This is a genomic window from Caballeronia sp. AZ10_KS36, from assembly GCF_023631105.1.
Lineage (GTDB): Bacteria > Pseudomonadota > Gammaproteobacteria > Burkholderiales > Burkholderiaceae > Caballeronia.
On sequence record NZ_JALQDQ010000027.1, the window covers coordinates 1 to 57,087 of the forward strand.

Consider the following 57,087-nt stretch of genomic DNA (forward strand, 5'->3'; position numbering starts at 1 on the left):
CGCGGGTCCTGGGTTTTGTCGGCGGTGCGCCTGGCCAGGTGTGTGGGTGGGGGGGGAGGGTGGCTAGGGGGGTGAGCCGCGACACGCGGGTGGGGGGGGCAACGACTGACGAGGGCCATGATCGCCGCGGTTTTATGACGCGAAGTGACGCACGGTGCGCGCACCGTGCGCTTCATCGATGCGCTTCGTCGACCCGCTTCACCGCACGAGGCAAGGCCGCTTGTTGTCGAACTTCCAGTTCGGGATGAGATATTGCATGGCGATGCCGTCATCGCGCGCGCCGAGGCCGTGCTGCTGATACAGCGCGTGCGCCTTCTCGATCTCATCCATATCCAGTTCGACGCCGAGACCCGGCGTGCTCGGCACCTTCACCTTGCCGCCGACGATTTGCAGCGGATCGCGCGACAGACGCTGGCCGTCCTGCCAGATCCAGTGCGTGTCGATAGCCGTGATCTTGCCCGGCGCGGCGGCCGCGACGTGCGTGAACATCGCGAGCGATACGTCGAAGTGATTGTTCGAATGGGAGCCCCATGTGAGGCCCCAGTCGTTGCACATCTGCGCCACGCGCACGGAGCCTTGCATCGTCCAGAAGTGCGGATCGGCGAGCGGAATATCCACCGATTGCAGTTGGATGGCGTGGCCCATCTGACGCCAGTCGGTGGCGATCATGTTCGTCGCGGTCGGCAGGCCCGTCGCGCGGCGGAATTCGGCCATCACTTCGCGGCCCGAATAGCCGTTCTCCGCGCCGCACGGGTCTTCTGCGTAAGCCAGCACGTCGTGCTGATCGCGGCACAGGCGAACGGCTTCCGCGAGCGACCACGCGCCGTTCGGATCCAGCGTCACGCGCGCATCCGGGAAACTTTCTGCGAGCGCCGTCACGGCCTCGATCTCCGCATCGCCGGCGAGCACGCCGCCTTTCAGCTTGAAGTCGTTGAAACCGTAACGCGCCTGCGCCGCTTCGGCGAGCCGCACCACCGCTTCCGGCGTCAGCGCGACTTCGGTGCGCAGGCGTTCCCAGTCGTCCTTGCCGCTCTCGCCGGATGCGTACGGCAGATCGGTGCGACTGCGGTCGCCGATATAGAACAGATAGCCGAGCATCTCCACTTCGTCGCGTTGCTGCCCTTCGCCGAGCAGCGCCGCGACCGGCACGCCGAGATGCTGCCCGAGCAGATCGAGCAATGCCGCTTCCAGCGCAGTGACGGCGTGGATGGTCGTGCGCAGATCGAAGGTTTGCAGGCCGCGACCGCCCGCATCGCGGTCGGCGAACTGCGTGCGCACGCGATTGAGCACTGCCTGAATGTTGCCGATGGACTGACCCACGACAAGCGAACGCGCGTCGTCGATGGTCTTGCGGATATTCTCGCCGCCCGGCACTTCGCCGACGCCCGTGTTGCCCGCGCTGTCCGTGAGAATCACGATATTGCGCGTGAAGAACGGCGCATGCGCGCCCGACAGGTTCATCAGCATGCTGTCGCGCCCCGCAACGGGAATCACGCGCAATTCGGTAACGGTGGGCGTCGCGTTGACGCGAGTCGAAGTCATGGACATGAGCGAAATACCATCGGTTGATTTGGATATAGCGCGCGTCGTTCTGATGCGACGGCGACTTGATCCGGTTTCCTAACTTTATACCTATTCAATGCGTTCATTCGGCCAGCTGGAAGCGTTCGATCTTGCCGACGACGAACACGTAGCAAACGATCGCAATCAACGCATTCGCGCTCACGAAGACGAGCGCCGCCGCGAACGAGCCGGTTCCCTGCACGAGATAGCCGATCACGATCGGCGTCGTGATGCCCGCCGTATTGCCGAAGGTGTTGAAGAGCGCCGCGCACAGGCCGCTCGCCTGCTTCGGCGCGGTGTCGGATACGACGGCCCAGCCGAGCGCGCCGATGCCCTTGCCGAAAAACGCCGCCGCCATGATGCCGATCACGAGCCACTGGTTATCGACGTAGTTGCACGCGATCATGCAGGTCGAGAGCAGCAGGCCGACGACGATCGGCACCTTGCGCGCGGTGCTCGTCGAGAAGCCGTGCTTCATCAGCCGATCCGACACCACGCCGCCCAGCAGACCGCCGAGGAAACCGGCGATGGCCGGAATGGATGCGACCACGCCCGCCTTCAGGATCGACATATGCCGTTCCTGCACGAGATAGATCGGGAACCAGGTCAGGAAGAAATACGTGAGCGTCGTGATGCAGTACTGCGCGATGAAGACGCCGAGCATCATGCGGCTTTTTAGCAATTGCGCGAGCGCATGACGGCCATGCGTGCGGCTGTTATGTGTATCCGTTTGCGCGGCGCGGCGTTCCTTCGCCACTTGCCGGTCTTCGAGGTCGACCATTGCGCCGTTGTCGGCGATATATCGAAGCTCGGCCTCGTTTGCGAGCGGATGTTGACGCGGCGCGTAGATGGTCTTCAACCACAGGCCGGCGACGAGTATGCCGAGCGCGCCCATCGCATAGAAGACATGCGGCCAGCCGTAAGCGTGCGTGATCCAGCCCATGATGGGCGAGAACAGCACGGTCGCGAAGTACTGAGCCGAATTGAACATGGCCGATGCGGTGCCGCGCTCGGCGGTGGGAAACCACGTCGCGGTCAGGCGCGCGTTGCCCGGAAACGCGGGCGCTTCCGCCGCGCCGACGAGAAAGCGCATCAGAAAGAGCGTGGCGAACGCGACGCCGACCGGCAATGCCGCAACGAAGCCCTGAACAGCCGTGAGCAACGACCAGAAGAAGATGCTGAATGCGTAGACGCGCTTGGAACCGAAGCGATCCAGCAGCCAGCCGCTCGGAATCTGCGCGATCACATAGGCCCACGCGAACGACGAGAAGATATAACCCATCTCCACCGGCGAGATGTGCAGCGCTTTCTGGATGGACGAGCCCGTGATGGAAATGGTCGCGCGGTCCGCGTAATTGATCGTCGTGACGAGAAAGAGCATGAAGACGATCAGGAACCGCGCCTTGCTGCGTGCGGCGTAGCTCGAAGTCTGACCGTCGGCGCCGGCCGCTCGTTCGTCCAGTGGGTCCGCGGCCATCGAAGTCGCAGTCCGTTGTATGCCTCGCTCCATCGTCGTCTCCGGCTAAGTTGTGCGATGTCTCATCGTTAGCGAAGCATATGTTAGCGCAAACATCGATGAAATCCGGGTTTTCCCGCTGCGCAGAGATACGACGTCTTATTTCTACGATCGTTCGGTTGTGTGCCTCTGAGGCTACAATCGAACGAAACAAGGGGACTCGAATGGAAGAGAGTTACGCGCCGGCCAAGCTCGGTTCGACAGAAGCCAACGACAGCGTGACGCTGGAAGACGTCGCGCGTCTGGCGGGCGTCACCGCAATGACCGTCTCGCGCACGCTCAAGCGCCCCGAACTCGTTCGCGAGGAAACGCGCCAGCGCGTGATGGATGCCGTGCGCGCAACCGGCTACGTGCCGAACCTGCTGGCGGGCGCGCTTGCGACGAACAAGAGTCATCTGATCGCCCTCTTGCTGCCGACCATCGCCACGTCGATCTTCACGGACATGGTTCAGAGCCTCATGGCGACGCTCGCGCCTGCCGGCTATCAAACGTTGCTCGGCCTGACGGACTATCTTCCGGAGCGCGAGGAGCAGCTGGTCGAAACGCTGCTCGGGCGACGGCCCGACGCCATCGTGCTGACCGGCACCGAGCATTCGCCGCTCACGCGGGAACGGCTGCGCAGAACGAAGGTGCCGATCATCGAGATCTGGGACCTGACCGACGACCCTATCGACATGCTGATCGGCTTCTCACACGAAGCAGTCGGCGTCGAGGTCGCGCGCCATCTGTTGGCGAAGGGGTATCGGCGGTTCGCGGTCCTGTCGGCCGACGACCCGCGCGGCGTGCGGCGAAGCATGAGCCTGATCGACGAACTGAAGCGCCACGGAAACGGCGACGTACCGATGGAAGTGCTGCCCGCTCCGGCCACGCTTCAGACCGGGCGCGAAGGCTTCGCTCGACTGCTGGACCGCGGCTTGCCCGAGGTCATCGTGTGCAGCACCGACACGCTCGCGCAGGGCATTCTGGCGGAGGCAGCGAAGCGCGGCATCGCCATTCCCCACGACGTGGCCGTGATGGGCTTCGGCGATCTGAGCACCGCGGCACATGTTCATCCTTCGCTGTCGACGGTGCGCATCGACGGCGCCTCCATCGGCAGACTGGCCGCCGAGGCGCTCGTAGACAGGCTGGACGGAAGGCACCCCGCGCAACCGGCACTGAGGGTCGACACAGGGTTTGCGATCATCGACCGCGAGAGTGCTTGAAAGAGGCGTTCGGCTCGTTGAGCACAACGTTGCTCATGCGAAGACTGTCGTGAACAGTCAACGCGGCGTCAACTGCGCGGCACCAATCCGAGCGGCTTCGCTTCGCCGGGCGCATCGGACGTCAACGGCTCCGGTGCGTTCTTGCGCTTCAGCCCTTCCCCGAGCGTGGTGCCGTTCGACTTGCGACGAGCCGCGTGCCGCTCGATCACGCGTTGCAGCAAGCAGAACGCGCAGAGCAACGCGCCGATGACAATGCGCGTCCACCACGAACTGAGCGTGCCGTCGAACGTAATCAGCGTCTGAATGGTGCCGAGAATGCCGACGCCGAACACGGAGCCGATGACGTATCCGACGCCGCCCGTGAGCAGCGTTCCGCCGATCACCGTCGCGGCGATGGCGTCGAGTTCCATGCCCTGCCCTTGCAGCCCGTATCCAGAGAGCACGTAGAGCGTGAAGACCACGCCGCCGAGCGCCGAACAGAAACCGCTCAACGCGTACACGCCGACCTTGGTGCGCGCGACCGGCAAGCCCATCAGCAACGCCGAGCGTTCGTTGCCGCCGACCGCATAGACGTTGCGGCCAAAGCGCGTGAAGTGCGCGACGAAGATCGCCACCAGCAGCGTAGCGACGGCGACGAGCGCGCCCGCCGTGACCGACGCCCCGCCGACATCCACATGAAACCCGGAGAGCGCGTGGAAAGTGGGATCGTTGATCGTGATGGATTGCGTCGTGATCAGAAAGCAGGCCCCGCGCGCGAGGAACATGCCGGCCAGTGTCACGATGAACGGCTGCAGCTTGAAGAAGTGAATGAGCGCGCCCATGGCGGCGCCGTAGAGCGCGCCCGCCGCGAGCACCAGCGGCACGATCACCCACACCGGCCAGTGCAACTTCTCGGCGAAGACGGCGCAGAGAATGGTCGTCAGCGCGACGACCGAGCCGACCGACAGATCGATGCCACCCGACACGATGACGAACGTCATGCCGATGGCGACGATCAGCAGGAACGCATTGTCGATCAAAAGGCCGAGCAGCACTTGCAGCGAGAAGAAGCCGGTGTACATTACCGAACCGAAGCCGAAGAGCGCGGCAAACAGCACGATGGTGATGACGATGGGCAAGACGCGCGGGTCCGTCACGCGGTCGAACACATTTCTCATTTCGATGACTCCGCGAGCGGCTGTTTCGATGCGACCGGGAACACGCGCTTCAATTGACGCATCAGCACCGTGCGCGCAGTGGCCGATTGAATGACGCTCACCACCAGCACCACCGCCGCCTTCACGACGAGCGTCGCTTCGGGCGGCACGCCGATGGAATACGTCGTGTAAGTGAGCGTCTGGATGATGAGCGCGCCGAGCACGGTGCCCGCGAGACTGAAACGCCCGCCGAGCAGCGACGTGCCGCCGAGCGTGACCGCAAGGATCGCGTCGAGTTCGAGCAGCAGGCCGGCGTTGTTGCCGTCGGCGCTGCGCACGTTCGAGCTGGCGAGCACACCAGCCATCGCGGCCGCGAGGCCCGAGAACGCATACACGCCGAACACGATCATGCTCGAACGCAAGCCGACGAGCCTCGTCGCGACCGGATTCACGCCGATGGCGCGGATGAACAGGCCGAGCGCCGTGCGGTTGACGAGGAGCGCGGTCAGCACGAGCGCGCCGCATGCGACCCACACGGAACACGGCACGCTCGCGAGATAGCCGCCACCGACGAGCAGATAGCCCTTTGCGCCGATGGGGATGATCTGTCCGCCCGTCAGCAACTGCGCGACGCCGCGTCCCGCGACCATCAGAATGAGCGTTGCGATGATCGGCTGCATGCCGATGAACGCCACCAGCAAGCCGTTCCACATGCCGCCGAGCACGCCGACTCCGAGCGCCGCCGCGATGGCGAGCGGCACGCGCGACGGATCGTCGGCGAGAATCGTGGCGGCGGTCGCGCCCGCAATGGCGACGATCGCGCCCACGGAGATGTCGATGCCTCGCGTCGCGATCACGAGCGTCATGCCGAGCGACACGAGCACGAGCGGCGCCGCGCGATTGAGAATGTCGATGGGCGCGCCGAACAGATGGCCGTCGAGCATCGTGATGGAGAGGAAGTTCGCGTTGTGCGAGAGATCGAGCACGCACAGCGCGATCAGCGTCAGGCACGGCCACACGAGCGGATGCTGAGACATCGCCTTGATCGTGTTCATTCCGAGCCTCCCGCGATGAGCCGGTACACGTCATCTTCGGACGCGGTATGGCCCGCGACTTCGGCGACCTTGCGTCGGTCGCGCAGTACCGCGATCCGGTGACTCACGCGCACGACCTCGCTCACTTCCGACGAGATGAAGAGAATGGAAAGACCCTTTGCGCAGAGCGCGAGCACGCGGTCCATGATCTCGAACTTCGCGGCCACGTCGATGCCGCGCGTCGGTTCGTCGAGAATCAGCATCTTCGGTTCGGTCGCGAGCCAGCGCGCAAGCAGCACCTTCTGCTGATTGCCGCCCGATAACAGGCCGATGGGTTGCTCCGCGTCGCGCGCCTTGATGCCGAACTGCTGAATATAGCGGTTGGCGATCTCGCGCTGCTTCGCCTTGCCGATGCAGCGCCACAGTCCGCGCCGCGCCTGCACCGCGAGGATGATGTTCTCGCGTATGGAAAGATCCGCAACGATGCCTTCCTTCTTGCGGTCTTCGGGACAGTAACCCATGCCGTGACGCACCGCATCGCGCGGCGAATGCAGCTTCACCGTCTTGCCGCCGATACGCGTCGCGCCCGCATCGGAGCGTTCCGCGCCGAACAGAAGCCGCGCCGTTTCGGTGCGGCCCGAGCCGAGCAGACCGGCGAGCCCGAGTATCTGTCCGGGCTGCACGTCGATATCGACGGGATTCATCACGCCGCGCCGCGCCACGCCGCGCATCTCCAGAAACGGCGCCACGCTGCTCTGCTCAGCGGGCGCTTCCGTCGCCGCGCTTTCCAGCCGTTCGGTCATGCGCTCATGGCCGACCATCTTCGAGACGAGCAGTTCGACGGGCAAGTCCTTGGCGAGATATTCGCCTTCGCGCTCGCCATTGCGCATGACCGTGATGCGGTCGGATATCGCGTAAGTCTGTTCGAGAAAGTGCGTGACGAAGAGAATCGCGAGACCGGAATCGCGCAGTTTGCGCAGCACGTCGAAGAGCCGCGTGACTTCGCCGTCGTCGAGGCTGGATGTGGGCTCGTCGAGGATGAGCACGCGCGCATCGACCGACAGCGCCCGCGCGATCGCCACCATCTGCTGCACCGCGATGGGATACGTATCGAGCGACTTGGTGACGTCCACCGTGACGTTCAGTTCGGCGAGCGCCGCTTGCGCGCGCGCGTGAATCGTTCGCCAGTCGATTGCGCCGCGCCGCTTCGGCTGCCGGCCCGCGAACATGTTCTCGGCCACCGACAAGTTCGGGCACAGATTCACTTCCTGATACAGCGTCTGAATGCCGGCCGCTTCCGCTTCGAGCGGCGCGGTGAAATGCACCGGTTGGCCGGCGAGCCGGATCTCGCCGGCGTCGGGCTCGTGCACGCCGGTGAGCACGTTGATGAGCGTCGATTTGCCCGCGCCGTTCTGCCCCATCAGCGTGTGAACCTCGCCGGGGAACAAGCGGAAGCGGACGTCATGCAACGCGCGCACGCCGGGGAAAGACTTCGACAGGCCGATCGTTTCGAGCACGGGAGCGTCGGTCATGGAGAGCGCCGGCTAGAGAGAAGAATCGTCCATCGCGCGGCAAAACGCCTGCGCGATGGACGCGCACGCGTTTAGTACTTGCGCTGCGGCAGAGTCTGCGCGGCCACGCTCATCGGGAAGATGGTTTCTTCGGTCACGATGCGCTTGGGCAATTGCTTGCCCGCGACGATATCCTTCACGGCGGTCATCAACTGCGGCCCGAGCAGCGGACTGCATTCGACGTCCACGTTGATTTTGCCCGCGATCATCGCTTCGAAGCCGCCCTTGGTGGCGTCGAACGAAACGACGGTCACGTCCTTGCCGGGCTTCATGCCGGCCTCTTCCATCGCCTGAATCGCGCCGAGCGCCATGTCGTCGTTATGCGCGTAGACCACGTTGATCTGCTTGCCGTAGGTCTTCACGAACGCTTCCATGACCTGCTTGCCGCCCGCGAGCGTGAAGTCGCCGCTTTGCGAAGCGATGACCTTGAACTTCGGGTCGTTCTTGATGACTTCGAGCAGACCGGCGCGCCGGTCGTTGGCCGGAGCCGAGCCGACCGTGCCCTGCAATTCCACGATATTGATCGGCCCTTTCTCGTTCTTATAGTGATCTTCCAGCCACTTGCCGCCACGACGGCCTTCCTCGAGGAAGTCGGAGCCGATCATGGTCACATAGAGCGACTTGTCTTTCACGTCGATATTGCGGTCCGTGAGGATGACCGGAATCTTGGCGTTCTTCGCTTCCACGAGAATCGGTTCCCAACCGGATTCGACGACCGGGGAGAATGCGATCACATCGACTTTTTGGGCAATATACGAGCGGATCGCCTTGATCTGATTTTCCTGCTTCTGCTGGGCATCGGAGAATTTGAGGTTGATGCCCGCGTCCTTGGCGGCCGTTTTAACGGAGACGGTATTGGCGGTCCGCCACGCGCTTTCGGCGCCGACCTGCGCGAAACCCAGCGTGATCTGCTTGTTCTCGGCGTGTGCGCTGATGCCCGCGGCAAACAACAGGACCGAACCAAGCATTGCGCTCAGCACCGTGCGTCGGGTCTGTTTCATTATCGTCTCCTGATGGATCATTTTTGCCGCGGCTCTGAGTCCGCGGTCCTCGACTCAGGATTGAGTCCTGCGCAAGATTAGTCTGACGACGCATGCGGGTCCAATCACTTATTGGGCGTCGACGATGCCAAGACTGATATCAGGGAAAACACGGTTAATGGGCGTTGCGGATTGCTAATTCACTGTGAGGATTCTATGTAAATGCTGGCTTCGTCTGTGCCATGGCGCGAGGTTTATCCCACGTTTTGGAATGCGCTATTTGCCTGCGCCAGTGATAACTCTAGGCTACGAATGAGCACCGTAAAAGGCAACCCGGCGGTTTGCGATTAGTGAACCGAAGAAGACGCCAATGGCGCGCGAACATTTGCGTGGCCTATCCTCCGCGAACGTCGCGCAATGGTTGAAGGGCCGGCAGTGGTGAGGACGCTGGCGCGAACGCGACATGTACACGTGAGATGGAAGTGCCGAACGCTAACGTCGCTGAACACGTCGCCATCCATTTGCGCGAAGCCGCGGCGGCTCGTGCTCCCGCGTAGCTTCGCACCGAGCCGAAAATGCCAGTCCGCTCGGTGATTCGTCGCTGTGACCGTGAAGGCGAGGGCTCGTCTGCACTCGCCTTCGAAGACAACGCTACTTTCCGCTAACCAGACTCTTCGTCTGCGAGGCGATCGCGGCCAGCCCCTTTTCGACGATCTCCTGCCAGTCGCTCGAAGTCACCACCTGTTTCGATTCGCTCACACGCGTCTTGAGGCTTTGATCACCGTGCAGCGCGCCCACCTCGCCAGACAACCGCAGTTCCGACTTGTGATTCGTCGTAACCGACCAGAATCCGGGTTGGAACCAGGCCCAGAAGTCGATGATCTCGGCACTCACTTCCGGAGCAGTCGCAAACTCGGGATCGCCCGGCTTGACTACGATGTAACCCGCCTCCTGGAAGCCCGATGTCAACGCTCCTTCAACCAGACCCGAAACCGTCTTGCCCTGAGGAAGCACCACGTCGCCGAGCGCCTTTCCGTAGCCGTTTCTCTTTCGGCCGATTGCACGCGCCTTCGAAGCGTCGCTCGCATCTTCGTCGGGATCCAGCGACGCCATGTCGGCGCTTGGAGGCTTGACGGCGAATGCGCGCTTGTCCTGCGGGGAATCGATCCGCACATATTTCCCGGTCGAGGGGTTCGTGCTTTGCGGCGCAGCAACGTCGACGGTTGTTCGCCCCGCTGCACATCCCGCGAGGATCGAAACGATAAGGGTACAGAATGCGATACGGCTTACCACCATGCTCTAGTTCTCCGGTTGATTTTTGTTAGACGCGAAGCCCGCCAGTCATCGAGCGCGCTCGCGCCTATCGTCATCTAACGGCGCAGCACCGGAAAACTTGAGTCTCGGAACCGCAGGGTGGACGATTCAGGTGGTCATTGGCAACAACATGTGCGCCGACTGCCTGTCCTCCGCTCGCGCATCTGATTTCAGCCGCGTCGAACGCCGCGACGGACACTCGTGCGTCAATTTAAGGTCAACCGGCCAACCCGCAGCCGGCTTCCGCTTCCGTCAATCACGCAGCATGCACGCGGCATGCAGGCTATCCAGCCGTCGCGCGGCATCCGCGACATACGGGTTCGTCTCGTCCCACGCGTACCCGGCCAGCACGGCGCTGACCATGCGTCGGATCACAGGCGTCTGATTCGGTGCAAAGATGATGTCCTGCAACTTGCCCGAATACCAGCGTTCAACGAACGCGCGGAACGTGTCGATGCCACGGCGCAACGGCACGTCGTAATGCGCGTGCCAGTCGATAGCTTCGCCATTCAATTGACGGTCCAGGGTCCGAACGGCGAGATGCGCCGAACGCAGCGCAATGGTCACCCCCGACGAAAACACCGGATCGAGGAACTCACCCGCGTTGCCGAGCAGCGCATACCCGTCGCCGTGAAGCGTTTCGACGTTCGCGGAATAACCACCGATATGCCGCACCTGCATCAAAAAAGGCGCATTGCCGATCAAGCGGTTCAGCGTCGGTTCGCTTTGAATCAGTGAACGGAGCTTCTGCTCGCGCTCGGCTTCATCGACGTCGAGAAACGCCGCTTCGGCCACGCAACCCACGGACGACCGCCCATTCGCGAGCGGAATCATCCAGTACCACACATCGCGATGCTCGGGATGCACGGCCACGGTAATCTTGTTGCGATCGTGCGCCTCGACCGGAATGCCGTCGCGCACATGCGTGAAGATGGCCGCGCGCGTGGCAAGGCGCGTCGGCGCTTCCAGGTTGAGAAGCCGTGGCAGCACGCGTCCGAAGCCGCTTGCGTCGAGCACGAAGCGCGCATGCACCTGATATTGCGTACCGGCCTCGTCGACGACATCGAGCACCGGCGCATCGCCCGTCTTCATCGCGAGCACGGTATGACCGAAGCGCACGTCAGCGCCCTGCTCCATCGCACAGCGGATGAGCAAGTCGTCGAATACCGCTCGTTCCACCTGATACGTCGTGCCCCATCCGTCGGAATGCTTGTCGCGGAAGTCATAAGCCGCCGCCTGATCGCGATACACGAATTGCGCGCCGTTCTTGTACTGAAAGCCCGCTTCGACGACCGCGCGCAGCATGCCCGCTTCCTCGAGATACGCCATGCTTTGCGGCAAGAGACTTTCGCCGATCGAAAAGCGCGGGAAATGCTGGCGTTCGAGCACCAGCACGGATCGACCGGCTTTGCGCAGCAGCGCGGCAGCGACCGCGCCCGACGGTCCCGCGCCGATGATGGCGACATCGACTTCAGCGTTCATCGAATTTTCTGTGTTCATCTTCTACTTCCTTTCGTCGCACGCAGCGACGTATTGCAAACACGACACATTCGCCGCGCGTGAGCGATTACAATCACGCGCGGACCATGCATCAATAACACCAACACTTCTTTACCGGATTCAATCGTGCAGTTCACCGAAACATCGAATGTGCCGTTCGTGCCCGAGACTTCTTTCGGCGTCTGGTTCCTGCGCACGCATACGTGGGAGCACCACGTTCTGCGCGTCGCGATCAACGACCTCAAGCGCCTCATCGACTTTCCGTTGCCCGCCGCGCCCGTGATCGTCGATGTCGGCTGCGGTCAGGGCTTGTCGTTCCGTCTGCTTGCGCAAGCGTTCAAGCCGCAGCGCATCGTCGGCATCGACTTTCACGAGCCGTCGCTCGCGCTTGCGGCCCAATCCGCGCAAGTCTGCGCGCAGCGCCCCGATACCGCCGCGACGCAAATCGAACTGCTTCACGGCGATTGCGCGAATCTTCCGCTGCAAGACGCGAGCGCCGATATCGTCTTCTGTCACCAGACGTTTCATCACCTCGTCGAGCAGGAACGCGCGCTCGCCGAATTCCGTCGCGTACTCAAGCCAGGCGGCGTGCTCATGTTCGCCGAATCGACCGATGCCTATATCAAGTCCTGGGTCATCCGGCTGCTTTTTCGTCATCCGATGCAAGTGCAAAAGAGCGCCGACGGCTATCTCGACATGATCCGCAACGGCGGCTTCAGCTTCGGACCGCACAACGTTTCGCTGCCGTATCTGTGGTGGAGCCGCGCGAAAGATTTCGGGCTGCTGGAACGCATCGGCCTCTATACGCCGAAGCCCGGAAAGCGGCGCGAAACCCTTGTGAACGTCGTCGCAAGAAAGACCTCTGATTGACGGCATGACGAGCGAGCGGCGCATACGTCGAGACATGCGCCGCTCGCAGCTTCTGCCTCAGTTCTTCAGCTTGACCACTTCGCCCTTCAGCGCGACGCCTGCCACCACGGCGCCCGCGCCGCACGTGAACTCCGTTGCGCTCTCGCGCTCCACGTTCTGGTAGTTACTCTTGATATTGATGACCGCGTCGCCGCCTTCCTTGCGGGCGCGCTCCTGCAACTCCATCACAGCCGAAAGGAATACGTGCTGGCAAGCGTCCTCGTCGCTCTTGCCGAACGCGTTGGTTTTCTTGTTGGTCGCAAACACCCCGAGGGATTTCACCACCACCGGATGCGCTTGCCCCGCGAAATAGAGCGGAATGTCCTTGTCGACCTTGTCGGGTTCGCTAACCAGCGCCGGTGCGACGGGATAGATCCGGATCGTATTGCGCGCGAACGCTTGCGACGAAAGCAGCATGGCGGCAAGTGCCGCGCAAAAGAAAAGACGCTTCATAGGTTTCGAGTTCGTGGTTGATCGCTTATTCGACGTCCAGCTTCACGACATCTCCGCGCACGGCGAGCGTCGAGCCGTTATTGCTAGAGCCGCAGATGAACTCCGTCGCTGACGCGGTCTCCGTGTGCTGGAAGCGCGTCCTGACGTTGATCACCGCGTCCGCGTGCTGCTCGCGCGCATAGTCGCGCAACTGATCGAGCGCCTTGCCGAGCGCGATATTGCACGTCGCTTCCTGGCCGTCCATCGTGCGGGCCACGCGCACTGCGACTTCCTTCTTGCCGAGCATCGTCTTGACGTTCGCGTGCTTCTGATCGCCGAAATACAAGGTGACGTCCTTCGCGCTTTGCGTCTGCGCTGCTTGCGGCATCGGCAGCGAGCGGACCTGCGTCGTGCAGCCTGCTTGCGTGATCAGCGCGCCAGCCATCATCGTCAGAAGGAGTATCTTTTTCATGGGTGCGGTTTCGCTTCTATGTGGTTATGCGTGTTTTCGAATAAGCGCCCGTTATGCGCCGACGGGCAGCGGCTCAAATCTTTCGAACACGAGGCTCGCGGAACTGCCGCCGAAACCGAAGGAGATCGACATCGCGCGCTCGATGCGCGCCTCGCATGTCTCGCGCACGAGCGGGATGCCAAGCGCGAGCGGTTCGGGCGAGCCGGCCGTTCGCGTGCCTGCAATGAAACCGTCGCGCATCATCAGCAATGTGTAGATCGCTTCATGCACGCCGCTTGCGCCGAGCGGATGTCCCGTCAGTCCCTTCGTCGACGAGAACGGCGGCACGTTCGCACCGAAGACCGTCTGCAATGCGCGCAGTTCTTCGACGTCGCCGAGCGGCGTGGAGGGCGCGTGCGTGTTGATGTAATCGGGCGATGCGCCCGCTTGGTCCAGCGCCATGCGTAGCGCCCGCGCGATGCCGTGCGAGTGCGGCGACACCATGCCCGCGCCGTCCGTGCTCTCGCCGAAGCCAGTCAGTTCCGCGTAGATGCGCGCGCCGCGTGCGAGCGCGTGGTCGAGCGCCTCGAGCACCAGCACGCCGGCGCCGGAGCCGATCACGAAGCCGTCGCGCGCGCTGTCGTAAGGGCGCGAGGCTTGCGAAGGCGTTTCGTTGAAACCGCGCGACAACGCGTGCATCGCGTCGAACATCAGCGTCATGTTGTCATGCAGCGCCTCGCTGCCGCCCGCCAACACGATCTGCTGACGTCCGGTCTGGATCAACTGCATGGCTTGTCCGATGGCGAGCGCAGATGTCGTGCACGCCGACGAAGGCGAATACGCGACGCCCTCGATGCCGAACGCCTGCGCGACATTCGCGGATGCGGTGCTGCTCATCGCCTTCGGGACTGTGTACGGCGGGGTTCTTTCGATGCCGCGCGTCACCGCGATACTCAGTGCCGCGTCGTACTCGGCCATCGCGCCGACGCCCGAGCCGATCACCGCGCCGACTTTCGGCGAACGCAGCAGGGCGTGATCGAGCCGCGCGTCGTCGATGGCTTTGCGCGCGGCATGGCAAGCGAAGCGCGCCGTCTCGCCCATGAACCGTTCGAGCTTGCGATCGAAAGGCGGCTCATCTTCCACCGACGCCACCGCCGCCACTTGCGAGCCGAAGCCTCGCTCGCGCCACGCATCGATGCGCGTGATGCCGGATCGCCCTTCCCTCAACGCAGCGCTGACCGTGTCGAGCGCATTGCCCAGACACGATACGATGCCCATGCCCGTCACGACGACGCGCTGCATGCCTCGCGCTCCGTTCATCGAACGCGCCGGAAAATGAGCGACGTATTGATGCCGCCGAACGCGAAGTTGTTGCTCATCACGTATTCGGCGTCGATCCTGCGTGCCTCGCCCGCGATGTAATCGAGCGGCGCGCAGGCGGCATCGACTTCGGTGAGATTGAGTGTCGGCGCGTACCAGTTGCGCTTCATCATTTCGATGGTCCACCACGCTTCCAGCGCACCGCAAGCGCCGAGCGTGTGTCCGACGTAGCTCTTGAGCGAACTGATCGGCATGCGCTCGCCGAAGGTCTGCGCGGTCGCATGACTTTCCGCAACGTCGCCGCGATCGGTGGACGTGCCATGCGCGTTCACGTAAGCAATGGCCTGCGGATCGAGCCGCGCGTCGTGCAGCGCGAGTTGCATGGCGCGCGCCATCGTGCTCGCCGTCGGCTGCGTCATGTGCGCGCCATCCGAGTTACAGCCGAAGCCGACGATCTCCGCATGAATCGTCGCGCCGCGCGCTACTGCGTGCTCGTAGTCTTCGAGCACGAGCGTCGCCGCGCCCTCGCCGACAACCAGTCCATCGCGTTTCGCATCGAACGGACGCGGCGTGAGATGCGGCTCGTCGTTGCGCGTGCTCGTCGCGTAGAGCGTGTCGAACACGGCGACGGCGGGACCCGAGAGCTCTTCCGCGCCGCCGGCGAGCATCATCGTCTGCTTGCCCGTGGCGATGGCTTCATACGCGAAGCCGATCGCCTGACTGCCCGATGCGCACGCCGATGATGTCGGCAGAATGCGGCCTTTCAGGTCCCAGAAGAGGCCGACGTTCACGGCCGTCGTGTGCGGCATCATCTGCACGTAGCTGTTCGACGTGACATCGGTCATCGAGCCGGTTCGCAGCATGGTGCCGAACGCGCGAATAGGCTCGACGGAACCCGACGACGATCCGTACGCGACGCCCATGCGTCCGTCGCTGATCGACGCGTCGCCGTCGAGGCCCGCATCCGCCAGCGCGAGTTCACTCGCGCGTACCGCGTACATCGACACGATGCCCATCGACCGCGTCTTCTTGCGCGGCCAGGCGACCGGCTGCTCGAACGCGGGCAGCGGACAAGCGAGGCGCGTATGCAGCCCTTCGAAGAAGTCCCACTCCGGCATGCGGCGCACCGCATTGCGTCCGCTCTTCAGCGCGGCTTCGATTTCATTCCACGAACTGCCGAGCGCCGTGACGCCGCCCATGCCCGTAACGACGACGCGCTTCATCAGATCATCCCGCCATTCACGCCGATCACCTGGCGCGTCACATAAGAAGCCGCATCCGACATGAGGAAGCCGACGACAGCGGCCACTTCGTTCGGCTGCCCGACGCGATTCATCGGCACCGTCTTCAGCGCGTGTTCAACGGGAACGTCGTCGAGCATGCCTGTATCGATCAGTCCGGGCGCGACGCAGTTCGCCGTGATGTTGCGCGACGCCAGTTCGACCGCGAGCGCCTTCGTCGCGCCGATGAGACCGGCTTTCGCCGCGCTGTAGTTCACCTGTCCGCGATTGCCCATCACGCCGGACACCGACGCGATGGTCACGATGCGGCCGCCCTGTTTCGCGCGCACCATCGGCATGGTGAGCGGATGGATCACGTTGTAGAAGGCGTCGAGGCCCGTTTCGATCACGACGTCCCAGTCTTCGTCGCTGAGTGCCGGAAACGCCGCATCGCGCGTCACGCCCGCGCTGCATACGATGCCGTAGTAGGCGCCGTGCGCGGCGAGGTCGGCTTCGAGCGCTTCACGGCAGGCGGCGCGGTCGCGCACGTCAAACTGCACGACGCGCGCCGTGCCACCTTGCGCAACGATGCCCGCCGTCACCGCTTCTGCTTCGGCGCGTCCGGTGCGGCAATGCACGGTGACGGCAAACCCGCCAGCGGCCAGTTGATACGCAATCGCCCGGCCAATGCCGCGGCTTGCGCCCGTTACGAGAACGCGCCGGCTCATGAACTGAAGCTCCCTTCGATGAATGTCTGAAAATCGTGTGGTTGAAAGACCTTGATGACGGCTTCGGCGCAACGCTCGCCGTCGCGGTCTATCGTGCACTCGTACGCGCCGTGGCCCCCTTCGCTGCGCAGCACCTCCTCCGCGCGAATGGCGAGCCGCGCATCGCGCGAGAAGGCGCTGACATGCGCGCGATAGCTGCGCGTGCCGAGCAGCACGCCGGGACGCGCGCGGCCGCCCGCGCGCATCGCGACGAGCGCGACATGCGCGGCGACGGCCTGCGCCATGAGTTCGATGCCGATCCATGCGGGCATCGCGCCGTGTTCGTCGGCATACCACGCGTCGGCGCGCACGGTGGCGAGCGCGGTGAGCGCGGCATCGCTGCACGCGATCACTTCGTCCACGAGCAGCATCGTGCCGCGATGAGGAATGATCGTTTCGATCGGCGGAAACGGGCCGTCGTGTTCGTCGCTTTGAATGTGTCCGGTCATCGTCAGCCTGCGAGAATGAGGCTGACATTGCTGCCGCCAAACGCGAAAGAGTTGCTCATGACATGGCGCGTGCCCGCTTCGCGCGAGAGGAAGCGCGTTTCCTGCACGAGATCGAGCGTGGGCAGATCGGCGTCCGCCTCGCCATCCCATCGATGCAGTGGCAAGGGCAAGTCGGATCGCGTGAGCGTGAGCCACGCGAAGCCGAGTTCCGTCGCGCCCGCCGCGCCGAGCAGATGCCCCGTCATCGGCTTGGTGCCGCTCGTCGGCACGCCTTGCGGAAAGACGCGCGCCATCAGATGCGCTTCCATCTCGTCGTTCTTGCGCGTGGCCGTCGCGTGCAGGTTCACGTAGCCGATGTCGGCGGGCGCGACGCCGGCATCCGCGAGTGCCGCACGCAACGCGAGTTCGCCGCCGACACCGCGCGGGTCCGGCGCGGATATATGATGCGCATCGCTGGATTCCCCCACGCCCGCAAGACGCACGGCGCCTTCGTCGCGCGTCATCAGAAACACGGCCGCGCCTTCGCCGATGTTGATGCCATGGCGGTTGCGGCTCATCGGATTGGTGCGTTCGATGCTCGTGGATTCGAGCGATTCGAAGCCTTGCAGCGTGAGCTCGCACAAGGTATCGACACCGCCGACGACCACGGCATCGCAAAGCCCGAGTTGCAACAGTCTGCGGGCTGCGGCAAACGCCTTCGCGCTCGACGTGCATGCCGTCGAGAGCGTGAACGCCGGGCCTTGCACGTCGAGCGCGGCGGCGGCGAACGGCGCGGCCGAGCCGATCTCCATCTGCCGATAGTCGAAGCTCTCAGGCAGGCAGCCCTTTTTTGCGCGATGCAGGAACGCCTCCTCCGCCGCCGATATTCCCGACGTGCTCGTCCCCAGCACGACGCCGATGCGCGCCGGGCCGTACCGCTCGCGCGCCGCTTCGATCTCGGCGCGGATCGGTTCGAGCGCGGCGAGCAGCAGGCGGTTGTTGCGACAGTCGAAGCGCGCGAGGGGCCCAGTAGGCGCGATGTCGAGCGAAGTCAGCACGCGGCCGACGAACGCATCGCCGCGGCGCGTGCGCATCGGTCCCATGCCCGGCGATTGCCCCGAGGCCATCGCGGACGCGATCGAATCGACGTCGCCGCCGATCGCATTGACCATGCCGAGCGCATGCAGATAGACGGATGGCAGCGTCATGCGTGGTTTCTCCTTTCAGGCGGCATGCTCATCGGCGCGAGCAACACCGCGACGAGGATGCCGAGCGCGAGCGTCGCGCCGAAGCTCTTCAATGCGGGCATCGCGCTCATGCCGAGCAGTCCGAACGACAGCAGCGTCGTCGCCGCGGAGAGCAGCACGCCCGCCCAGACCGCGCCGAGATCGGCGTCGCTGCGCAGGCATCCCTCGCGCAGGAACACGGCGTAGTTCGCGCCGACGCCGAGCACGAGCATCAGCGCGAGGCAGTTGAACAGATTGAACGGCACGCGGGCGTAGCCGAACGCCGCGAGCGTCACGCCGACGGCGAGCAGCACGGGCAGCGTCGTCGCCATGCCGCCGCGCGGGCCATAGCGCAACATCAGCAGCGCGAGCACGAGCAGCAGCGCGCCGCCGAGCCACATGCCGCTATCGACGCGATACGCGCCGAAGAGCTTCGACACGCTCGCCGCCTTGTCGACGAAGGCCACGCCCTCGATCGCGCGCGCAGCTTCGATCAGCGCCGGCTCGTTCTTCGGCGTCACGCGGCGCGGCATCACGATGGCGGCGTAACCGCGCTGACCGGCCGCATCGTATGGACCGAGCCACAGATGCCGAAACGGCTGCGACCACGGCGCGGCGAGCCAGCGCCCGACCGACAGCGGCTCTGCATGCGCATGGCCGAACGAAGCGATCCACGCGTCCACAATGTCATCGCGGAAGCCGGCGCGCGAAAGCGTCGCGCGCAACGCAGCCGGATCGGCGAACACATGTTGCGCAATGAGCGCGCGCGCTTGCGCCTGAGTTCGAGCAGAGGGCACGAATTGCGTGACCGAGCGCCAGCCGTCGACCGATTGCTCGCCCGTCAGCGCGTCCAGCCTTTCGCCGAGCGCTTCCGCGCGTTCGAGCACCACTTGCTCCGAGCCGCCCCGCACCACGAAGAACTGCGCGGTGTCTTCGACGCCGACTGCCGCGCGCACTTCGTTCTCCTGCGCGACCAGGACGGGGTCGCGTTGTATCAGCAGATGGATGTCGTCGTCGCTGGCAAGACGCAGCCAGCCAGGCAGCGCAATCGCCACGAGAACGGCCGCGAGGAGCCACGCGCGCTTGCCACCGATCGCGCCGCGCCAGCGTGCGAGCAGCGTCGCGGAGTGCGCGAAGAGGCGTCGCCGCGCGGCTTTCGGTCCCCGCACGAGCAGCGCGGGCAGCAGCGACATCACCGACGCGAATGCGACGCCGATGCCGGCCATCGCGAAACACGCGATCTGCTTGAGCGCGGGAAACGGCACCCACGCGAGTATGGCGTAGCCGAGCAGACTGGTCGCGAGCGCCACGGAGAGCGCGGGCCGCACCGATCGCGCGCCCTTTCGTGCATCCCATTCGCGTTGTGCGCCGAGATACACGACGAAATACTGGATCGAATAATCGACGGCTTCGCCGATCAGGCTCGCGCCGAACACGAGCGTCAGCAAATGGAGCTTGCCGAACACGAGCATGGTGAAGGCGAGCGCGCACACGATGCCGAGCGCCGTCGATAAAAAGCCGAGCAGCAAGAGCCGCGGCGAGCGGAAGACCCACAGCATGAGAAGCGCGATGCCGCACGCCGACACGACGCCGATCAGATGCACTTCGCGCTCCGACGCGCTGCGCGCCGCCTGCGCGTAGAACACGGCGCCGGCTCGCGCGACCGTGGCGTCGGGCCATGCCGCCTTCACCGCTGCCTGCGCGTGCGCCGCCGCCGACAACACCGCGCGCTGTGTGCGCGATTCATAGGCCGAGCCGTGCAGCGTCGTGACGACGAGTACGCTCGTCATGTCGCCGCGATGCGCGACGAGCAGGTTGTCTTCGAGTTCGAGGCCAGAGGTGGCGAGCGGCAAGTCGGAGAGCCAGTGTTCGAGCCAGCCCAAGGGATCCTCGGCGAGTTGCGTCGCGAGCGGTCCGTGCACCGGGTTGTAGATGCGCTGCATCAAAGCGTCGGACAGCGCCTGTGCGCCGTTCGTCGCGTTGGCGAGCGCGTCGCGGTCGTCGCGGGTCAAGAGGCCGAATCGATACGGCGCATACAGCGCCGCGATCTGCGCGACGTCGAACGGCGGGAGCTCCGCCGTCACGGACGCGAATGCGCCGCTTTCCCGCAGCGCGGCGCCGTAGCGCCTCGCCGCCGCCTTCGCGTGGTCCGCGTTGCGGCTCGAAATGAGGAACACGGTGCGATCGCCGAGCGCATTGGCGAGTCGATCCACCGCTTTCTCGGCGACCGGATCGGCTTCCGTCGCAGGCAGCAGCGCGAGCAGGTTCGTCTCCAGCGGCGACGGCCCCTGAAAGCGATAGACGCAATACCACGCAGCAACGAGTGCGAGCACGAACCAAGCGGCTCGTATGGCGAAAAGCGCCACGCCGCTGCGATGCCCTTCCATCCGCATCACTGCGCTCCCAGCAAGGCACGCTCGGCGGCAGGCAGCGCGTCGAGCGCTTCGTTCTTCGTAAAGTCGATCTGCGTGACGTCCCCGCTTGCCAGATCGATCCTCAGACTCTGCAGGAACGCGCCGCCCTTCATTTGCAGCGCTTTGACGGCCTGCGCGAGTTGCGGCTGATTCGGCTTGAGATCGAGCGTCCACTGCGACGGCGAGCCTTGCGCATCCACATCGAATTGCGAATACAGCGCCGACAGGTCGCCGCCGAGCATGGCGCGCATCATCTTCGACACTTGCGCGACGCCTTGCACGCCTCGGGCGCTCTTGCTGCCGATGCGCTTGCCGTTGGCATCGACTTCGGCGACGCCTGCGTCCGTGATGACGAACGTCGCCTTGTAAGGCGTCAGCACGCGCCAGATCACGCCGCGTTCGCGATAGAAGACGAGCGTGCCCGTACTCACGAGCGGTTGCTTCATGGCCGAAAGCGTCTGCGTCTGCGTGAATTGCGCGCGCACGCCCTTGATCTGACCGAGCCACGATGCCACTTGCGAGACGAGCGCCGCATTCTGGCTTGCGCTTTGCGCGGGCGTGGCGGCGTGAAGCGCACCTGCGGTCGCCGTCAGCAGCAACGCGATGAGCGTGGCACGCGCGCAGCGAAGTTTTATCGACGCGACCATACGCGCTCCAGCTTGTCGAACACGACGGGCGGCGATACGAACTGCAACTCCTGCGTGGCCGCGTCGACGGCGACCTGAATCGTATAGCCCTTGGTCAGCCGATCGCCGGTCACGCAATCCACGAGTTCATACGCGATCTTCAGGCGGTTCTCGTATTCGAGCAGTTCCGTGCGCACGTCGATGCGCTGCCCGTATCGCGCCGGACGCACGTACTTCAGATGCGCCTCGACGATAGGCCACGCATAGCCCGACGCCAGCATGTCGCCGTAGTCGTAATCGAATGCGCGCAGCAACGCGGCACGCCCGACCTCGAAATACTTCAGGTAGTGGCCGTGCCAGCACACGTGCATTGCGTCGACATCGTGAAACGGCACTTCGACCATCGCGCTCGCGGTGAGCGTCTTCTTGTTATTCAGTTGATCCATGACGCCTGCTTTCGGTGAAACCGGACCCGGGCATCGGCGGGACTTTGCCGGCGCGCGCCCAGAAATCGAAGAAATTGAACCATTGATACGGCGCCTTGCGGCAATAGTGTTCGAGTCGGGACGCATAGCGCTGCGCCCATGCCGCGATGTGTTGTGCGCGCTCGCGGCGCGGCAACTCGATTCGCTCGGCAAATCGTTCGAAGTACATACGATATCGGCCCGTGCTCTCCTTCAAGCAAAAGAAGAGATACACGGGGCAGCCGAGCGCGTGCGCGAGCACGTACGGGCCCTGCGCGAACGGCGCAGGCGCGCCGAGGAAACGCGCCTCGGTCGTGCGGCCGGACTCATGCGCCGGCACGCGGTCGCCGACGATCACCAGCAGTTCGCCCGCGTCGATGCGCGCCTGCATCATCATCGAGGTATCGGGGCCGAAGTCGCTCACGTGAATCAGATGCTTCGCGAAGTCACCATTCGCCGACGACAGCACGCTGTTGAAGCGCCTTGCGTGCTCCGTATAGACGATGGCCGTCACCTTCGCGCGGCCATTTCGCGCGGCGAGCGCGCGCGTCATTTCGAGGTTGCCGAGATGCGCGCCGAGGACGAGCGCGCCGCGCCCGCTCGCAATGAGCGCTTCGAAAGGCACGGGGTCGTCGAAGACGGCTTCGTGATCGGCTATTCGGCCCGACCACGCCGCGAGCTTGTCGAGCCCCGACTGCGCGAACGCGAGCATCTGGCGATACGCAGAGCGCCAGCCGGGACGCGGCGTGCGTTCGCCCGGCGCGGCTTCGGCGAGACGCGTGAAATACCGGTGCGATGCCGCGCGCGCATCGCGTCCCGTCAGCAGAAAATAGCCGACCACAGGATGCAGCCACAGCCCCGTGAAGCGCATGCCGAACACGCGGCAACTGAGCGCGAGCAAGGACATGCCGATGCGGCTGCCGCGCTCCGCGACGCGCCACCAGCCCGGCCCGGCGTCGCCCGCAGTGGTGATGCGCGGCATCAGCTTGTGCGCGAGAAGCATCGGCGAGCGCAGCACCATGCCGCACGCGAGCCGCGTATGACTGGCGCTGATGCGCACGTTGTCCCACAGCACGTCGAAGTGCGATACGCCGTCCGTCGCATAGACGACGCGCGTCGGGATCGAGCGGAACGCAAGGCGTCGCCAGTAGAGACGCACGAGGATTTCGATATCGAAGTCCATGCGCGTGCCGAGCCGCACGCTGTCGATCAGCGCGCACGCGGCATCGAGCGGATACAGGCGAAAGCCGCACATCGAATCGCGGATGGTGAAGGACAGCGTCTCGATCCACACCCAGACATGCGTCAGATAGCGGCCGTACAAGCGCGATTTGGGGACGCTTTCGTCATAGACCGGGCGGCCCAGAATGACCGCGCCCGGCTCGGCGCGCGCCGCGTCGATAAAGAGCGGCACGTCGTTCGCGTCGTGCTGGCCGTCGGCGTCGATCTGCAACGCGTGCGTGAAGCCCGCTCGCCGCGCCGCGCGCAGGCCCGCCATCACGGCCGCGCCCTTGCCGCCGTTCACCGGCAGACGAACGAGCGTCATTTCCTTGCGATACCGGCACGCGAGCTTGCCGAGCACGGTTTGCGTCGCGGCGTCGCTGCCGTCGTCGACGACGAACATCGGCAAGCCGTGAACGCTCAGGCGCGCGACGGTATCGCCGATCGCGTCCTTGTGGTTGTAGATCGGGATGACGATGCACGCCGCGATAGTCGCACCGCTCATGCGTTCTCCCGATACACGATCGCGCCGGACGCGCATTCGCGTCCGTTCATGCGATAAGCGAACTGCACGCGCCGCCGCGTGGCATCGTGCGCGAGCCGCAGTTCGAGCACTGCGCCGGGCGGCACGGGCGCCATGAACTTCAGTCGATCGACGCTTTCGATTGCACGCACCGCCGCGATATGTTCGGACGCGAGCCGGATCGCCCAGTCGACCTGCACGACGCCGGGCAAAATCGGCAGGCCCGGAAAGTGGCCGGCGAAATGCGCGAGCGAAGGCGGCACGCGCAGTTCATAACGCAAGGTGTCGCCCGCGCGCGATTCGGCGAGCAACTCGAAGCCTTCGGCGCGCGCACCGAAGGCCGCCGCGACTGCCTTGACCGGCAGCTTGCCGCGCGCATCGAACGGCAACGCGATGCGAAAGCGCCAGAAACGCGGCAACAGCACGACGTCGAAGTAGGCGGCGAGATGACGGCGCAAGATCATTGCGAGCGCCGCGCGACCGATGTCATCGAGCGCGGCGCAGCCCGCGTCGGTCAGCGCGATCACCGCGCCGATGCGTTCACGCGTCGCGCCCGCGAGCGGGACCACGCTCGCCGCTGCCACATTGGGATGCAGCGTGAGACGCGCTTCCAGCTCGGGCAGCGAGACGCGCTTGCCGTCGAGCTTCACGACGCGATCGAGCCGGCCTTCCAGCGTGAAGCGGCCGTTGGCGTCGAGGGCGATGGCGTCGTCGGTGCGATGCCAGTCATCGTGGCCCAGATGCGGCGAGCGCACTTCGAGCGCGCCGTCATCGGCACGCCGCACTGCCACGCCGCTGACAGGACGCCACGCCGCCGTTTCATTCTGCCTGCGCCATGCGATGCCGCCCGTCTCCGTGCTCCCGTAAATCTCGACAGGTGCGTGGCCGAACACGGCAGCGTATTGGAGCGCCGTGTCCTTCGCGAGCGGCCCGCCTGACGAGAAGAACGCACGCGGGGCAGGCGTGAGCGATGCGAAGCCGGCGAGTTCGGTCCAGCGCGCGAGTTGCGCCGGCGACGAGACCATGGCCGTCGCACCGCATCGCGCGATGCGCGTCTGAATGTGCTGCGGCTCGACGCAAAGCGCGCGGTCGAAAGCGCGGCCCGCCGCAAGCGGCCACAAGATGCGAAACAGCAGACCGTAGATATGGCGATGCGGCACGCTCGCAAGCATCGTCGCATCGCCGATCAGCGCGCCCCAGTCGCGCTCCAGCGTGTGCACTTCGGCGTCGAACTGGGCGAGGGTCTTGTGGATCGGCTTCGGCGTACCGCTGCTGCCCGACGTGTAGAGCGTGAGCGGGGCGCGCGGGTCAACGCGCAGCATAAGCGCGTCGAGCCCGCGCGTGTCGACGGTTGCAGCGGCTATGTCGGCATCGGTCAGCACGGCGTCGTAGGCGTCGGCGAGATCGGCCAGATAGCCCGGAGCGGAACTCGCCGGAATCACCGGCGTCTTGCCGCATGCGAAGAGCGCGAACAGTGCGCAGGCGAAGTCGAACGGATCGTCGATAGAGAGCGCATAACGGCGCGCCGGCTCTTGGCGCAAATGCAACGCGAGCGACGCCACCCGTGCGCGAAATGCGGCATGCGTGATGACCGCGTCGGTCGTGTCGTCGCGACAGACTGGCGTTCGTGCATCGCGGCTTGTCGAGAACAGTTCGTGCAGCGGGATCATGACGCCTCCGCTTCCATGCGCCGCACGCGCGGGAGAATCACGAGATAACGCCACGCGACCTCGGCGACGAGCAGCACGCCGATCAAGCCGTACGCGATCGCGCCGTTGTAGAGCGACCACGCCTCGCGCGACCAGTACAGTGCCGTGTAGAGCGAGAACAGGCCGTTCGCCGCGAAGAACGCGCACCAGACTTGCGTGACGCGGCGCGTGTGATGCACGGCGGGTTCGCTCAGATGAGGCGTGCGGATACGCGCGAATTTTTCGATCATCGACGGGCCGCGCTGGAGCGTCGAAGCGAATGCAATCAGCAAGCCGAGATTCACGAGAGACGGATAAATATGGAGCAACCGCTCGCTGTCGGTCCAGACGATCGCGGCCGATGCCGCGCTTAACATGAAGCCGACCGCCCATTCCACGCGCGTAAGCGTGCGCAGCGACGCGCCCAGAACGCCCGTGCCCGCGCAGCGCTGCAGCCAGACCAGCGCGAACAGCAGGCAGCCGAGATAGCGCGGCGCGTTCCAGAACCAGCCGCACAGAATAGCGGCGGGATACGCGAGCTTGAACGCGACGTTCAGCGCAGGGCCGATACCGCTGCGATGCGCGTCGTCGCGGGTCCGGGCGGTCTGCGGCTGCATCAGTCCTGCGCTGCCAGAAGCGACTCGACAGCGGCGATCACATCGCCCACCGTGCGCACGGACTTGAACTCCTCGGGCTTGATGCGGCGGCCCGTCATCTCCTGCAGCTTGATCGCGAGATCGACGGCATCGATGCTGTCCAGATCGAGTTCTTCGAACAGATGCGCGGACGGCGTCACGCGCTCGGGCGCGATGCCGAAGTTCTCTTCGAAGATCGCGCGGATGCGCTCAAGGATTTGGGTGTCGGTCACAATCATTCCCCTCTTGTTGCAGTGTCGTCCGATGCGCGCGCAGTCTCGCGCTGGCTTGTGACCAGGTCGGCGAGCGTGTTGATCGAGCGGAAGTGCTCGCGCGCGCGCTCGTCGTTGGCGGCGATCGTCAGTTGATAATGTTTGCGCAGCACCATGCCGATCTCGAGCGCGTCGATGGAGTCGAGACCGACGCCATCGGTGGAAAAGAGCGGCGCATCGTCGGCGATATCGTCGGGCGTCAGGTCTTCGAGATCGAGTGCTTCGATCAGAAGCCGTTTGATTTCAAGCTTTAAAGAATCCATGGTCGATCAGATGCCGGGTAATGTGGGCTTGCAGCGTGTTCGTGAGGGTTCGGGCGGCGAGCGCGGGCGGTTCATCCCGAGTGACGAGCGCGTCGGCTCCGACCGCGTCGAGCACGCTCACGCGCATGTGGAACGCGCGCTCGGGCACGTCGTGCCAGCGCATGTTTTTGGTGAACGCGGGAGGGTCGCAGTCGATCAGGACGGGCAGGATCGGCGCGCGCGATTGGAGCGCCATGTGCGCGAAACCGCGCGAAAAATCGTGCAGGCGGTTGCGCGCGGGACTGCGCGTGCCTTCGGGAAAGACGATCATCGTGTAGCCGCGCGCGAGTTGCCGCGCGCCTTCTTCCACGAGTTCGACGGGATCTGCGTTGCTCACGTAATCCGCCGCTCGCATGACGCCCCAGAAGAACGGATTGCTCCAGTGCGCGCTCTTCACGACGCAGCATGCGCGCGGCGTGAGCGACAGAAGCACCATGACGTCGAGCCAGGTGGGATGGTTGGCGACCACGATCGCGGCGCCCTGCTCTTTGCGATCGAGCGCGCGAGCGCCGCTCACGTCGAGCTTCATCACGCGAACGCCGACGAGCACGGCGACGAGCGCGCGAAAGAACGCGTGAATGATCCCGGCGATGATGCGCTGCTTGGACGCGCGATGCGGCCACACCGAAGCAATCGGAAAAACGATCAGTGAGAAGCCGAGTCCGCAGATGCCGAAGGTAGTGAACGCAAGGGCCGTCGCGACAAGGCGCCAGTAATAGTCACACGCCTTCATGCCAGTTCCATTGCCATGTCGACGTCGCGCCGCGCCATTGAACGGGCGCTTTAGCGTCCAGACACTGCCTGACCGCTTCGCTTTGCGTGACGCATCGGGCGCTCGCGAACGCGTTGCTCCGGTCATCGGCGAACGTTGTGCGCACGCATTCGAGTTGCCCGGTTTGCGCGGACGCATCGAGCAAGATCGCAAGCGCGCCGCCCTCCACTTCGTCTTCGATCGTTCCATAGGCCGGATCGGCCGGCTCGTCGGCGTAGACGAGCAGCACTGGAGACGAAGCATCCGTCGCATATTGCGCGTGGGCTTCCAGCAACGCGTAGCCGAGCGTCTGCGCGCCCGCCGACACCGCGCTCGCGGGCGCGCGGTCGCCGCGCTCGATGCCGAAGACGCCGGTCATCGCGTTCAGGACGGACAGGCTAAAGGAAGTCGGCGAGACGGGTTCGCCTGCCCCGATATCGCAGAGGATGCCGGTCGTGCGCCGCAGTTCCCCGTGACGCGACGCGAACACGACGCGCACCGCCGGCAGCGTCGATGCGCAATCGAAGGCAACCTGGAGCGCGGCCCGCGATAGCGCACTGAGCCGGCGCCGCGCCATCGGCGCGACAAAGCTCACGTCAGGCGTGGCGGTCGCGGTGGCAGGCCAAAAGGACCAGCGCGCAACCGGAATGGTCCAGTGCAGATCGGGCATATCGGTGTTTGCGCGTTGAGAACAATCAGCATCGGGGCGGAACAGCCGACCCGATCATTCCTTAGTAAGCAAGTGACGTAATTAAGTGGTCCGTCCAATTAACGGCACGACGCAGCGACTATTTAGCGTCTCGACGCAGAAATCCTCGGGGCTCGCGCGGTATCGCTGGCGTGGGGCGCAAATGATACCGACGTTATGGTCGGCGGGAATAGGGAAAGTACGCAGTTATTGCCGGTTCGTCTCATCGACGCGACGAACATGCGACGAGACTTGCACCGCGCGCGACACATCTATCTTCGAGGGGCGGTAAAGGATGCCTTCGCCCAGCGATCCATCGACCATTTCTCGAACTGGCGCGTCACCAAGTGCTCGCGCGCGTGATATCGTTCGCCGCTTGACTGAATTTGACACCTCGGCCATACGGACCTCTGACCGACGTGCCGCAGGCTGCATAGAAGATGAGGCAAATGATTTCGCGGCCGCCTGCCGGTGCGCCGAGACGCTGGCCGCGCACAGGCTATCCACCGTTGTACGTCGCGACCTTCGCCTGGCACGGCGTCGCGCTGGCCGGTTGGCTGCTGCGTCCTTCGGCGTGGCCGTGGTGGCTCGCGGGTGTGCTCGCGAGTCATATCGTCGTGGTCTCGATAGGGCTGTGGCCGCGCTCCGCCCTCCTCGGTCGGAATTGGACCCGCCTGCCCGACACGTCTTCCAACGCCGATGCCGTGGCGCTCACGATCGACGACGGTCCCGACCCGGTCGTAACGCCGAAGATTCTGGACATTCTGGATCGGCATCACGTGCGCGCGACGTTCTTCTGCATTGGAAGACGCGCTGCGGAACATCCGGCGCTGGTACGGGAAATCGTCGCGCGAGGTCACGCCGTCGAGAATCACACGCACAGGCACGTGCACACGTTCTCGGTCACGTGGCCGTTCTGGCTCACAAAGGAAATCGCCGCTGCGCAACGGACGCTCGAAGCAGTGACGGGCGAGCGGCCCATGTTCTTTCGCGCGCCAGCCGGGTTGCGGAATCTCTTTCTCGACCCGGTGCTGCAACGGCTGGACCTTCAGCTCGCGGCATGGACGCGGCGAGGGTTCGATACGCGCGAATGTGACGCTGATCGCGTGCTCGAACGACTCGTGAACGGACTCGCCGCCCGAGACATCCTCCTGATCCACGACGCGGGCGCGGCGTTGACATCGACGGGCGAACCGGTGGTGCTGACGGTGCTGCCTCGGCTCATCGAGAGGGTTCGGTCGTCGGGATTGCGCTTCGTGACCTTGCGCGATGCACGCGACGAACGGGCACCGTCTTCCTATGCGCGCTGACGCGTGCGGTTTTCGTTCCGCCGCTATAATCGTGGGCTTCGTTCTTTTCAGCCGGGGAAGGCATTCGTATCCGGTGGTGCGGCTGGGCTTCAAACCCAGTTGGGGGTGTCAGACACTCCCAGGTAGGTTCGACTCCTGCTGCCTTCCGCCAATTGCGCTTCAGGCGTGATGGGAGCGTCGCGCTCCGTAGTCCGTCGGCTTGATTCCCGGCCGGCCCTCGACTTCTCAGCCAGCCACGCACGAAGACGTCAGTTCCGCTTCCTGCGGCGTCCATCCGCGAACGCCATGCGTCTGCATATCGACCTGGTGCATTCGCTTTCTTTGTTGCCTGCAGTACTCAACGGCGCGCTTCAGGCTCGTCGCCGGACCGCCCCGGCGTGCGTCGGCGCAAAAGACGATACGCGCAGTACAGCAACGCGACGAGCGCGAGCAGATCGATGACAGTCGCGCCATGCATCTGCAACTCGACCAGCGCGAAGTGCAATTGCCGCTGGAACAACGCGCCGCCCAGCACCCAGAATGCGGACCACGCGACAATGCCCGCCGCATCCCAGAGCAGAAAGACGAGCGCGGCGATACGCGTCGTGCCCATCAGCGGCGGCGTGACGAGTCCGAGTCCCGGCACGAACTTCGATATCGCGATGATCGGCGCGCCGTACCGCTCGAATAGCTCGCTCGTCGTGCGCATGCCGGATTCGATCGCATACGAGCGACGCGAAAGCGCGGCCACGAGCCGCCGCCCATAGATACGCCCCGCCGAAAACCACGCGCTGTCGCCGAGCAGCGCGCCGCAGACCGCCGCGATCAGCACATGCGAGAGCGACAGCCGCCCGCTCGCGATCATCGATCCGGCAAAGACGAGCAGCGGCGCCGACGGTAGCGGCACGCCCAGCCGCGTCAGCAGCACGTTGCCGAAGACCGCGGCCGCGCCCCACTGCGCTATCGCCGACGGCGGAATCTGGATCAACTGCCACCTCCGCGGCGCGCGCGCCGGCATTCGCTTGGAAAAATCATTGAGTCCTCGACTGGACCAGCATCACCGGCACGCTGCCGCACCCCGCGCTGTTCGCAATTTCGATGCCGTGCCATGACGACGCATCGCCACGGTCCAGCGTCATCGAATCGACGCGCCGGTCCGGGCGCAGCACGTTGAACGGCCACGACGGACGGCGCAGCCGCTCATGCACGATCGAGCCGAGCCAGATGGGCGTCGGCGTGGCATCGGCGCGTTCCTTCAGGACGTAGCGCGTCGGCCAGAAGCGCAGCACGTCGCGCTCGTCAGCGCCGCGACGCGAGCGCGTGAACATGAGCTTCGACGGCTCGCCGTTGTTCAGACGCGGCAGCACCGGCAGCGCGGTCGCGGCCGCGTTCGGGGACACGACCGACATCACGCTCTTCATCGTCAGTCCCGTGGCTTGCGTCCAGCCGCGGCTCGACAGCTGCGCGCGGATTTCCGCAGGCGTCGCGGCCCATTGCACGGTGATCGGCTCGCGGCGGTCGCCGTCCATGCTTGCGCGGTAGCACGAAAAGGTGCGCCACACGGTGTCCGTCCACTGGATCGGCGTGATAACGACCGTCGGCGGCGGGGCGCTGTGCGCCTGCGTGTCGTCGCTCAACTGCAAGCCGACGCTCGCGCAGATCACGGCGAGGATCGCGAACGGCATCAGCGGACGGCGTCTTGGCTTGCCCGGATGCCGCCAAACAGCGATCAGCGCGATGAGAAACACCCACATGGCCGCGAGCGTCGCGCTGCCGAGCGCGTCCGAAATGGTGAAGCGTCCGAAGTAGAGGCCCGCGAGCGCGATGGCCGTCACGATGCCCGACGTCGCCGTGGCGATGCACACGCCGGTCAGCATGCCGACGCGGCGCAGCAGCAAGAACGCCAGAAAGCCGTAGATGATCACGGCCGCCGCGAGATGCGGGCTCGGGAACGTGTGCTCCACCGGCGCGAACGACAGCGGCAAGCGGTGATGCGCCGTCACGCGAATCGCGGCGACGAGCAGTTGCGAGAACACGACCGCGACCATCCAGTAGGCGACCGTGCGCCAGCGCCGCTCGACGATCATCCAGACGATGACGGTCGCCGCGACCGCAAGCAAGGTCGGCGTGCTGCCGAGCGCGGCGGCGCCGTCGAGGATCGAATCGGCCCACGTCGAGCGGAACGACTGCAACAGGCGGTACGTGGAGACATCCACCTGCACGAGCGACGAGCCGCGCGCCACGTTCGACATCACGTAGAAGAACGCCATGACCGATGCGAGCAGCAACACGGAAATGGCAACGATGAGCGAAGTCGCCGGATTCGCCGGATCGAGCGCGCGGGAGACGATTCGCGCCGGCGCGCCGTCGTTGCGCTGCGCCCACGCGAGCAGCGTTGCGCGCGAAGCGAGCGTCCAGCCCTTCGCGTGTCCCACGATCACGCGCGTCAGATTGAAGACGAGCCATCCGATCGCCGTCACGGCCACGAGTATGACGACGAGCCGGATCGACACCGCGCCCGCCAGTTCGATGGATGCGCCGAACACGACGCCCGGCAGGATATGCAGCGGCGCCCAGATGAGCGCGCTCAGGACGTTGACGGCCAGAAAGCGCGCGGGCGTCATGCCCGACAGGCCCGCGACGACCGGCACCACGGCGCGCATCGGCGCCACGAAGCGCGCGAGCACGACGCTCTTCGCGCCGTGCGCGTGAAAGTACCGTTTGCCGGCGGCGAGCGCGCCCGGATGGCGGCGGAACGGCCACATCTGCGCGATGACATCGGCATAGCGCGCGCCGAAGCAGAAGCTCGCGGCGTCGCCGGCAATCGCGCCCGCGATCGCGCAGACGAATACCAGAACGAGATTCAGCGCGCCCGCGCCGACGAGCGCGCCCGCGATGAACATCGCAGTGCTGCCGGGCACGAAGGTGCCGATGAACGCGACCGATTCGAGAAACGACGCCAGCAGCACGACCGCGAGCGTCCATTCGGGATGGCCCGACAGCAGATGCAGCAGCGCGTAGTAGGAATGCTCCATCGGTTCGCCTGGCGCAGTAGCGCAAAGGGCGTGGCGGGAACCGCTCAGACCGGCTCATGCCAGCGGCTGTCGGTGCGCAACAGGTGCAGGTCGCGATGAAAGCGAGTGTAACCAACGCGGTCGAAGAACTCCAAAACCTGAATCGCGCGCTTCCGGCCGAGACCGCTTGCATCGCGGAACTCCGCTGCGCCAATGGCGCTGGCCGCGCTGGCCGCACCGTCGCGCGTGCGGGCATGTTCGGCCGCAAGTCGCGCGAGTTCTGCTATCGCGGATCGCGAATAGAAGAGATCGCGCACGACCTGCAACACGTCGCCGCGCCGCGCGAGCTTGCGCAGGAGGCGCCGCATGTCGTCTTCCTGTGCGCCGTGTTCGCGCGCGAGGTCGCGCACCCACGGCGGGTCGAAACGTCCGCGTTCGATCGACGCCAGCACCGCCTGCGCTAGCGATTCTTCGGCCGCATCGAGCGCCACCGCATGCGACGGCAGATGCAGCCACGGCCCGCTGCGCGCAACGGTTCCGCGCGCCACGGCGTCGTCGATCAACGCGCGCCACAGCGCATCCGATGCGAGCGGCGCGGCCATGCGGCGCAGACGCGCGGCGTCGGGGCCTTGCTCGTCGGGAAAGCGTTCGTGGAAAGCGGCGAGCGCGTCCGTGAGACGCGCGGCGAGCGCATCCCAATGCGCGGCGGCGATGAAAAGCGCGTCGTCGGGCAGAGGCACGCGGCGCAGACCGTCCGGCAGCGCGAGCGATGCCGCCGCACGGCCGCACAGATGCTCGACGAGCGAGCGCGGCAAGCCGTACGGCGACTCGTCGAAAAGCGCATCGGCGCGATGCGTGTCGAGCCAGGCGGCCAGCGCGTCGAGCCACGCGCGGCGCTGCGGCGTGCGGCGCTTGCGGGCGGGCGCGAACGGATCGAGCACGCGGCCGCCGCCTACCGTGCGGCTCGCCTGCGCATTGCGCACGATGAAGCGGTCACCCGGCAGCGCGCACACAGGTTGATCGAAGACGAGCTGCACGCGTGCCGATTGTCCCGCCGCGAACGTGTCCGCCTCCAGCAACGCGACGTGCGCCACGCGATGCGTCGTGCCCAGATGCACATGCAGCGGCGTCCAGTGCGCAAGCGTGAGCCCGGCATCGGCGAGCAGCGTGAGTTCGACGTCGAGCCGCTCCGACGCCTTCGCGATGCGCGCATCGACGATCCAGTCGCCGCGTGCGAGCGCATCTTTCTCGATGCCCGCGAGATTGAGCGCGCAACGCTCGCCCGCGTGGCCCGCCTCCGCCGGGCGATTCTGCGCGTGAATGCTGCGCACGCGCACGTCGCTCGCCGATTGGCGCGGCGCGAGCGCGAGCACGTCGCCGACGCTCACGCGCCCCGCGAACGCCGTGCCCGTCGCGATGGTGCCTTGCCCCGACAGCGTGAACACGCGATCGACCGCGAGGCGGAAGAAGCCATCGTCGCGGCGCGCGCGCCAGTGCGCGGCGGCATCGCGAAGATGCGCGTTCAGCGCGGCCACGCCGGGATCGTCGGCGGCGGTGGCGTTGGTGTCGAAGATCGGCGCGTCACGTAGCGGCGTCGGCGCGAGCAGCGTGCGGATTTGCGCGTGGACTTCGCGCACGCGGCTTTCGTCGACGCGGTCGGTCTTCGTCAACGCCACGGCACCCGTCGTCACGCCGAGCAGTTCCAGAATCGCGAGATGCTCGCGCGTCTGCGGCATCACGCCGTCGTCGGCGGCAATCACGAGGAGCGCGAAGTCGATACCGCTCGCGCCCGCCGCCATCGTGTGCACGAGCTTTTCGTGGCCCGGCACGTCGATGAAGCCGAGCATGCCGCCATCCGCGAGCGGCACATACGCATAGCCGAGTTCGATGGAAATACCGCGCGCCTTCTCTTCCTTGAGGCGGTCGGTATCCACGCCGGACAGCGCGCGCACGAGCGTGGTCTTGCCGTGATCGATATGCCCCGCTGTGCCGACGATCATGCGCCTTCGCCCCGGCCCTGGCCGTCGAGTTGCGCGATGAATGCGGCTTCATCGGCCTCTTCGAGGCAACGAAGATCGAGCCAGAGCGCGCCGTCCGCGATGCGCCCGATCACCGGCCGCGGCAACGCGCGCAGCTTGCGCTCGATGCGGTTCAGTTGCCCGCCGCCGCGCTTGCCGCTCGCGAGCCGCACGGCGAGGCCGTAGCTCGGCAGCACGTCCACCGGCAACGCGCCGCTGCCGATCTGGCTGAACATCGGCTCGGTGGTCACGGCGAACGCGTCGCCTGTCAGGCGCTGCAACGCGGGCTGAATGCGCTCGGCGGCGAGGCGCATGGCGTCGGCGGGACGCGTGAGCAGGCGCAGCGTCGTGAGGCGCGCTTGCAGCGTCTCGGGCGTGCGATACAGACGCAGCACCGCTTCGAGCGCCGCGAGCGTGAGCTTGCCGACGCGCAGCGCGCGCTTGAGCGGATGCTTCTTGATCTTCGCGATCAGATCCTTGCGACCGACGATAAGGCCGGCTTGCGGTCCGCCGAGCAGCTTGTCTCCGCTGAACGTGACGAGATCCGCGCCCGCTTCCACCGTCTCGCGCACGGTCGCTTCGCGCGGCAGGCCCCATTGCGTGAGATCGACGAGCGTGCCGCTGCCGAGATCGACGGCGACCGGCAAGCCGCGTTCATGCGCGAGCGGCGCGAGTTCCGCTGTGGTGACTTCCTTCGTGAAGCCGGTCACGGCGTAGTTGCTGCAATGGACCTTCATCAGCAGCGCGGTCTTCGCGTTGATCGCTTCGTCGTAGTCCTTCAGATGCGTGCGGTTGGTGGTGCCGACTTCGCGCAGCTTCGCGCCCGCGCGGCTCATGATGTCCGGAATGCGAAACGCGCCGCCGATCTCCACGAGTTCGCCGCGCGACACGATCACTTCTTTCCTCGGCGCGAGCGCGGACAACGTGAGCAGCACCGCGGCGGCGTTGTTGTTCACGACAGTCGCCGCTTCCGCGCCCGTCAGTTCGCAGATGAGCGCGTTGATCAGATCGTCGCGATCGCCGCGCGCGCCGGTATCCAGATCGAATTCGAGATTCGCGGGACGCGTGAGCACGTCGGCCACCGCGCGCACGGCCTCGTCAGGCAACAGCGCTCGGCCGAGGTTCGTGTGCAGCACCGTGCCCGTCAGATTGAACACGGTTCGCACGCGGCTTTGCGCGCGGCTCGCGAGCCGCAGACTCACGGCGTGGCCGAGCATGGTTTCCGTGAGCGCCTCCACGGATGCGCGGCCCGCCTGCGCGTCGGCGCGCCACGCGTCGAGCGTCGCGCGCAGGGCGGCGAGCGTCTGCGTGCGGCCATATTCGTCGATGAGCGGCTCGAACAGCGCCGATGCGAGCACGCGCTCCACCGACGGCACGCGGGCCATCAGCGCGCGCAGTTCGCTGCCGTCGCCGCCGGTTACGTCGCTCATCGTGCTTGGTCCGCTTGGCCCGCTTCGTCCGATGCGCTCTGTTCAGGCCACAGCCACGGATTCGGCGCGGGGCGTCGGAAGCCCGCATCGCCCATCAGGAGATCGAGCGTCAGGCTCGCGAGATCGTCCGCGAACGGCTCGAAGTCGTACGCTTTCTCCTGATAACCGATCTTGCGGTACGTGCCGCATTCGTCGCACGACTCCGCTTTCAGCGGCGCGTTGCGGGCGCGTTCGGCGCGGGCTTGCTCGTCTTCAGCGGTTTGCGCGGTGCTGGCTTCGGCGCCGTCCATTGCGTGATAGGCGATGCCCTTGGTCGAATCGCAATTCGAGCACTTCGCGCGCACGACGTGCCATTCCGTCGAGCACAGGCCGCACTGCACGTAGCGATAGCCTTCGTGCACGCCGCCCACGCGCACGATGCTCGCCACCGGCATCGTGCCGCAGACGGGGCACACGCCCGATGTGTCCATATACGGCACTTCCGCGCTGCCGATGCGGCTCGCGATGTCCGTCCACACCACTTGCAGCGCCGCGACGATGAACGGCGCGGCGGCGGGTTCGATCTCCGCGAAACGCAAAGCGAGAATGGCGTCGGCCTGCGCGTCGAGCGCGGCGGCGGGCATCGACCGCAGATGCGCGACGAGTTGCGCGAGCGGCGGCGTGAGCGCGCCCGCGGCCTCGATGCGATCGAGCAGCATGAAAAGCACGTCGCGCCATGCGGGATCGCGCTCGTTCGCGCCGAGCGCGGGAACGATGGGCATCGAATGCTGCTGGTTCAGCGCGATGGATTCGCGCGACGGCATCGGCGCGGTGAAGCCGGCGAGCACGTGCTGTTGCGCATCGGCGAGCGCGGCCATCAGGCGCAAATAGCCCGCGATGGGATGGCTCGCGTCCGCAAGCTGGCGCAGGCGCGCGGCGCGGGCGCTGAATACCGTGGCGCGTTCAGGCATGCGCAGCCGTGGAATGGCCGACTGATCGAGTGCTTCGATCGATGCAGCGGATTCGAGTATGCGTTGGACCACTTGAGTTCGTCCTTGGAATGCTTAGGTGCTTTGAGTGCGCGCAAAAGCGGCGCATTGAAAGGGAGAATAACAGCTTGTCGGATAGCGTTCAGACGGCGCACGTCGGGTTGGGCTGCGTCAGTCGGATCGTGCCGCGCAAAGAAGAACCGCCCGGCCTGAACGAGGCGCGAGCGGTTCGGATCACTGCCGGGCGTTTCGCGAGAAAGCCGCGACGCCTACTTCCCGATGATTTCCTTGAACCAGCGCGGATGGTGCTTGCGCGCCCATCCATACGTCACGGTTCCGCGCACCATCGCGCTGATCGATCCCTTGATCCACAGTCCCGCATAGATGTGGATGATGATCGACATGATCAGCACGAAAGCCGTCGCCGCGTGGACGACCGCCGCGAGCCGGATGACCGTGATCGGAAAGTAGAACGCGAAGTACGCGCGCCAGATCACCACGCCGGATGCGAGCAGCAACAGCAGGCTCGCCACCATCACGTAGAACACGAGCTTCTGACCGGCGTTGTACTTGCCGATCTCGGGCAGGCGGTCTTCGCGGTTGGCGAGCACGTCGTCGATCTGCTTCATCCACTGGATATCGCTCTTGTCCAGATGGTTGTGACGCCACACACGCAACGCGAGGACCATGAACGACAGGAACATCACGCAGCCGACGAACGGATGCAGGATGCGCGTCCATTGCCCGCCGCCGAAGATCGCATAGAGCCACGACATAGACGGATGAAACATTGCGAGCCCGGACAACGCGAGCAGCACGAAGCTGATCGCGGTGATCCAGTGGTTCGTGCGCTCGTTCGGCGTGTAGCGCACGATCAGGCGGTTGCCTCGCACGTCGCGCAATTCGCTATCGTGTTTCATTCGAACGCTCCCTCTTGTTGCGTGCTTCATCGGCCTCGCGCTGCGCCTCGGCTTCCTCTTCCGCGCTCACTTCGTTGGGACCGACACGCGTGTAGTGGAAGAATCCGGCGAGCGCGGCGAGCGCCATGCCCGCGACCGCGAGCGGCTTCGTCACGCCCTTCCAGACCGACACGAGCGGACTGATGCGAGGATTTTCCGCGAGCCCGTGATACAGCCCCGGCTGATCCGCGTGATGCAGCACGTACATGACGTGCGTGCCGCCCACGCCGGCCGGGTTGTACAGACCGGCGTTCTCGAAACCGCGCTCCTTCAGGTCTTCCACGCGGTCTTCCGCCTGCTGGATCATGTCGGTCTTGGTGCCGAACATGATCGCGCCGGTCGGACACGTCTTCACGCACGCCGGTTCCTGCCCGACCGCGACGCGATCGGAACAGAGCGTGCACTTGTACGCGCGGTTGTCTTCCTTCGAGATGCGCGGAATGTTGAACGGGCAGCCCGTCACGCAATAGCCGCAGCCGATGCAGTTTTCCTCGTGAAAATCCACGATGCCGTTCGTGTACTGAACGATCGCGCCCGGCGACGGACACGCCTTCAGACACCCCGGGTCCTCGCAGTGCATGCAGCCGTCCTTGCGGATCAGCCATTCGAGGTCGCCCTTCGGGTTCTCGTACTCCGTGAAGCGCATCACCGTCCACGAATGTTCGGTGAGATCGCGCGGGTTGTCGTAGACGCCGGTCGTGTGTCCCACGTCGTCGCGCAGGTCGTTCCACTCCATGCACGCCGTCTGGCAGGCCTTGCAGCCGATGCACTTCGACACGTCGATGAGCTTCGCGACGGTGCCCGTGACCGGCTCGCGGACTTGCGGCGGCGGCGTGGTGGTGGCGGAAACGCGCTTGATATCGAGCGATTGCAGAGCCATTCTCGTCTCCTTATGCCTTCTCGACCTTCACGAGGAACGACTTGAACTCCGGTGTCTGCGAGTTCCCGTCGCCCACGGAAGGCGTCAGCGTGTTGACGAGATAGCCCGGCTGCGTCAGGCCCTTGAAGCCCCAGTGCAGCGGCAGGCCGACGGTTTGCACCTTCTTGCCCTCCACGGTCAGCGGTTTGATGCGTTTGGTGACGAGCGCCACCGCGATGATGTGCCCGCGATTGCTCGACACCTTCACGCGATCGCCCGCGACGACGCCCACTTCCTTCGCCAGATCCTCGCCGATTTCCACGAACTGCTGCGGCTGCACGATCGCGTTGAGCTTCACGTGCTTGGTCCAGTAGTGGAAGTGCTCGGTCAGGCGATAGGTCGTCGCCGTATGCGGGAACTGATCGGCAGTGCCGAAGGCCGCGCGGTCGTCCGGGAACACGCGCGCCGCCGGATTGCTCGTGACGTTCTTCTCGTTCGGGAAGAACGGGTTGTAGCCGAGCGGCGTCTCGAACGGTTCGTAATGAACGGGGAACGGACCTTCGTTCATGCCGTCGCGAGCGAAGAAACGCGCCACGCCTTCCGGGTTCATGATGAACGGATTCATGCCGTTTTCCGGCGGTTCGTCCGCCTTGAAGTCCGGAATGTCCGCGCCGGTCCAGGCACGGCCGTTCCAGCCGATCAGCTTGCGCGACGGATCGAACGGCTTGCCGCTCACATCGCACGATGCGCGGTTGTACAGCACGCGGCGATTCACCGGCCACGCCCACGCCCAGTTCAGCGTCTGGCCGATGCCGGTCGGATCGCTGTTGTCGCGGCGGCCCATCTGATTGCCCGCCTGCGTCCACGCGCCGCAGTAGATCCAGCATCCGCTCGCCGTGGAACCGTCGTCGCGCAGCAAGGCGAAGCTCGAAAGCTGTTCGCCCTTCTTCGCGAGCACCTTGGTCTTGTCGGTCGGATCGGTGACGTCGGCGAGCGCGCGGCCGTTGAACTCCATCGCGAGCTCTTCGGGCGTCGGGCTTTCCGGGTCCGCGTACGGCCACGACATCTTCAGGATCGGATCGGGATACTTGCCGCCCTGCTCCTGATACGCCTTGCGAATACGCAGCCACAGCCCCGACATGATCTCGAGGTCGCTCCTCGCCTCGCCCGGCGGCTGCGCGCCCTGCCAGTGCCATTGCAGCACGCGCGACGAAGACACGAGCGAGCCGCGCTCTTCCGCGAAGCAGGTCGTCGGCAGACGGAACACTTCGGTCTGGATCTTCGACGAATCCACGTCGTTGAACTCGCCGTGGTTCTTCCAGAACTCCGACGTTTCGGTGGCGAGCGGGTCCATGATGGCGAGCCACTTCAGCTTGGACAACCCGAGGCCGATCTTCGCCTTGTTGGGCGCGGCGGCAAGCGGATTGAAGCCCTGCGCGATGTAGCCGTTCATCTTGCCCTGCGCCATCAGCTCGAAGACCTGGAGCATGTCGTAGGACTTGTCGAGCTTGGGCAGGAAGTCGAAGCCGAAGTTGTTCTCGGCGGTCGCGTTGTCGCCCCACCACGACTTCATGAAGCTCACGTGGAACGCGCGATAGTTCTTCCAGTAACTCAGCTGGTTGGGCCGCAGCGGCTGCGTCGCGCGCTTCGTGATGTATTGCTCGTAGTCCTGCTCGCCTTCCATCGGCAGGGTCATGTAACCCGGCAGAAGGTTCGACATCAGGCCGAGGTCGGTCAGCCCCTGAATGTTCGAGTGACCGCGCAGCGCGTTCATGCCGCCGCCCGCAATGCCGATGTTGCCGAGCAGAAGCTGCACCATCGCGCCGGTGCGGATCATCTGCGCGCCGACCGAGTGATGCGTCCAGCCGAGCGCATACAGAATGGTGCCCGCGCGGTTCGTCGCCGCGGTCGATGCGAGCATCTCGCAGACCTTCAGAAACTTGTCGGTCGGCGTGCCGCACACCTTCGTCACCATTTCGGGCGTGTAGGCGGCGTAGTGCTGCTTCATCAGGTTGTAGACGCAGCGCGGATGCTGCAGCGTCGGGTCGACCTTCACGAAGCCGTCTTCGCCGCGCTCGTAGTCCCAGCTCGTCTTGTCGTACTTGCGATGCTCGGCGTCATAGCCCGAGAACGTGCCGTCCTTGAACGCGAAGTCTTCGCGCACGATGAACGACATGTCCGTGTAGTTCTTCACGTACTCGTGCTGGATCTTGTCGTGCGTCAACAGATAGTTGATGACGCCGCCAAGGAACGCGATGTCCGTGCCGGTGCGAATCGGCGCGTAGAAATCCGCGACCGATGCCGTGCGCGTGAAGCGCGGATCGACCACGATCAGCCGCGCCTTTCTGTGCGCCTTCGCCTCGGTCACCCATTTGAAACCGCACGGGTGCGCCTCGGCCGAATTGCCGCCCATCACCAGAATTACGTCCGCGTTCTTGATGTCGACCCAATGGTTCGTCATCGCTCCACGGCCAAACGTCGGGGCAAGACCTGCCACCGTCGGGCCATGTCAGACACGCGCCTGATTGTCGAATGCGAGCATGCCAAGACTGCGGATCGTCTTGTGCGTCAGATAGCCGACTTCGTTGCTGCCCGCCGACGCGGCGAGCATGCCCGTCGTGAGCCAGCGGTTGACCTTCTTGCCGTCCGCCGTCGTTTCGACGAAGTTCGCGTCGCGGTCTTCCTTCATCAGCTTCGCGATGCGGTCGAGCGCGTCGTCCCACGAGATGCGCTTCCATTCCGACGAACCGGGCGCGCGATACTCGGGATACATCAGCCGGCTCGGGCTATGGATGAAGTCGATGAGCGATGCGCCCTTCGGGCACAGCGTGCCGCGATTGACCGGATGGTCGGGATCGCCTTCGATATGGATGATGCTGGCCTTGGCGTTCTTGGCGTTGTCGCCGAGACCGTACATCAGGATGCCGCACCCGACCGAGCAGTACGGACAGGTGTTGCGCGTTTCAGTGGTGCGCGACAGTTTGTATTGTCGGACTTCGGCGAGTGCGGGTGCCGGAGAGAAGCCCAGTGCAGCCAGGCTCGATCCGGCGAGCGTGCTCGCGGAAACCTTGAGGAACTGTCGCCGTGACATTTGAAGCATGATGTCCTCGGCGCGTCGTGAAGTGGGGTGCTCTAAAAGTATAGAAGCGCGCGTTCGGCTTGGGTCCTGCCGTCGCACGCAGCGTCGATTTCTCGATCCGCCGACGCTGCAGCCGTCCTGGCTGGCGCGCGGTCTGGCGGTTGCGCCGCGCGAAACGAACGAGCGTCCCGTCGCGGCAGGCGCGATCATAGCAATGTTCTTATTGATGCGCTTCGCCCGTTCGCGCCTGTCTTGGAACGGAACCTGCTCGATCGGTTGCAATTACCGCCCGCGGGCCTGCGCAACGCGCCCAAAGCCCGCGCCGCCACCGTTCGATCGAACCGAGAGATTCGTCATGAGCTCCGTTTCCACGCAAAAAATAGGTTCCGCAGTAAAAAAAGATGCGTCGTGGGCGCTGGGCGCGCTCAAGCAATTCTCCGAAGACCGCTGCGCCGCGATGGCCGCGAGCATCGCGTTCTATTCCGCGTTCTCGCTCGCGCCGACGCTCGTCATGGTGATCGCGGTGGCCGGCTGGGTGTTCGGCCCGGAAGCGGCGCGCGGCCAGCTCTTCCATCAGGTCAACGGGCTGATCGGTGATCAGGCGGCGGCGGGCGTGCAGAGCATCGTGGAGAACGCGCATCGCAGCGGCGGAACGGGGATCGCCGCGATCATCTCCTTCGTGCTGCTGGCCGTGGGCGCGTCGGCGACGTTCTCGTCGCTCAACACGGCGCTCAATATCGTCTGGCCGCTCACCGGCGAGCAGCGTTCCAGCGTGCTCGCGATGGTGCGCGTGCGGCTCGTGTCGTTCGGGCTCGTGCTGGGCGTCGCGTTCCTGCTCATCGTCTCGCTCGTGCTCGACACCGCGATTCAGGCGGTCGGCCTGTGGCTGTGGGGCGACTCGCCGTTCGTCGTCATCGGCGATGTCGTGCAACTGGTGGTCGGGCTCGCGATTCTCTCGGTCGCGTTCGGCGCGCTCCTCAAGTTTCTGCCCGATGCGCCGGTTCAATGGCGGGATGCGCTCGTCGGCGGCGTCGTGGCGGCTATCTTCTTTTCCGTCGGGAAGAAGCTGTTCGCCTTCTATCTGACGCACGCGGGCACCGCGAGCGCGTTCGGCGCGGCCGGATCGCTCGCGGTCCTGCTCATGTGGCTGTACTTCTCGGCGGCAGTACTTCTGCTGGGCGCCGAGTTTTCGGCGGCGCGCGCGCGCCTGCACGATCCGCGCGGCGCGTGGGGCGTGCAGGACGGCAGCGTGCCGCCGGGAAGCCGCGCCAAGATTGGTTCGATGCTCGCGGCGTCCACGCGCGTCGACATGGCGGCGGACGTCGAGCCGCTCGCGCCGACGACGCTCGACGTTCGACGCGCGCGCCCGCAAGCCGCGCGGATTCCGAACGGCGGCCGCACGCGCCAGGCCGCGCTCGCGCTCAAGCGAGCGATTGACCTTTCCCGCAAGGTGGCGCGCGCCGAATCGACGGCCACGCGCGCCACCGCCGTGGCGATGGTCGGCGCGGGGCGCAAGGCGTCGCAGGCGAACGCCGCCGTGAAGCGCCACCCGTGGCGCGCGGTGCTCGTCGCGGCGACGGCGGGCGTGGCAGTCGCGCTGCTCTCACGGCGCGACGGCAGCGGTCCTTCCGGCGACGTTTGAACGACCGGCCGCGGCTGCTTGTGCCAATAGAAAATCGGGTTTGTTATCCGCTTCGGCATTAATCGTAATAAGTCCGCGAGTTTCACTTCGCGCGTCAAAGACGGCCCGGAACTTTTGCGGCGGGACTTTGTCGTGTCTCAGTTTTCAAAGAAGAAAGCCGTAAACCGTGTATGGGCGGGCGTTTTGCGGCACTGTGTCTTTTTGGAGACAGTCCATTTTTTTTCGTTTCTAACGTAACGAAACGTTGCGTTATTCTCTGCGCCGGTAACAACGATTTTAATCATTCGCGTGGAGAATTCGATGAAACGATTCACACTGACGTCCCTCTCGCTGGCCCTGCTCGGCGCAGCTGGCGCGGCACAGGCACAAACGAGCGTGACGCTGTATGGCGTGATCGATACGGGCTTGGCCTATGTCAGCCATGCCAACTCGGCAGGCGACCACCTCTTCGGCATGGTCAACGGCACGCTGTCCGGCCCGCGTTGGGGCTTGAAGGGTCAGGAAGACCTCGGCGGCGGCCTGAAGGCACTGTTCCAGTTGGAAAGCGGCTTCGATCCGGGTACGGGTCGTCTGAACCAGGGTGGGCGCGAGTTCGGTCGTCAGGCATTCGTCGGTTTGAGCGGCAACCAGTGGGGTACGGTCACGCTGGGTCGTCAATATGACCCGTCGGTCGACATGGTCCAGGGCCTCACGGCTGACAACTACTGGGGCGCAGCGTTCGCCACGCCGGGCGACGTCGACAACTACGACAATAGCCTGCGCGTCAGCAACGCAGTCAAGTACGTTTCGCCGGTTTTCTCGGGCTTCCAGTTCGAAGGCATCTACGGCTTCAGCAACCTGGCGGGCGCGACCGGCCAGGGCCAGACGTGGGGCGGCGCGGTCACGTATAACAACGGTCCGGTCGGCCTGGCAGGCAGCTACCTGTACGTGAACAACCCGACGACCGGCCGCGCGCCTCTGACGGGAACGAACACCGGCTGGAACAGCCCGTCGTCGGATTCGCTGTTCAACTCGGTGATCAACAGCGGCTACTCGACGGCTCATGCAATCGGCATCGCGCGCGGCGCAGGCCAGTACGTGTTCGGTCCGTTCACGGTCGGCGCGTCGTACAGCTTCGCGCAGTACAAGAACGACGGCAGCTCGCTGTTCCAGGAGCAAGAGAAGTTCAACGTCGGCAACGGCTACGTGAACTTCCAGCTGACGCCGGCCATGCTGCTGGGCCTCGGCTACACGTACACGCATGCAAGCGGCGACACGTCGGCGACGTACCACCAGGCTTCGATCGGTGCGGATTACTCGCTGTCGAAGCGCACGGATGTCTACGCTGTCGGCGCGTACCAGCACGCAAGCGGCACGCAACGCGTGAACAACGCGGACGGCACGCAGTCGCGGGTGAACGCAACGGCTTCGATCAGCGACTTCGGCTTCGACAGCGGCCGCAGCCACCAGGAACTGGTCCTGATCGGCCTGCGCCACAAGTTCTAAGAACAACCGATCGGCGTGGCACGCAAGTGCTGCGTCAGCGGACAAGCGGTATCTCGAACAGCCATCGGTTCTCCGATGGCTGTTTTTTTATGCGCGTTCGATACCGCTGCTACGGAGTCCATTGAATGATCGCCTTTCTCCGCCGGATCGCTCTCGCTTCGCTGCTGGCGAGCGGCCTCGCGCGTGCTTTCGCGGACGAGCCGCCCGCCTTGCCGATGATCGTCGCGCATCGCGCCGGCACGGCCGACTTCCCGGAGAACACGCTGCTTGCCATCGCGGGCGCGCTGGCTCATCGCGCGGATGCCATCTGGCTTTCGGTACAGATCACGCGTGACGGCGTGCCGGTGCTGTATCGCCCGGCGGATTTGTCCGCGAATACCGACGGCAAAGGCGCCGTCGCGAGCCTGAACCTCACCGCGCTGCAACGCCTGAACGCAGGCTGGAACTTCGCTCACGCCGATGCGCGCGGCGCCAGGACGTATCCGTATCGCGCGCATCCGCTGGGCATTCCGACGCTCGAAGACGCGCTCTCCGCGATTCCGGCGTCCGTGCCCGTGATGCTCGACATGAAGGGGCTGCCCGCCGAGCCGCAGGCAGCGGCCGTCGCCCGCGTGCTCGATCGCGCGAATGCGTGGCCGCGCGTGCTGATCTATTCCACCGACGCGGCCTATCAGACGGCGTTCGCCGCCTACCCGCAGGCGCGGCTCTTCGAATCGCGCGATGCGACGCGTGGGCGGCTCGCGGGCGTCGCGTTGGGGCAAACGTGCGCCGCCCCGCCGCAGCCCGGCACATGGGCTGCATTCGAGTGGAAAAGGCAGATGGAACTGGTCGAGACCTTCACGCTCGGCGAAGCGCGCTCGCCGGTGGAAGCGAAGCTGTGGACGCGCGAGTCGCTCGCGTGCTTCCGGGCGCGGGGCGAGGTGCATGTGCTCGCCATCGGCATCGACAACGCCGAGGATTATCGCGCGGCCGCGTGTCTCGGCGTCGACGCCGTGCTGGCGGATTCACCGCGCAAAATGCAGGCGATCAAGGCGAGCCTCGCGATGCCGCTGCAATGCGCAGCAGACGCCCGCTGAAGACTCACTGCTGCGGCAGGTTTCCTCCGCCCTCGACGTCCTGCGCGAGCGTCTGCGCAGGCGCATCGGGACCGGCAGGCAGATCGCCGATCACGAGCCGCGGCACCATGTTGTCCGCTTCCCGCCGGCGCAGCGGCACGTCGGCCAGATCGGTCCACGTCGGGTTCGGAATCTCGCCGAAAAGCTGCCGCAGCCGCTCGCCCCACGTGCGGTTGATCATCTGGTAGTACGCGCTGTTGTTGTCCAGCGTGGCGAAGCGCGTGACGCGCAGCGCGTCCTTTTCGTACACCAGCAAATCGAGCGGCAGACCGACCGAAAGATTCGAGCGCAGCGTCGAATCCATCGAAATGAGCGCGCATTTGGCGGCCTCGTCGAGCGGCGAGGTCGGCGTGATCACGCGGTCGATGATCGGCTTGCCGTACTTCGATTCGCCGATCTGAAAATACGGCGACACGCGCGTCGATTCGATGAAATTGCCGGCCGCGTACACCATGAAAAGGCGCGGCCCCTGCCCGTGAATCTGGCCGCCGAGAATGAAGCTGCAATTGAAGTCGACGCTGAATTCTGCGAGCGACAGCGCATCGCGCCGATGCACTTCGCGCACCGCATCGCCGACGATGCGCGCGGCTTCCGCCATCGTGGTGCAGCTATAGAGCGTCGGCGCGTGATGGTCGGCGGGCTCGGCGAGCAACTGCGTCACCGCTTGCGTGAGCGCCAGGTTGCCGGCCGCGAGCAACACGATCACGCGCTCGCCCGGCTGCTCGAAAACAGCCATCTTGCGAGCGGCGCTGACGTGGTCCACGCCAGCGTTGGTGCGCGTGTCGGACAAGAACACGAGACCCTCGTCCACGCACATGCCCACGCAGTAAGTCATGTCGAAATTTCCGAAAACAAAAAACCAAACCACTATTGTACTGATCTGTCTGCGCATCGCATGGCGCATGCGCGTTTTTGCTTAACGGCAACGGTGCGCCGTTGCTTGAGCGTGAATGCGGATGCGCGTTTCGCGATAGACTCGGCGCACTGCGCCTCCTTTCGTTCCCGTTGCCTTCATGCAAGAAGATTCCCTCGCCGATGCCCTCGTAGCCGGGCTTGCGCGTCCCATCGTGTTCGTCGATCTCGAAACCACCGGCAGCGATGCCACCGCGGACCGCATCACCGAAATCGGCGTCGTGGAGGCGAGCACGGCTGGCATCGAGCGATGGAGCGTGCTCGTCGATCCGGGCGTGCCGGTGCCGCCGTTCATCTCGCGCCTCACGGGTATCGACGACGCGATGTTGCGCGGCCAGCCGACGTTCGAATCGCTCGCGCCGGCGCTGGCCGAGCGGCTGCACGGCAAGCTCTTCGTCGCGCACAACGCGCGCTTCGATTACGGCTTCCTGAAGAACGAATTCCGTCGCGCGGGCATCGCGTTTCGCGCCGATACGCTCTGCACCGTGCGGCTGTCGCGCGCGCTCTTTCCATCGGTCGAGCGGCATGGTCTCGATGCGCTCATCGCGCGGCTCGATCTCGCGCCGCAAGGACGCCACCGCGCGCTCGCCGATGCCGACTTGCTCTGGCAGTTCTGGCTGAAGATTCACGCGCTCTATTCGCAAGACCTCGTCGATGCGGCCATCAAGACGCTGGTGAAGCACGCGAGTCTGCCCGCGGCTCTGCCCGAAGGCGCGCTCGATGCGCTGCCTTCCACGCCCGGCGTCTATCTCTTTCACGGCGACGACGACGTGACGCTCTACGTCGGCAAGAGCATCAATCTGAAGCAGCGCGTGACGGCGCATTTCTCGGGCGATCATCGGCTCGCGAAGGACTTGTCCATCTCGCAGGCGATACGGCGTATCGAACATCGCGCGACCGTCGGCGAACTCGGCGCGCTGCTGCTCGAAGCGAAGCTCGTGAAAGACTTGCGGCCCATTCACAATCGCCTGCTCAAGCGCGTGTCGCCAGCCTGTGCGTGGCAATGGCTGCCGGGCGCGCCCGCGCCCGTGCTGCTGCGCGCCGACAAACGCGATCTCTCGCGCGAGCCGCATCTCTTCGGCGTGTTCGCGTCGCGCGGCAAGGCGCATGCGTTCATGCGCCATCTCGCCGACGAACACAATCTCTGCGCGACGACCCTCGGTCTGGAAAAAGCGCCGCCCGGACGAATGCGCGGCTGCTTCGGCTTTCAGGTGAAGCGCTGCCTCGGCGCGTGCGCGGGCGTCGAATCGCTCGCGGATCATGCGGCGCGCGCGCTCGTCGCACTCGAAGCGTCGCGCATCGTGCGCTGGCCTCACGATGGCCCCGTCGCGATTGCGGAGCGCGATGCACAGACCGCGAGCGAAGCGTGGCACGTGATCGATCGCTGGTGCTATGTGGGCACGTGCGCGTCGCGGGACGAAATCCCCGCGCTACTCGCGAGCGCGCCCGAGCTTCGCCCGTTCGATGCCGACGTGTACAGCCTGATCGCGAAACGCCTCGCATCGGGACAACTCGAATGGATCGCGTGCGACGCGCGTCCCGCATTCAGCCTCGTCATGCAGCAAGCACTGGCGTTGCCGGCCGTATCGCATGACAAGCCCACCGCGCCGCGCCGCCGCGCCGTCACTGCGCCGAAGGGCAGCGCGGGGCAACTCGCACTCTCTGTCTAGGCGACGCCGCCGTTCGCGCGCAGCACTTGCCCGTTGACCCAGCCCGCATCCTCGCCGACGAGAAACGCCACGACCGACGCGATATCGTCCGGCTGACCGAGACGTTCCAGCGGCGGCATCTTCGCGAAGTTCGCAATCTGCTCGTCGGTCTTGCCGTCGAGAAAGAGCGCAGTGGCAACCGGTCCCGGCGCGACCGCGTTCACCGTAATGTTCCGCCCGCGCAACTCCTTCGCGAAGACATGCGTGAATGCTTCGACGGCCGCTTTCGTCGCGTTATAGACGGCGTAGCCCGGCATGTTGAGCGCGAGCGTCGTGCTCGAAAAGTTCACGATGCGTCCGCCGTCGTTCATGCGCGACGCCGCTTCGCGCAGCGTATTGAAGGTGCCGCGCACGTTGATGTCGAACGTGTGGTCGTAGAGCGCGTCGCTCGTATGGGCGAGCGGCGTCGGCTTCAGCACGCCCGCGTTGTTGATGAGCGCATCGACCTTGCCGAGTTCGGCTTCCACCGTATCGAACATACGCCGCACGTCATCGGCCGATGCAACGTTGGCCTTCACCGCGATGGCCGCGCCGCCCGCCGCGCGCAATTCATCGACGAGCGCATTCGCTTCCGTCGCACTCGATGCATAGTTCACCGCGACTGCGTACTGCTCGCGCGCTAGACTTCGCGCAATCGCCGCGCCGATGCCACGCGACGCACCCGTGACGATGACCACACGTTTTGCTTGTGCCTGACTCATGACTCGCTCCTGGAAAGTGGCTGCTGGATGCGATGCATGATGAATCATTCGGCATGAGCGATCATCGGGCGCGGCTTAGTATCATCATTCCAGTTGCTTCAACAATTCAACGCAGAACAAAAAGGCCCGGAAACATGGATCGCTTTCAGGAGATGCAGGTGTTCGTGCGCATTGCGGAGCGCCACAGCTTCACGCAAGCCGCCGACGATTTGCAGATGCCGCGCGCCACCGTCACGAATCTGATGAAGCGTCTCGAAGAACGCCTCGGCGCGCGTCTGCTCGAACGCACGACGCGCACCGTGCGCCTGACGCCCGATGGCGAAGCGCATTACCGGCGCTGCGTGCGCCTCATACAGGATCTGGAAGAAGCGGAAGGTTCCTTTCGGCACGCAGAACCGAAGGGCCTGTTGCGCGTGAATCTGCAAGGCACGCTCGCGCGACGCTTTATCGTGCCGGCGCTGCCCGCGTTTCTCGAACGCCATGCGCAGATCGAACTGCATGTCGGCGAAGACGACCGGCTGGTTGATCTCGTGCGCGAAGGCGTCGATTGCGTGCTGCGCGCGGGCACGCTGCAGGATTCGTCGATGATCGCGCGACGCGTCGCGCTGCTCGAACAAGTGACGGTGGCGAGTCCGGCGTACCTCGCGCGACACGGCGCGCCGGATGACTTGCGCGCGCTCGAATCGCATCGCGCGGTCAACTACATATCGAGCGCGACGGGGCGCGCCGTGCCGCTGGAATTCGATGTCGACGGGACCATTGAATCCGTCGAGCTGCAATCCGCTATCTCCGTGACGGGCGTCGAACTCTACACGCAGGCGGCGCTCGCGGGCCTCGGGATCGTGCAAGTGCCGCGCTATCACATCGACGATGCGCTCGCGGACGGTCGCCTGCAACGCGTGCTGCCTACGTTTCCGCCACCGCCGATGCCGGTGTCGCTGCTCTATCCGCACAGCCGTCAATTGTCGGCGCGCGTCAGGGTTTTCGTGGATTGGGTGGCGTCCGTCTTCGACGAAGCCAACCCACGCGAGAGCTAACGCCGCGCAATGCAAAAGAGGCCAGCTTTCCGCGAGGAAAGCTGGCCTCTTCAGGCACCGACGGATACGTCGAGCGCGATAGCAGAGCTTACGCTGCTGCGTCCTTCAGCTTCTTCAGCGCACGTGCCTTGATGCGCACGCTTGCGGGCTTGGCCGGGAACCAGCGCTCTTCGCCGGTGAACGGGTCTTTGCCGAAGCGCTTCTTCTTCGCCGGCACGGCTTGAGCGGAAATCTTCAACAGGCCCGACAGCGTGAATTCGCCCGAACCCTTCTTGTGAACGGAACCGAGAATGGTGTCTTCCAGCGCGACCAGCACGGCCTTGACTGCCTTCACATCCACTTCGGCGCGGTCTGCCAGATGCGCGGCCAGCGATGCCTTCGTGAACGTGTCCTTGACCGGTGCGAAGGTGCCCGGCGTCTTCTTGGCGGCAACCGTCTTGCTGGCTACTTTCTTCGCGGCAACCTTCGTGGCTGCTTTCTTGGCCGGTGCGGCGGTCTTTGCCGTGGCCTTCTTGGCCGTGGCTTTCTTAGCAGCGGTTTTAGCGGAAGTCGGCATGTTTCTCCTACCTGTTTGGTCGTTGATATCGAATACGTCCGCACCGATGCGTGCGTATCACGCGGATTCTACATATGCCGGACGCGTTCGTGCGAGTCTTTTGCGTTTTTATATCGTTTTTTCAGGGCTTTTCGTGTCGCGCGTGGCTTGCTGCTGACACGTACATGGCTCATGGATGCATCGCACATGCAATCGCTTTCGCTTGTTTGGCGCATCAGCCGCCGTTCGACGAAGCGTTCTCAATATGCGCGATGAGCGGATAGTGATCCGATGCGATGCGCGAAAGCCGCGTGCGATGCACGTCCACACGCATGAGCCGCTCGCCGGGATGCACCCAGATGCGATCGAGCGCGAAGAGCGGCCAGCGCGTCGGAAAGGTGCGCAGCGCGCTGGCACGATGAAAGTGCGTGACGAGGCGCCGCAGCGTGCGGCCATAGACGAACCATTCGTTCAGATCGCCGAGCAGGATCACGGGAAGCGCGGGCGTGTCGAAGCTCTGAAGCACCTGTTCGACCTGCGCGCGACGCTCGCTCGATGCGAGTCCCAAATGCGTCGCCACGACGCGCCATGTTTCGCCGCCACAGTCGATGTCCGCGTCGAGCGCGCCGCGCGGCTCGCGGCTGCCGAACGAAAGATCGAGCGTGCGCACCGCCTGCACCGGAAAGCGCGTGAGCACGGCGTTGCCATAACGGCGCTCGGGGGTATCGAGCGTCGGACCGGGCACCGCATGCAGGTTCGTCATGCGTTGCAGCAAGTCCAGCACGTTCGGCGAACTGCGGCCGCCGAGCGGCACTTCCTGAAGCGCGAAGATATCCGCGTCGATCTCGGCGAGCACTTCGCCGATGCGTTCCGGCGCGAACTTGCCGTCGATGCCCACTGCGCCATGCACGTTGTACGTCGCGATGCGCAGTTCCCTGGCGCGCACCGCGGTCGCGCTTTCGATATCGATTCCGGCCTCGTGCATCAACGTCATGAGCTGACCTCGTCGTGGCTGCGGGGCGATGCGTTCGACGATCCATTCGACGATGCATTCGGCGCCGCATCGCGCGGTATCGCGTTGCGATCGCGCAGGACGCTTGCACGCGCCGCTTCCTCGCTTGCGCGCGCTCTGTCTTCGTCACTCGGCGCGCCTTCGTGCACGACTTCTTCCCTCGGATCGGCGCGGCCCAGAAAGCGTTGTAGCAGGAGCGACACGGCGATCAACACCGCGCCGATGCCGATCAGCACCGCGAACGAGCCGACCGTCGGATGCCGCAGCGAAGCGATGAGCTGATGCGCGAACGCGACCGTCAGCACAATGCCCGGTCCCATGCCGAGCAGCGTGCCGATGAGAAAGTCCCGCATCCGGATATGCGACGCGCCCGCCACCATGTTCACGATCGAAAACGGCGCGACCGGCAGCAGCCTCAACACGACAACCGCGACGATGCCGCGCCTGGCGACGCGTTCGGAAAGCCGGTTCACGCGCGCGCCCGCGAGCTTGCGCACCGCATCGCGTCCGAGCCACAGCCCCAGCAGATACGAGACGGCGGCCGATGCCATGGTGCCTGCGAACGCATACACGCAACCCCATCCCGCGCCGAACACGAGGCCGGTCGTCGCAATGAGCAGCGTGACCGGCACCGAAACGACGGCCGCCGCCGCGAAGCACAACACGATCCATAGCGGCGCGAGCGGCAACGCGTCGATGCGCCGCGTCGCACTGGTGAGCGACTTGAGGTTCACGTATTCGCCGAGCGGCGTCCAGTGCCATGCAGCGGCCACGCCGACCGCGAGAAGCGCGAGCACGCCGAGCAGCGCGAAGCGGCCGATGAGCGGTCGCGTCTTCTCGGCGGGCACGAACTGATCGACGAGCTCATCGGCGGCAATGGGCGTTTCGGGATCGATGAGCGCGTCGGGCGGGATGAGCTGATCGAGTTCGCGCGATACCACGGGATCGAGCGGCACCAGCGTGCGGTGTTCGTCGCGATCGCGCGAAAGAGCCGTGATCGCCGCGTTCAGGCCGCCGCGTGCTTCGCGCTCCCGGACGACATCTTCGACTTCGCAGCCGAGATGCTCGGCGAGCAGCGTGTCGCGCATCTTCGCGATCGCGCGGCGGATGCGCGCGTCGGCGCCCGCATCGATCGAGACATTGCATTCGCTGTCGAGCACCATCGAGCGATTGTTCAGATTCGCCGAGCCGACGATGAGCAGGTCGTCATCGACGATCATCAGCTTGCTGTGCACGTTGACAATCTGCTCGCCGAGATCGGGCACCGTCGGGCACAACAGACGATAGCGGCCGTGCCGGTCCGCCTGCTTCAGGAGCGCGTGCAAGCGCGCGCGCAGCACGCCCATCGTGACTTCCTGAAGCCAGCCGCTCTGATTGCGCGGCACCACGATGGCGAGATCGGGGCCGTCCTCGCGCGCGAGCGAATCGGAGAGCGCCGCGCCGATGGAGCCCGACGTGAAGTACTGGTTCTCGATATAGATGCTGCGCCGCGCCCGCGCAATGGCATCGAGATATTGCGTGCGGATCTGCTGCACGGCGGGGCGTCCGAGATACGCGGGCTCGGTGAGCGACAGCGCGATCTGCACATCGTCGATATCGACCGCGCGCGAAGGCGGCCATGGATCGCCTTGCGACGCCGCGCGATGCGCGCGGATCGCAAGCCGTCTGCCGCATGCGCGCGACCAACGCTCGCGCGCGAGCAGGCCGACTTCTCGTGCGGCGTCGCCATCGAACATGGAGTGGACATCGTGAAACGGCTGATACGCGGTGCCGTTCGCGTCGCGCCGATGCGGGTCCGCCGGCGCATGCGCGGGCGTGTCCCAGCGCGAGCGCGTCAAGTCGAGGCCGCCGACGAACGCGAGCCGGTCGTCGATCACGACGATCTTCTGATGCTGCGAGCCGCCGAGCGGATGCTTGCCGTCCATCTGGAACGCGACGCGCCGATGCGTGCGCCAACCCATCTTGTACACGGGCAGCCATTCGCGCTCGAATGCGTACAGCATCGCGAAGTCCCACGCGAGGATGTAGATGCGCAGCCGGCGCTTCTCCGCCGCGATGGCATGCAGAAAGTCGCCGAGCGCTTCGGGATAGCCGTCGTTCGCGCCTTCGGGCGTGAGCTTCATGCGGCTGTCGATGTCCCAGCCGAGAATGAACACGGTGCGTTCGGCGCGCGTGATGGCCTCGCGCAGCACGCGAAAATAATCCGACCCGTCGATGAGCAGGCTGAAGCGGTCCGCATGACGCACGCTTGCGCAGTTGCGTCCGGGCTCGAAGAAGGATGCGCCGAGGTCGTCGGTCGTCGTGGCGTTCGCACGGGAAACGCCCGTGGATGTGTCGTTCAAATGCTCTCCGGTAGAAGGCATGTGCAAAAGGTCCCGCGTCAGCAGTTTGCAAGCCGCATGCCCGCGAGGGGTAGTGACCACTGGGGCCGCTGCGCGCGAACGGCGCTTGCGGTAGTCTCGTCAATCGATGTTATCGACGTTATCGACGTTCACTGCAACGCGTGAACGGCATCCTCTTTCAACGCAACGTTCAACGACAAGGACACGCAATGGAATATCGACACTTAGGCGCTTCCGGTTTCAAGGTTCCGGTGCTCAGCTTCGGCACCGGAACGTTCGGCGGCAAGGGCGAATTCTTTCAGGCCTGGGGCGAGACCGACGTGAGCGAAGCGCGCCATCTCGTCGACATCTGCCTCGATGCCGGCGTCACCATGTTCGACTCTGCCGACATCTATTCGCACGGCTCGTCGGAATCCATTCTCGGCGAGGCGCTCAAAGGCCGGCGCGACAAGGTCCTCATCTCCACCAAAGCCACCTTTCGTTTCGATGCGGACGATCCCAACAGCGTGGGGTCCTCGCGCTTTCATCTCATCAACGCGGTCAACGATGCATTGAAGCGCCTGCAAACGGACTACATCGACTTGTTCCAGCTGCATGGTTTCGACGCAAAAACGCCGGTGGAAGAGACGCTTTCCACGCTCGACGATCTCGTGCGCGCGGGCAAGATCCGCTATACGGGCGTGTCCAATTTCTCGGGCTGGCATCTGCAAAAATCGCTCGATGTCGCGGACCGTTATGGCTATCCGCGCTATGTCGCTAACCAGACGTATTACTCGCTGATCGGCCGCGATTACGAATGGGAACTCATGCCGCTCGGTCTCGATCAGGGCGTCGGCGCTGTCGTCTGGAGTCCGCTCGGCTGGGGGCGTCTGACGGGCAAGATCCGGCGCGGACAGCCGCTGCCCGAATCGAGCCGGCTGCATAAGACGGCCGACATGGGGCCGCCCGTGCCCGACGAGTATCTGTACCGCGTCGTCGATGCGCTCGATGCGATCGCCGCTGAAACAGGCAAGACGGTGCCGCAGATCGCGCTGAACTGGCTGCTGCAGCGTCCGACGGTCGCCACCGTGCTGATCGGCGCGCGCAACGAGGAACAGCTCAGGCAGAACCTCGGCGCGGTCGGCTGGAACCTGACGGCCGAGCAGGTCAAGCGGCTCGACGAAGCGAGCAAGGTGCGCCCGGTGTATCCGTACTGGCATCAGGAGGGCTTCGCGGAGCGTAATCCGTCACCGGTGTAACGGCTCGCGCTGGCCGTACCGGAAGCCATATGCGCATCTGTACCGGTACTGTACAGATGCGCGCCCGTACACTGGCTGCAATCCACCTTCCATTCGGATTGCGCCATGTCCTCTACTCTGCTCAGCGCCCTCCCCGCTGCCGCGCTTTTCGCGCTCGTCATGAGCATCACGCCCGGCCCCAACAACACGATGTTGCTCGCCTCGGGCGTGAATTTCGGCTTGAGACGCACGGTGCCGCATGTGCTCGGAATCAGCGCGGGCGTGGCGCTCCTGATGCTGGCCGCAGGCTTCGGTCTCGCCGAGGCGTTCGGCCATCTGCCGTGGCTCTATACGGTGCTGGAGACCGCGAGCGTCGCGTACCTGCTGTATCTCGCGTGGAAGATCGGCACGTCGTCGTCCGTGCAGACGCGCGACGGCGAGCGCCGCCCGATGCGCTTTCACGAAGCCGTCGCGTTCCAGTGGGTCAATCCGAAAGCATGGATGATGGTGCTGACTGCCGCGACCACCATTCATCTGCACGCGAGTCTTTCGCTGAATGCGGCGTTCATGGCGCTCGTGTTCATCGTGATCGGTCTGCCGTGCATCACGGCGTGGGCGGCCTTCGGCGTGTCGCTGCGGCGCTTTCTCGCCAATCCGCGACTGTTGCGCCTCTTCAATCTGACGATGGCCGCGTTGCTTGTGCTGTCGCTGTATCCGATCGTCGCGCACTTCTTCGAATGATGCGCGTGTCGAAGCGCGAGGCACGGCGGCAATAAAGCGCTTTGCCGCGACGCAGGACCGGCGCATACTCGGCGTACGCGCCGGCCAGGCAAAACTTGCCGTCCCGCTTGCAAGAATGGGACGGCATTTTTCTTTCCGCTCTCTGTCAGACTGCCACGACGATCGCGCGCGCAACGTCCCGTAAGCGATCCTTTAAGGCAGCCTGACCTGCCGCTTCACAGCCGATGCGGCATGCCGGTCTGCTCGTTCTTCGCGCCATATTCGATGGCGCGGCCTCGCAATCCGTTCAAGGAGTACGCCATGTCTGGAGCCAACCGCCCATCCGGTCCCGCCACGCGCAAAGCCCTCGACCTCGCCGATCAGATCGAGCGCGACGAATTGGAGAACCACTTGCTGGATGCGCAAAGCCGCGTCGACGATGACGACGAAGACGACGAGGAAACCGACTCCGATCGCACGCCGGGACGCTAGCCCGCTGAGCAACGCGCCCCACGCCGCAATGCCCGTTCGCACGGGGCATTGCGGCGTTTTCGTTTCTGCGGCGGACACATTCGCCCATTTAGGCACAGCGGTTGCTTTGACCCTTCGTGCCGCCAGACCCTGAACAAAAGCGCGGCACGACCGATGAGCGAAGGCGGCAACGGTTTCAGTCCGCATGCAAATCGAACTACCAACCGAACCCCGTAGGAGGCCTCATGCTCCGTTACGCAGCAATCTTTTTCATCATCGCGATCATCGCGGCCGTTTTCGGCTTCGGCGGTATCGCAACGGGCGCGGCGGAAATCGCCAAGATCCTGTTCTTCATCTTCATCGTGATTTTCCTCGCGACTCTGTTGCTCGGCGTGTTCAGGCGATGACGATTGCTTCATC

50 protein-coding genes and 1 tRNA gene are annotated in these 57,087 nt (G+C 65.0%); 13 read left to right on the top strand and 38 right to left on the bottom strand.

Annotation, left to right across the window (positions count from 1 at the left end; genetic code table 11):
- Positions 1-198: 198 nt before the first annotated feature.
- The gene (gudD, locus tag NCR35_RS18085) at positions 199-1,548 is read right to left on the bottom strand and encodes a glucarate dehydratase (protein WP_250535507.1); all 1,350 of its coding nucleotides are present in this window, start codon (positions 1,546-1,548) and stop codon (positions 199-201) included.
- A gap of 97 nt (positions 1,549-1,645) precedes the next feature.
- Positions 1,646-3,040 carry an MFS transporter gene (locus NCR35_RS18090; protein WP_284503128.1) on the bottom strand — a complete coding sequence of 465 codons (1,395 nt, stop codon included), beginning with the start codon at positions 3,038-3,040 and terminating at the stop codon, positions 1,646-1,648.
- Between the two features lie 203 nt (positions 3,041-3,243).
- On the opposite strand from NCR35_RS18090, the gene NCR35_RS18095 reads away from it, so the two are divergent.
- Positions 3,244-4,281, top strand: a complete 1,038-nt coding sequence (locus NCR35_RS18095; protein ID WP_250535508.1) for a LacI family DNA-binding transcriptional regulator — start codon at positions 3,244-3,246, stop codon at positions 4,279-4,281.
- 68 nt (positions 4,282-4,349) lie between these two features.
- Here the strand turns inward: NCR35_RS18095 and yjfF are convergent, their stop codons facing one another.
- From yjfF to NCR35_RS18125, 6 genes are all read right to left on the bottom strand, one after another.
- Positions 4,350-5,438 carry a galactofuranose ABC transporter, permease protein YjfF gene (gene yjfF, locus NCR35_RS18100; protein WP_244849498.1) on the bottom strand — a complete coding sequence of 363 codons (1,089 nt, stop codon included), beginning with the start codon at positions 5,436-5,438 and terminating at the stop codon, positions 4,350-4,352.
- Positions 5,435-6,472 (bottom strand): ABC transporter permease, encoded by a 1,038-nt coding sequence (locus NCR35_RS18105; protein WP_250535509.1) that lies wholly within the window; start codon positions 6,470-6,472, stop codon positions 5,435-5,437. The genes yjfF and NCR35_RS18105 overlap by 4 nt, the downstream gene beginning before the upstream one ends.
- Positions 6,469-7,983, bottom strand: a complete 1,515-nt coding sequence (locus tag NCR35_RS18110) for a sugar ABC transporter ATP-binding protein (protein ID WP_250535510.1) — start codon at positions 7,981-7,983, stop codon at positions 6,469-6,471. Before NCR35_RS18110 ends, NCR35_RS18105 begins: the two co-directional genes overlap by 4 nt.
- A 71-nt stretch (positions 7,984-8,054) precedes the next feature.
- Positions 8,055-8,990 (bottom strand): ABC transporter substrate-binding protein, encoded by a 936-nt coding sequence (locus NCR35_RS18115; RefSeq protein WP_244850304.1) that lies wholly within the window; start codon positions 8,988-8,990, stop codon positions 8,055-8,057.
- 663 nt (positions 8,991-9,653) lie between these two features.
- Positions 9,654-10,298 (bottom strand): YajG family lipoprotein, encoded by a 645-nt coding sequence (locus NCR35_RS18120; RefSeq protein WP_250535511.1) that lies wholly within the window; start codon positions 10,296-10,298, stop codon positions 9,654-9,656.
- 270 nt (positions 10,299-10,568) lie between these two features.
- On the bottom strand, positions 10,569-11,816 hold the full coding sequence (locus NCR35_RS18125; protein WP_250535512.1) for an NAD(P)/FAD-dependent oxidoreductase: 1,248 nt from the start codon (positions 11,814-11,816) through the stop codon (positions 10,569-10,571).
- Positions 11,817-11,942: 126 nt separating this feature from the next.
- On the opposite strand from NCR35_RS18125, the gene NCR35_RS18130 reads away from it, so the two are divergent.
- Entirely contained in the window at positions 11,943-12,686 is a 744-nt protein-coding gene (locus NCR35_RS18130) for a class I SAM-dependent methyltransferase (protein WP_250535513.1), read from the top strand.
- 57 nt (positions 12,687-12,743) lie between these two features.
- On the opposite strand, the gene NCR35_RS18135 is transcribed toward NCR35_RS18130, so the two are convergent.
- From NCR35_RS18135 to NCR35_RS18215, 17 genes are read right to left on the bottom strand one after another with little or no spacing between them, the layout of a single operon-like run.
- Positions 12,744-13,178 (bottom strand): excinuclease ABC subunit A, encoded by a 435-nt coding sequence (locus NCR35_RS18135; RefSeq protein WP_250535514.1) that lies wholly within the window; start codon positions 13,176-13,178, stop codon positions 12,744-12,746.
- Positions 13,179-13,203: 25 nt separating this feature from the next.
- The gene (locus NCR35_RS18140; RefSeq protein ID WP_250535515.1) at positions 13,204-13,629 is read right to left on the bottom strand and encodes a hypothetical protein; all 426 of its coding nucleotides are present in this window, start codon (positions 13,627-13,629) and stop codon (positions 13,204-13,206) included.
- A gap of 51 nt (positions 13,630-13,680) precedes the next feature.
- Positions 13,681-14,910, bottom strand: a complete 1,230-nt coding sequence (locus NCR35_RS18145) for a beta-ketoacyl-[acyl-carrier-protein] synthase family protein (protein ID WP_250535516.1) — start codon at positions 14,908-14,910, stop codon at positions 13,681-13,683.
- Between the two features lie 14 nt (positions 14,911-14,924).
- The gene (locus NCR35_RS18150) at positions 14,925-16,151 is read right to left on the bottom strand and encodes a beta-ketoacyl-ACP synthase (protein ID WP_250535517.1); all 1,227 of its coding nucleotides are present in this window, start codon (positions 16,149-16,151) and stop codon (positions 14,925-14,927) included.
- Positions 16,151-16,876, bottom strand: coding sequence for a 3-ketoacyl-ACP reductase FabG2 (locus tag NCR35_RS18155; RefSeq protein ID WP_250535518.1), 726 nt, complete (start codon positions 16,874-16,876; stop codon positions 16,151-16,153). Before NCR35_RS18155 ends, NCR35_RS18150 begins: the two co-directional genes overlap by 1 nt.
- Positions 16,873-17,364 (bottom strand): ApeP family dehydratase, encoded by a 492-nt coding sequence (locus tag NCR35_RS18160; protein ID WP_250535519.1) that lies wholly within the window; start codon positions 17,362-17,364, stop codon positions 16,873-16,875. The genes NCR35_RS18155 and NCR35_RS18160 overlap by 4 nt, the downstream gene beginning before the upstream one ends.
- A 2-nt stretch (positions 17,365-17,366) precedes the next feature.
- Positions 17,367-18,551, bottom strand: a complete 1,185-nt coding sequence (locus tag NCR35_RS18165) for a beta-ketoacyl-[acyl-carrier-protein] synthase family protein (RefSeq protein WP_250535520.1) — start codon at positions 18,549-18,551, stop codon at positions 17,367-17,369.
- On the bottom strand, positions 18,548-20,962 hold the full coding sequence (locus tag NCR35_RS18170; RefSeq protein ID WP_250535521.1) for an MMPL family transporter: 2,415 nt from the start codon (positions 20,960-20,962) through the stop codon (positions 18,548-18,550). The genes NCR35_RS18165 and NCR35_RS18170 overlap by 4 nt, the downstream gene beginning before the upstream one ends.
- Positions 20,962-21,630, bottom strand: coding sequence for a LolA family protein (locus tag NCR35_RS18175; protein ID WP_250535522.1), 669 nt, complete (start codon positions 21,628-21,630; stop codon positions 20,962-20,964). Before NCR35_RS18175 ends, NCR35_RS18170 begins: the two co-directional genes overlap by 1 nt.
- Positions 21,615-22,055: an acyl-CoA thioesterase gene (locus NCR35_RS18180; RefSeq protein ID WP_244849512.1), complete on the bottom strand. Its 441-nt coding sequence runs from the start codon at positions 22,053-22,055 to the stop codon at positions 21,615-21,617. Before NCR35_RS18180 ends, NCR35_RS18175 begins: the two co-directional genes overlap by 16 nt.
- Complete coding sequence (locus NCR35_RS18185) at positions 22,039-23,799, bottom strand: glycosyltransferase family 2 protein (RefSeq protein ID WP_250535523.1); 1,761 nt, start codon at positions 23,797-23,799, stop codon at positions 22,039-22,041. Before NCR35_RS18185 ends, NCR35_RS18180 begins: the two co-directional genes overlap by 17 nt.
- Positions 23,796-25,487: an ApeI family dehydratase gene (locus tag NCR35_RS18190; RefSeq protein ID WP_250535524.1), complete on the bottom strand. Its 1,692-nt coding sequence runs from the start codon at positions 25,485-25,487 to the stop codon at positions 23,796-23,798. The genes NCR35_RS18185 and NCR35_RS18190 overlap by 4 nt, the downstream gene beginning before the upstream one ends.
- Positions 25,484-26,122: a COG4648 family protein gene (locus NCR35_RS18195; RefSeq protein ID WP_250535525.1), complete on the bottom strand. Its 639-nt coding sequence runs from the start codon at positions 26,120-26,122 to the stop codon at positions 25,484-25,486. The genes NCR35_RS18190 and NCR35_RS18195 overlap by 4 nt, the downstream gene beginning before the upstream one ends.
- The gene (locus NCR35_RS18200; protein WP_284503129.1) at positions 26,122-26,379 is read right to left on the bottom strand and encodes an acyl carrier protein; all 258 of its coding nucleotides are present in this window, start codon (positions 26,377-26,379) and stop codon (positions 26,122-26,124) included. Before NCR35_RS18200 ends, NCR35_RS18195 begins: the two co-directional genes overlap by 1 nt.
- On the bottom strand, positions 26,376-26,675 hold the full coding sequence (locus NCR35_RS18205) for a phosphopantetheine-binding protein (protein ID WP_250535526.1): 300 nt from the start codon (positions 26,673-26,675) through the stop codon (positions 26,376-26,378). Before NCR35_RS18205 ends, NCR35_RS18200 begins: the two co-directional genes overlap by 4 nt.
- On the bottom strand, positions 26,656-27,447 hold the full coding sequence (locus NCR35_RS18210) for a lysophospholipid acyltransferase family protein (protein WP_250535527.1): 792 nt from the start codon (positions 27,445-27,447) through the stop codon (positions 26,656-26,658). The genes NCR35_RS18205 and NCR35_RS18210 overlap by 20 nt, the downstream gene beginning before the upstream one ends.
- Positions 27,434-28,135, bottom strand: coding sequence for a beta-ketoacyl synthase chain length factor (locus tag NCR35_RS18215; RefSeq protein ID WP_250535528.1), 702 nt, complete (start codon positions 28,133-28,135; stop codon positions 27,434-27,436). Before NCR35_RS18215 ends, NCR35_RS18210 begins: the two co-directional genes overlap by 14 nt.
- Before the next feature lie 458 nt (positions 28,136-28,593).
- Between NCR35_RS18215 and NCR35_RS18220 the strand changes: the two genes are divergently transcribed.
- Both NCR35_RS18220 and NCR35_RS18225 read left to right on the top strand, forming a co-directional pair.
- Complete coding sequence (locus tag NCR35_RS18220; protein WP_250535529.1) at positions 28,594-29,463, top strand: polysaccharide deacetylase family protein; 870 nt, start codon at positions 28,594-28,596, stop codon at positions 29,461-29,463.
- Positions 29,464-29,518: 55 nt separating this feature from the next.
- Positions 29,519-29,614: transfer RNA gene (locus NCR35_RS18225), tRNA-Sec, on the top strand.
- A 186-nt stretch (positions 29,615-29,800) separates the two neighbouring features.
- On the opposite strand, the gene NCR35_RS18230 is transcribed toward NCR35_RS18225, so the two are convergent.
- The 8 genes from NCR35_RS18230 to fdnG form a co-directional block, all read right to left on the bottom strand.
- Positions 29,801-30,430: a DedA family protein gene (locus NCR35_RS18230; protein WP_250535530.1), complete on the bottom strand. Its 630-nt coding sequence runs from the start codon at positions 30,428-30,430 to the stop codon at positions 29,801-29,803.
- A 43-nt stretch (positions 30,431-30,473) separates the two neighbouring features.
- Positions 30,474-32,477, bottom strand: a complete 2,004-nt coding sequence (locus NCR35_RS18235) for a VTT domain-containing protein (RefSeq protein WP_250535531.1) — start codon at positions 32,475-32,477, stop codon at positions 30,474-30,476.
- A 44-nt stretch (positions 32,478-32,521) separates the two neighbouring features.
- Positions 32,522-34,456: a selenocysteine-specific translation elongation factor gene (gene selB / locus NCR35_RS18240; RefSeq protein ID WP_250535532.1), complete on the bottom strand. Its 1,935-nt coding sequence runs from the start codon at positions 34,454-34,456 to the stop codon at positions 32,522-32,524.
- Positions 34,453-35,904 (bottom strand): L-seryl-tRNA(Sec) selenium transferase, encoded by a 1,452-nt coding sequence (gene selA, locus NCR35_RS18245; RefSeq protein WP_250535533.1) that lies wholly within the window; start codon positions 35,902-35,904, stop codon positions 34,453-34,455. The genes selB and selA overlap by 4 nt, the downstream gene beginning before the upstream one ends.
- Positions 35,901-36,926, bottom strand: a complete 1,026-nt coding sequence (fdhE, locus tag NCR35_RS18250; protein WP_250535534.1) for a formate dehydrogenase accessory protein FdhE — start codon at positions 36,924-36,926, stop codon at positions 35,901-35,903. Before fdhE ends, selA begins: the two co-directional genes overlap by 4 nt.
- Before the next feature lie 215 nt (positions 36,927-37,141).
- Positions 37,142-37,792, bottom strand: coding sequence for a formate dehydrogenase subunit gamma (locus tag NCR35_RS18255; RefSeq protein ID WP_250535535.1), 651 nt, complete (start codon positions 37,790-37,792; stop codon positions 37,142-37,144).
- A complete protein-coding gene (fdxH, locus tag NCR35_RS18260) occupies positions 37,779-38,711 on the bottom strand; it encodes a formate dehydrogenase subunit beta (RefSeq protein ID WP_250535536.1) in 933 nt (310 codons plus the stop codon). Before fdxH ends, NCR35_RS18255 begins: the two co-directional genes overlap by 14 nt.
- 10 nt (positions 38,712-38,721) lie before the next feature.
- The gene (gene fdnG / locus NCR35_RS18265; protein ID WP_250535537.1) at positions 38,722-41,790 is read right to left on the bottom strand and encodes a formate dehydrogenase-N subunit alpha; all 3,069 of its coding nucleotides are present in this window, start codon (positions 41,788-41,790) and stop codon (positions 38,722-38,724) included.
- 334 nt (positions 41,791-42,124) lie between these two features.
- On the opposite strand from fdnG, the gene NCR35_RS18270 reads away from it, so the two are divergent.
- The 3 genes from NCR35_RS18270 to NCR35_RS18280 all read left to right on the top strand — a co-directional run bounded on the left by NCR35_RS18270 (position 42,125) and on the right by NCR35_RS18280 (position 45,972).
- A complete protein-coding gene (locus NCR35_RS18270) occupies positions 42,125-43,411 on the top strand; it encodes a YihY/virulence factor BrkB family protein (protein ID WP_250535538.1) in 1,287 nt (428 codons plus the stop codon).
- A gap of 300 nt (positions 43,412-43,711) precedes the next feature.
- Positions 43,712-44,896 carry a porin gene (locus tag NCR35_RS18275; protein ID WP_250535539.1) on the top strand — a complete coding sequence of 395 codons (1,185 nt, stop codon included), beginning with the start codon at positions 43,712-43,714 and terminating at the stop codon, positions 44,894-44,896.
- 125 nt (positions 44,897-45,021) lie between these two features.
- Positions 45,022-45,972 (top strand): glycerophosphodiester phosphodiesterase family protein, encoded by a 951-nt coding sequence (locus tag NCR35_RS18280; RefSeq protein ID WP_250535540.1) that lies wholly within the window; start codon positions 45,022-45,024, stop codon positions 45,970-45,972.
- A 4-nt stretch (positions 45,973-45,976) separates the two neighbouring features.
- Here NCR35_RS18280 and NCR35_RS18285 read toward each other — a convergent pair whose 3' ends face one another.
- Positions 45,977-46,846, bottom strand: a complete 870-nt coding sequence (locus NCR35_RS18285; protein ID WP_244849532.1) for a proteasome-type protease — start codon at positions 46,844-46,846, stop codon at positions 45,977-45,979.
- Positions 46,847-47,024: 178 nt separating this feature from the next.
- On the opposite strand from NCR35_RS18285, the gene NCR35_RS18290 reads away from it, so the two are divergent.
- Positions 47,025-48,593 (top strand): 3'-5' exonuclease family protein, encoded by a 1,569-nt coding sequence (locus tag NCR35_RS18290; protein WP_250535541.1) that lies wholly within the window; start codon positions 47,025-47,027, stop codon positions 48,591-48,593.
- Here NCR35_RS18290 and NCR35_RS18295 read toward each other — a convergent pair.
- Complete coding sequence (locus NCR35_RS18295; RefSeq protein WP_250535542.1) at positions 48,590-49,333, bottom strand: SDR family oxidoreductase; 744 nt, start codon at positions 49,331-49,333, stop codon at positions 48,590-48,592. The genes NCR35_RS18290 and NCR35_RS18295 overlap by 4 nt on opposite strands.
- Positions 49,334-49,467: 134 nt before the next feature.
- Here NCR35_RS18295 and NCR35_RS18300 point away from each other — a divergent pair, with 134 nt between their 5' ends.
- Positions 49,468-50,370 (top strand): LysR family transcriptional regulator, encoded by a 903-nt coding sequence (locus NCR35_RS18300; protein ID WP_250535543.1) that lies wholly within the window; start codon positions 49,468-49,470, stop codon positions 50,368-50,370.
- Positions 50,371-50,458: 88 nt separating this feature from the next.
- Here NCR35_RS18300 and NCR35_RS18305 read toward each other — a convergent pair whose 3' ends face one another.
- From NCR35_RS18305 to NCR35_RS18315, 3 genes are all read right to left on the bottom strand, one after another.
- Positions 50,459-50,926, bottom strand: coding sequence for an HU family DNA-binding protein (locus NCR35_RS18305; RefSeq protein WP_244849536.1), 468 nt, complete (start codon positions 50,924-50,926; stop codon positions 50,459-50,461).
- A gap of 214 nt (positions 50,927-51,140) precedes the next feature.
- Positions 51,141-51,899 carry an endonuclease/exonuclease/phosphatase family protein gene (locus NCR35_RS18310; protein ID WP_250535544.1) on the bottom strand — a complete coding sequence of 253 codons (759 nt, stop codon included), beginning with the start codon at positions 51,897-51,899 and terminating at the stop codon, positions 51,141-51,143.
- Positions 51,896-54,280 (bottom strand): VTT domain-containing protein, encoded by a 2,385-nt coding sequence (locus tag NCR35_RS18315; protein ID WP_502801697.1) that lies wholly within the window; start codon positions 54,278-54,280, stop codon positions 51,896-51,898. The genes NCR35_RS18310 and NCR35_RS18315 overlap by 4 nt, the downstream gene beginning before the upstream one ends.
- 188 nt (positions 54,281-54,468) lie before the next feature.
- Here NCR35_RS18315 and NCR35_RS18320 point away from each other — a divergent pair, with 188 nt between their 5' ends.
- The 4 genes from NCR35_RS18320 to NCR35_RS18335 all read left to right on the top strand — a co-directional run bounded on the left by NCR35_RS18320 (position 54,469) and on the right by NCR35_RS18335 (position 57,074).
- Positions 54,469-55,497 carry an aldo/keto reductase gene (locus tag NCR35_RS18320; RefSeq protein WP_250535545.1) on the top strand — a complete coding sequence of 343 codons (1,029 nt, stop codon included), beginning with the start codon at positions 54,469-54,471 and terminating at the stop codon, positions 55,495-55,497.
- Positions 55,498-55,602: 105 nt separating this feature from the next.
- Positions 55,603-56,217: a LysE family translocator gene (locus tag NCR35_RS18325; RefSeq protein WP_175942281.1), complete on the top strand. Its 615-nt coding sequence runs from the start codon at positions 55,603-55,605 to the stop codon at positions 56,215-56,217.
- A 300-nt stretch (positions 56,218-56,517) separates the two neighbouring features.
- Positions 56,518-56,688: a hypothetical protein gene (locus tag NCR35_RS18330; RefSeq protein ID WP_175942283.1), complete on the top strand. Its 171-nt coding sequence runs from the start codon at positions 56,518-56,520 to the stop codon at positions 56,686-56,688.
- A 224-nt stretch (positions 56,689-56,912) separates the two neighbouring features.
- Positions 56,913-57,074: a DUF1328 family protein gene (locus NCR35_RS18335; RefSeq protein WP_044042785.1), complete on the top strand. Its 162-nt coding sequence runs from the start codon at positions 56,913-56,915 to the stop codon at positions 57,072-57,074.
- The last annotated feature ends 13 nt before the right edge of the window (positions 57,075-57,087 follow it).

Excerpts from the sequence above, each read along its gene's own strand:
- NCR35_RS18115 (WP_244850304.1), bottom strand. The coding sequence starts at position 8,990 with ATGCTTGGTTCGGTCCTGTTGTTTGCCGCGGGCATCAGCGCACACGCC.
- NCR35_RS18315 (WP_502801697.1), bottom strand. The coding sequence starts at position 54,280 with ATGCCTTCTACCGGAGAGCATTTGAACGACACATCCACGGGCGTTTCC.
- NCR35_RS18305 (WP_244849536.1), bottom strand. The coding sequence starts at position 50,926 with ATGCCGACTTCCGCTAAAACCGCTGCTAAGAAAGCCACGGCCAAGAAG.
- NCR35_RS18270 (WP_250535538.1), top strand. The coding sequence starts at position 42,125 with ATGAGCTCCGTTTCCACGCAAAAAATAGGTTCCGCAGTAAAAAAAGAT.
- NCR35_RS18330 (WP_175942283.1), top strand. The coding sequence starts at position 56,518 with ATGTCTGGAGCCAACCGCCCATCCGGTCCCGCCACGCGCAAAGCCCTC.
- NCR35_RS18170 (WP_250535521.1), bottom strand. The coding sequence starts at position 20,962 with ATGCGGATGGAAGGGCATCGCAGCGGCGTGGCGCTTTTCGCCATACGA.
- selA (WP_250535533.1), bottom strand. The coding sequence starts at position 35,904 with ATGAGCGACGTAACCGGCGGCGACGGCAGCGAACTGCGCGCGCTGATG.
- NCR35_RS18280 (WP_250535540.1), top strand. The coding sequence starts at position 45,022 with ATGATCGCCTTTCTCCGCCGGATCGCTCTCGCTTCGCTGCTGGCGAGC.
- NCR35_RS18295 (WP_250535542.1), bottom strand. The coding sequence starts at position 49,333 with ATGAGTCAGGCACAAGCAAAACGTGTGGTCATCGTCACGGGTGCGTCG.
- gudD (WP_250535507.1), bottom strand. The coding sequence starts at position 1,548 with ATGTCCATGACTTCGACTCGCGTCAACGCGACGCCCACCGTTACCGAA.
- NCR35_RS18140 (WP_250535515.1), bottom strand. The coding sequence starts at position 13,629 with ATGAAAAAGATACTCCTTCTGACGATGATGGCTGGCGCGCTGATCACG.
- selB (WP_250535532.1), bottom strand. The coding sequence starts at position 34,456 with ATGATCGTCGGCACAGCGGGGCATATCGATCACGGCAAGACCACGCTC.
- fdxH (WP_250535536.1), bottom strand. The coding sequence starts at position 38,711 with ATGGCTCTGCAATCGCTCGATATCAAGCGCGTTTCCGCCACCACCACG.
- NCR35_RS18200 (WP_284503129.1), bottom strand. The coding sequence starts at position 26,379 with ATGATTGTGACCGACACCCAAATCCTTGAGCGCATCCGCGCGATCTTC.
- NCR35_RS18335 (WP_044042785.1), top strand. The coding sequence starts at position 56,913 with ATGCTCCGTTACGCAGCAATCTTTTTCATCATCGCGATCATCGCGGCC.
- NCR35_RS18275 (WP_250535539.1), top strand. The coding sequence starts at position 43,712 with ATGAAACGATTCACACTGACGTCCCTCTCGCTGGCCCTGCTCGGCGCA.
- NCR35_RS18175 (WP_250535522.1), bottom strand. The coding sequence starts at position 21,630 with ATGGTCGCGTCGATAAAACTTCGCTGCGCGCGTGCCACGCTCATCGCG.
- NCR35_RS18135 (WP_250535514.1), bottom strand. The coding sequence starts at position 13,178 with ATGAAGCGTCTTTTCTTTTGCGCGGCACTTGCCGCCATGCTGCTTTCG.
- NCR35_RS18165 (WP_250535520.1), bottom strand. The coding sequence starts at position 18,551 with ATGACGCTGCCATCCGTCTATCTGCATGCGCTCGGCATGGTCAATGCG.
- NCR35_RS18160 (WP_250535519.1), bottom strand. The coding sequence starts at position 17,364 with ATGACCGGACACATTCAAAGCGACGAACACGACGGCCCGTTTCCGCCG.
- NCR35_RS18145 (WP_250535516.1), bottom strand. The coding sequence starts at position 14,910 with ATGCAGCGCGTCGTCGTGACGGGCATGGGCATCGTATCGTGTCTGGGC.
- NCR35_RS18180 (WP_244849512.1), bottom strand. The coding sequence starts at position 22,055 with ATGGATCAACTGAATAACAAGAAGACGCTCACCGCGAGCGCGATGGTC.
- NCR35_RS18210 (WP_250535527.1), bottom strand. The coding sequence starts at position 27,447 with ATGAAGGCGTGTGACTATTACTGGCGCCTTGTCGCGACGGCCCTTGCG.
- NCR35_RS18195 (WP_250535525.1), bottom strand. The coding sequence starts at position 26,122 with ATGCAGCCGCAGACCGCCCGGACCCGCGACGACGCGCATCGCAGCGGT.
- NCR35_RS18290 (WP_250535541.1), top strand. The coding sequence starts at position 47,025 with ATGCAAGAAGATTCCCTCGCCGATGCCCTCGTAGCCGGGCTTGCGCGT.
- NCR35_RS18325 (WP_175942281.1), top strand. The coding sequence starts at position 55,603 with ATGTCCTCTACTCTGCTCAGCGCCCTCCCCGCTGCCGCGCTTTTCGCG.
- yjfF (WP_244849498.1), bottom strand. The coding sequence starts at position 5,438 with ATGAGAAATGTGTTCGACCGCGTGACGGACCCGCGCGTCTTGCCCATC.
- NCR35_RS18255 (WP_250535535.1), bottom strand. The coding sequence starts at position 37,792 with ATGAAACACGATAGCGAATTGCGCGACGTGCGAGGCAACCGCCTGATC.
- NCR35_RS18220 (WP_250535529.1), top strand. The coding sequence starts at position 28,594 with ATGAGGCAAATGATTTCGCGGCCGCCTGCCGGTGCGCCGAGACGCTGG.
- NCR35_RS18105 (WP_250535509.1), bottom strand. The coding sequence starts at position 6,472 with ATGAACACGATCAAGGCGATGTCTCAGCATCCGCTCGTGTGGCCGTGC.
- NCR35_RS18205 (WP_250535526.1), bottom strand. The coding sequence starts at position 26,675 with ATGGATTCTTTAAAGCTTGAAATCAAACGGCTTCTGATCGAAGCACTC.
- NCR35_RS18095 (WP_250535508.1), top strand. The coding sequence starts at position 3,244 with ATGGAAGAGAGTTACGCGCCGGCCAAGCTCGGTTCGACAGAAGCCAAC.
- NCR35_RS18120 (WP_250535511.1), bottom strand. The coding sequence starts at position 10,298 with ATGGTGGTAAGCCGTATCGCATTCTGTACCCTTATCGTTTCGATCCTC.
- NCR35_RS18185 (WP_250535523.1), bottom strand. The coding sequence starts at position 23,799 with ATGAGCGGTGCGACTATCGCGGCGTGCATCGTCATCCCGATCTACAAC.
- NCR35_RS18150 (WP_250535517.1), bottom strand. The coding sequence starts at position 16,151 with ATGAAGCGCGTCGTCGTTACGGGCATGGGCGGCGTCACGGCGCTCGGC.
- NCR35_RS18320 (WP_250535545.1), top strand. The coding sequence starts at position 54,469 with ATGGAATATCGACACTTAGGCGCTTCCGGTTTCAAGGTTCCGGTGCTC.
- NCR35_RS18300 (WP_250535543.1), top strand. The coding sequence starts at position 49,468 with ATGGATCGCTTTCAGGAGATGCAGGTGTTCGTGCGCATTGCGGAGCGC.
- NCR35_RS18190 (WP_250535524.1), bottom strand. The coding sequence starts at position 25,487 with ATGATCCCGCTGCACGAACTGTTCTCGACAAGCCGCGATGCACGAACG.
- NCR35_RS18235 (WP_250535531.1), bottom strand. The coding sequence starts at position 32,477 with ATGGAGCATTCCTACTACGCGCTGCTGCATCTGCTGTCGGGCCATCCC.
- NCR35_RS18155 (WP_250535518.1), bottom strand. The coding sequence starts at position 16,876 with ATGAGCCGGCGCGTTCTCGTAACGGGCGCAAGCCGCGGCATTGGCCGG.
- NCR35_RS18110 (WP_250535510.1), bottom strand. The coding sequence starts at position 7,983 with ATGACCGACGCTCCCGTGCTCGAAACGATCGGCCTGTCGAAGTCTTTC.
- NCR35_RS18125 (WP_250535512.1), bottom strand. The coding sequence starts at position 11,816 with ATGAACACAGAAAATTCGATGAACGCTGAAGTCGATGTCGCCATCATC.
- NCR35_RS18285 (WP_244849532.1), bottom strand. The coding sequence starts at position 46,846 with ATGACTTACTGCGTGGGCATGTGCGTGGACGAGGGTCTCGTGTTCTTG.
- NCR35_RS18215 (WP_250535528.1), bottom strand. The coding sequence starts at position 28,135 with ATGCCCGATCTGCACTGGACCATTCCGGTTGCGCGCTGGTCCTTTTGG.
- NCR35_RS18090 (WP_284503128.1), bottom strand. The coding sequence starts at position 3,040 with ATGGCCGCGGACCCACTGGACGAACGAGCGGCCGGCGCCGACGGTCAG.
- NCR35_RS18310 (WP_250535544.1), bottom strand. The coding sequence starts at position 51,899 with ATGACGTTGATGCACGAGGCCGGAATCGATATCGAAAGCGCGACCGCG.